Source organism: Amycolatopsis palatopharyngis (assembly GCF_003385185.1).
Lineage (GTDB): Bacteria > Actinomycetota > Actinomycetes > Mycobacteriales > Pseudonocardiaceae > Amycolatopsis > Amycolatopsis palatopharyngis.
In genome coordinates, this window is record NZ_PQHZ01000043.1 from 1 (window position 1) to 56,200 (window position 56,200).

The 56,200-nt window shown below is 68.1% G+C and carries 54 protein-coding genes; 25 read left to right on the forward strand and 29 right to left on the reverse strand.

Features of this window, described 5'->3' with window-relative positions; genetic code table 11:
* Positions 1-163: 163 nt before the first annotated feature.
* The gene (locus D0C15_RS25835) at positions 164-1,450 is read left to right on the forward strand and encodes an HNH endonuclease signature motif containing protein (RefSeq protein ID WP_245976236.1); all 1,287 of its coding nucleotides are present in this window, start codon (positions 164-166) and stop codon (positions 1,448-1,450) included.
* 67 nt (positions 1,451-1,517) lie between these two features.
* A complete protein-coding gene (locus D0C15_RS25840; protein ID WP_211323323.1) occupies positions 1,518-1,997 on the forward strand; it encodes a GNAT family N-acetyltransferase in 480 nt (159 codons plus the stop codon).
* Positions 1,998-2,031: 34 nt separating this feature from the next.
* On the opposite strand, the gene D0C15_RS25845 is transcribed toward D0C15_RS25840, so the two are convergent.
* The 3 genes from D0C15_RS25845 to D0C15_RS25855 form a co-directional block, all read right to left on the reverse strand.
* Entirely contained in the window at positions 2,032-3,588 is a 1,557-nt protein-coding gene (locus D0C15_RS25845) for a hypothetical protein (protein WP_162830259.1), read from the reverse strand.
* A gap of 129 nt (positions 3,589-3,717) precedes the next feature.
* The gene (locus D0C15_RS25850) at positions 3,718-4,197 is read right to left on the reverse strand and encodes a hypothetical protein (RefSeq protein WP_116050455.1); all 480 of its coding nucleotides are present in this window, start codon (positions 4,195-4,197) and stop codon (positions 3,718-3,720) included.
* Between the two features lie 92 nt (positions 4,198-4,289).
* Positions 4,290-4,541 carry a hypothetical protein gene (locus D0C15_RS25855; RefSeq protein WP_162830260.1) on the reverse strand — a complete coding sequence of 84 codons (252 nt, stop codon included), beginning with the start codon at positions 4,539-4,541 and terminating at the stop codon, positions 4,290-4,292.
* Between the two features lie 264 nt (positions 4,542-4,805).
* Here D0C15_RS25855 and D0C15_RS25860 point away from each other — a divergent pair, with 264 nt between their 5' ends.
* Positions 4,806-7,844 (forward strand): M14 family metallopeptidase, encoded by a 3,039-nt coding sequence (locus D0C15_RS25860; protein ID WP_116050458.1) that lies wholly within the window; start codon positions 4,806-4,808, stop codon positions 7,842-7,844.
* A 67-nt stretch (positions 7,845-7,911) separates the two neighbouring features.
* Here D0C15_RS25860 and D0C15_RS25865 read toward each other — a convergent pair whose 3' ends face one another.
* A complete protein-coding gene (locus D0C15_RS25865; RefSeq protein ID WP_116050459.1) occupies positions 7,912-9,318 on the reverse strand; it encodes a KamA family radical SAM protein in 1,407 nt (468 codons plus the stop codon).
* Positions 9,319-9,470: 152 nt separating this feature from the next.
* Here D0C15_RS25865 and D0C15_RS25870 point away from each other — a divergent pair, with 152 nt between their 5' ends.
* The 3 genes from D0C15_RS25870 to D0C15_RS25880 are packed head-to-tail and all read left to right on the forward strand — an operon-like array spanning position 9,471 to position 13,491.
* The gene (locus tag D0C15_RS25870) at positions 9,471-11,090 is read left to right on the forward strand and encodes an amidohydrolase (protein WP_245976237.1); all 1,620 of its coding nucleotides are present in this window, start codon (positions 9,471-9,473) and stop codon (positions 11,088-11,090) included.
* Positions 11,087-12,709 (forward strand): apolipoprotein N-acyltransferase, encoded by a 1,623-nt coding sequence (gene lnt, locus D0C15_RS25875; RefSeq protein WP_425455429.1) that lies wholly within the window; start codon positions 11,087-11,089, stop codon positions 12,707-12,709. The genes D0C15_RS25870 and lnt overlap by 4 nt, the downstream gene beginning before the upstream one ends.
* A 2-nt stretch (positions 12,710-12,711) precedes the next feature.
* Positions 12,712-13,491 (forward strand): polyprenol monophosphomannose synthase, encoded by a 780-nt coding sequence (locus D0C15_RS25880; protein WP_116050463.1) that lies wholly within the window; start codon positions 12,712-12,714, stop codon positions 13,489-13,491.
* Between the two features lie 72 nt (positions 13,492-13,563).
* On the opposite strand, the gene D0C15_RS25885 is transcribed toward D0C15_RS25880, so the two are convergent.
* From D0C15_RS25885 to D0C15_RS25895, 3 genes are all read right to left on the reverse strand, one after another.
* Entirely contained in the window at positions 13,564-13,908 is a 345-nt protein-coding gene (locus D0C15_RS25885) for an RNA polymerase-binding protein RbpA (protein ID WP_091676277.1), read from the reverse strand.
* Between the two features lie 222 nt (positions 13,909-14,130).
* Positions 14,131-14,883, reverse strand: a complete 753-nt coding sequence (locus D0C15_RS25890; RefSeq protein WP_116050465.1) for a thymidine kinase — start codon at positions 14,881-14,883, stop codon at positions 14,131-14,133.
* 83 nt (positions 14,884-14,966) lie between these two features.
* Entirely contained in the window at positions 14,967-16,391 is a 1,425-nt protein-coding gene (locus D0C15_RS25895) for an MFS transporter (protein ID WP_116050467.1), read from the reverse strand.
* Between the two features lie 185 nt (positions 16,392-16,576).
* Here D0C15_RS25895 and D0C15_RS25900 point away from each other — a divergent pair, with 185 nt between their 5' ends.
* Positions 16,577-17,242, forward strand: a complete 666-nt coding sequence (locus D0C15_RS25900) for a transglycosylase family protein (RefSeq protein ID WP_116050469.1) — start codon at positions 16,577-16,579, stop codon at positions 17,240-17,242.
* Between the two features lie 7 nt (positions 17,243-17,249).
* On the opposite strand, the gene D0C15_RS25905 is transcribed toward D0C15_RS25900, so the two are convergent.
* Positions 17,250-18,035, reverse strand: coding sequence for a glycerophosphodiester phosphodiesterase family protein (locus tag D0C15_RS25905; protein ID WP_116050471.1), 786 nt, complete (start codon positions 18,033-18,035; stop codon positions 17,250-17,252).
* A 78-nt stretch (positions 18,036-18,113) separates the two neighbouring features.
* Between D0C15_RS25905 and D0C15_RS25910 the strand changes: the two genes are divergently transcribed.
* From D0C15_RS25910 to D0C15_RS25920, 3 genes are all read left to right on the forward strand, one after another.
* Positions 18,114-18,482, forward strand: a complete 369-nt coding sequence (locus D0C15_RS25910) for a hypothetical protein (protein ID WP_116050473.1) — start codon at positions 18,114-18,116, stop codon at positions 18,480-18,482.
* A 122-nt stretch (positions 18,483-18,604) separates the two neighbouring features.
* A complete protein-coding gene (locus D0C15_RS25915) occupies positions 18,605-19,093 on the forward strand; it encodes a GNAT family N-acetyltransferase (RefSeq protein WP_162830261.1) in 489 nt (162 codons plus the stop codon).
* Between the two features lie 102 nt (positions 19,094-19,195).
* Entirely contained in the window at positions 19,196-19,447 is a 252-nt protein-coding gene (locus tag D0C15_RS25920; RefSeq protein WP_211323324.1) for a DUF2867 domain-containing protein, read from the forward strand.
* Here D0C15_RS25920 and D0C15_RS25925 read toward each other — a convergent pair.
* Positions 19,416-19,652: a hypothetical protein gene (locus tag D0C15_RS25925; protein WP_162830262.1), complete on the reverse strand. Its 237-nt coding sequence runs from the start codon at positions 19,650-19,652 to the stop codon at positions 19,416-19,418. The genes D0C15_RS25920 and D0C15_RS25925 overlap by 32 nt on opposite strands.
* Here D0C15_RS25925 and D0C15_RS25930 point away from each other — a divergent pair.
* Together D0C15_RS25930 and D0C15_RS25935 are read left to right on the forward strand one after the other, a co-directional pair.
* The gene (locus D0C15_RS25930) at positions 19,619-20,116 is read left to right on the forward strand and encodes a DUF6463 family protein (RefSeq protein ID WP_245976239.1); all 498 of its coding nucleotides are present in this window, start codon (positions 19,619-19,621) and stop codon (positions 20,114-20,116) included. The genes D0C15_RS25925 and D0C15_RS25930 overlap by 34 nt on opposite strands.
* 69 nt (positions 20,117-20,185) lie before the next feature.
* Positions 20,186-21,046: a class I SAM-dependent methyltransferase gene (locus tag D0C15_RS25935; protein WP_245976240.1), complete on the forward strand. Its 861-nt coding sequence runs from the start codon at positions 20,186-20,188 to the stop codon at positions 21,044-21,046.
* 9 nt (positions 21,047-21,055) lie between these two features.
* On the opposite strand, the gene D0C15_RS25940 is transcribed toward D0C15_RS25935, so the two are convergent.
* The 5 genes from D0C15_RS25940 to D0C15_RS25960 all read right to left on the reverse strand — a co-directional run bounded on the left by D0C15_RS25940 (position 21,056) and on the right by D0C15_RS25960 (position 24,273).
* Positions 21,056-21,529 (reverse strand): hypothetical protein, encoded by a 474-nt coding sequence (locus tag D0C15_RS25940; RefSeq protein ID WP_116050483.1) that lies wholly within the window; start codon positions 21,527-21,529, stop codon positions 21,056-21,058.
* Positions 21,530-21,573: 44 nt separating this feature from the next.
* A complete protein-coding gene (locus D0C15_RS25945; protein ID WP_116050485.1) occupies positions 21,574-22,389 on the reverse strand; it encodes a putative protein N(5)-glutamine methyltransferase in 816 nt (271 codons plus the stop codon).
* Positions 22,390-22,534: 145 nt separating this feature from the next.
* Positions 22,535-22,840: a dihydrofolate reductase family protein gene (locus D0C15_RS35795; protein WP_245976242.1), complete on the reverse strand. Its 306-nt coding sequence runs from the start codon at positions 22,838-22,840 to the stop codon at positions 22,535-22,537.
* 77 nt (positions 22,841-22,917) lie between these two features.
* On the reverse strand, positions 22,918-23,562 hold the full coding sequence (locus D0C15_RS25955) for a LysE family translocator (RefSeq protein ID WP_211323325.1): 645 nt from the start codon (positions 23,560-23,562) through the stop codon (positions 22,918-22,920).
* 72 nt (positions 23,563-23,634) lie between these two features.
* The gene (locus tag D0C15_RS25960) at positions 23,635-24,273 is read right to left on the reverse strand and encodes a histone deacetylase (protein WP_116050489.1); all 639 of its coding nucleotides are present in this window, start codon (positions 24,271-24,273) and stop codon (positions 23,635-23,637) included.
* Between the two features lie 146 nt (positions 24,274-24,419).
* Here D0C15_RS25960 and D0C15_RS25965 point away from each other — a divergent pair, with 146 nt between their 5' ends.
* Entirely contained in the window at positions 24,420-25,694 is a 1,275-nt protein-coding gene (locus tag D0C15_RS25965; protein WP_116050491.1) for an RNA polymerase sigma factor, read from the forward strand.
* Between the two features lie 99 nt (positions 25,695-25,793).
* Here D0C15_RS25965 and D0C15_RS25970 read toward each other — a convergent pair whose 3' ends face one another.
* On the reverse strand, positions 25,794-25,994 hold the full coding sequence (locus tag D0C15_RS25970; protein WP_116050494.1) for a cold-shock protein: 201 nt from the start codon (positions 25,992-25,994) through the stop codon (positions 25,794-25,796).
* Positions 25,995-26,348: 354 nt separating this feature from the next.
* On the opposite strand from D0C15_RS25970, the gene D0C15_RS25975 reads away from it, so the two are divergent.
* Positions 26,349-27,212 (forward strand): acyl-CoA desaturase, encoded by an 864-nt coding sequence (locus D0C15_RS25975; RefSeq protein ID WP_211323326.1) that lies wholly within the window; start codon positions 26,349-26,351, stop codon positions 27,210-27,212.
* 47 nt (positions 27,213-27,259) lie between these two features.
* On the opposite strand, the gene rox is transcribed toward D0C15_RS25975, so the two are convergent.
* Complete coding sequence (gene rox, locus D0C15_RS25980; protein WP_116050496.1) at positions 27,260-28,696, reverse strand: rifampin monooxygenase; 1,437 nt, start codon at positions 28,694-28,696, stop codon at positions 27,260-27,262.
* A 304-nt stretch (positions 28,697-29,000) separates the two neighbouring features.
* Between rox and D0C15_RS25985 the strand changes: the two genes are divergently transcribed.
* Positions 29,001-29,945 carry an NADP-dependent oxidoreductase gene (locus tag D0C15_RS25985; protein ID WP_116050498.1) on the forward strand — a complete coding sequence of 315 codons (945 nt, stop codon included), beginning with the start codon at positions 29,001-29,003 and terminating at the stop codon, positions 29,943-29,945.
* Between the two features lie 255 nt (positions 29,946-30,200).
* Here the strand turns inward: D0C15_RS25985 and D0C15_RS25995 are convergent, their stop codons facing one another.
* A complete protein-coding gene (locus D0C15_RS25995; RefSeq protein WP_116050499.1) occupies positions 30,201-30,680 on the reverse strand; it encodes a hypothetical protein in 480 nt (159 codons plus the stop codon).
* 293 nt (positions 30,681-30,973) lie between these two features.
* A complete protein-coding gene (locus tag D0C15_RS26005; protein ID WP_116050503.1) occupies positions 30,974-32,113 on the reverse strand; it encodes a tyrosine-type recombinase/integrase in 1,140 nt (379 codons plus the stop codon).
* Positions 32,114-32,324: 211 nt separating this feature from the next.
* Between D0C15_RS26005 and D0C15_RS26010 the strand changes: the two genes are divergently transcribed.
* From D0C15_RS26010 to D0C15_RS26015, 3 genes are all read left to right on the forward strand, one after another.
* Positions 32,325-33,446 carry a hypothetical protein gene (locus D0C15_RS26010; RefSeq protein ID WP_116050505.1) on the forward strand — a complete coding sequence of 374 codons (1,122 nt, stop codon included), beginning with the start codon at positions 32,325-32,327 and terminating at the stop codon, positions 33,444-33,446.
* Positions 33,447-33,540: 94 nt separating this feature from the next.
* Positions 33,541-33,747 (forward strand): hypothetical protein, encoded by a 207-nt coding sequence (locus tag D0C15_RS34295; protein WP_162830263.1) that lies wholly within the window; start codon positions 33,541-33,543, stop codon positions 33,745-33,747.
* Positions 33,748-33,801: 54 nt separating this feature from the next.
* Positions 33,802-34,230, forward strand: a complete 429-nt coding sequence (locus D0C15_RS26015; protein WP_116050507.1) for an SAM-dependent methyltransferase — start codon at positions 33,802-33,804, stop codon at positions 34,228-34,230.
* A gap of 22 nt (positions 34,231-34,252) precedes the next feature.
* Here D0C15_RS26015 and D0C15_RS26020 read toward each other — a convergent pair whose 3' ends face one another.
* Both D0C15_RS26020 and D0C15_RS26025 read right to left on the reverse strand, forming a co-directional pair.
* The gene (locus D0C15_RS26020) at positions 34,253-34,843 is read right to left on the reverse strand and encodes a YdeI/OmpD-associated family protein (RefSeq protein ID WP_245976244.1); all 591 of its coding nucleotides are present in this window, start codon (positions 34,841-34,843) and stop codon (positions 34,253-34,255) included.
* Positions 34,840-35,271 carry a VOC family protein gene (locus D0C15_RS26025; protein WP_116050509.1) on the reverse strand — a complete coding sequence of 144 codons (432 nt, stop codon included), beginning with the start codon at positions 35,269-35,271 and terminating at the stop codon, positions 34,840-34,842. Before D0C15_RS26025 ends, D0C15_RS26020 begins: the two co-directional genes overlap by 4 nt.
* Before the next feature lie 87 nt (positions 35,272-35,358).
* Between D0C15_RS26025 and D0C15_RS26030 the strand changes: the two genes are divergently transcribed.
* From D0C15_RS26030 to D0C15_RS26050, 4 genes are all read left to right on the forward strand, one after another.
* On the forward strand, positions 35,359-36,315 hold the full coding sequence (locus D0C15_RS26030) for a helix-turn-helix transcriptional regulator (RefSeq protein WP_116050511.1): 957 nt from the start codon (positions 35,359-35,361) through the stop codon (positions 36,313-36,315).
* A 345-nt stretch (positions 36,316-36,660) separates the two neighbouring features.
* Entirely contained in the window at positions 36,661-42,162 is a 5,502-nt protein-coding gene (locus D0C15_RS26035; RefSeq protein WP_116050513.1) for an ATP-binding protein, read from the forward strand.
* Between the two features lie 301 nt (positions 42,163-42,463).
* A complete protein-coding gene (locus tag D0C15_RS26045) occupies positions 42,464-42,979 on the forward strand; it encodes a CGNR zinc finger domain-containing protein (protein WP_116050515.1) in 516 nt (171 codons plus the stop codon).
* 34 nt (positions 42,980-43,013) lie between these two features.
* Positions 43,014-43,781, forward strand: coding sequence for an SGNH/GDSL hydrolase family protein (locus tag D0C15_RS26050; protein WP_116050517.1), 768 nt, complete (start codon positions 43,014-43,016; stop codon positions 43,779-43,781).
* Between the two features lie 84 nt (positions 43,782-43,865).
* Here the strand turns inward: D0C15_RS26050 and D0C15_RS26055 are convergent, their stop codons facing one another.
* The 7 genes from D0C15_RS26055 to D0C15_RS26085 all read right to left on the reverse strand — a co-directional run bounded on the left by D0C15_RS26055 (position 43,866) and on the right by D0C15_RS26085 (position 49,971).
* Positions 43,866-45,173 carry an SPFH domain-containing protein gene (locus tag D0C15_RS26055; RefSeq protein WP_245976249.1) on the reverse strand — a complete coding sequence of 436 codons (1,308 nt, stop codon included), beginning with the start codon at positions 45,171-45,173 and terminating at the stop codon, positions 43,866-43,868.
* 153 nt (positions 45,174-45,326) lie between these two features.
* Positions 45,327-45,758, reverse strand: coding sequence for an NfeD family protein (locus D0C15_RS26060; RefSeq protein ID WP_116050521.1), 432 nt, complete (start codon positions 45,756-45,758; stop codon positions 45,327-45,329).
* An 89-nt stretch (positions 45,759-45,847) separates the two neighbouring features.
* Positions 45,848-46,654 (reverse strand): DUF3097 domain-containing protein, encoded by an 807-nt coding sequence (locus tag D0C15_RS26065; RefSeq protein WP_116050523.1) that lies wholly within the window; start codon positions 46,652-46,654, stop codon positions 45,848-45,850.
* Positions 46,655-46,727: 73 nt separating this feature from the next.
* Positions 46,728-47,621, reverse strand: coding sequence for an aminoglycoside phosphotransferase family protein (locus D0C15_RS26070; protein WP_116050525.1), 894 nt, complete (start codon positions 47,619-47,621; stop codon positions 46,728-46,730).
* Positions 47,618-48,547, reverse strand: coding sequence for an MBL fold metallo-hydrolase (locus D0C15_RS26075; protein WP_116050527.1), 930 nt, complete (start codon positions 48,545-48,547; stop codon positions 47,618-47,620). Before D0C15_RS26075 ends, D0C15_RS26070 begins: the two co-directional genes overlap by 4 nt.
* Before the next feature lie 45 nt (positions 48,548-48,592).
* Complete coding sequence (locus tag D0C15_RS26080) at positions 48,593-49,399, reverse strand: SCO1664 family protein (RefSeq protein ID WP_116050529.1); 807 nt, start codon at positions 49,397-49,399, stop codon at positions 48,593-48,595.
* Positions 49,396-49,971: a DUF3090 domain-containing protein gene (locus D0C15_RS26085; protein WP_116050554.1), complete on the reverse strand. Its 576-nt coding sequence runs from the start codon at positions 49,969-49,971 to the stop codon at positions 49,396-49,398. The genes D0C15_RS26080 and D0C15_RS26085 overlap by 4 nt, the downstream gene beginning before the upstream one ends.
* Before the next feature lie 103 nt (positions 49,972-50,074).
* Here D0C15_RS26085 and D0C15_RS26090 point away from each other — a divergent pair, with 103 nt between their 5' ends.
* Together D0C15_RS26090 and D0C15_RS26095 are read left to right on the forward strand one after the other, a co-directional pair.
* Entirely contained in the window at positions 50,075-52,024 is a 1,950-nt protein-coding gene (locus tag D0C15_RS26090) for a S9 family peptidase (RefSeq protein WP_116050531.1), read from the forward strand.
* An 11-nt stretch (positions 52,025-52,035) separates the two neighbouring features.
* Entirely contained in the window at positions 52,036-52,953 is a 918-nt protein-coding gene (locus D0C15_RS26095) for a S66 peptidase family protein (protein ID WP_245976245.1), read from the forward strand.
* Here D0C15_RS26095 and D0C15_RS26100 read toward each other — a convergent pair.
* Both D0C15_RS26100 and D0C15_RS26105 read right to left on the reverse strand, forming a co-directional pair.
* Positions 52,943-54,172: an amidohydrolase family protein gene (locus D0C15_RS26100; protein ID WP_245976246.1), complete on the reverse strand. Its 1,230-nt coding sequence runs from the start codon at positions 54,170-54,172 to the stop codon at positions 52,943-52,945. The two genes, D0C15_RS26095 and D0C15_RS26100, sit on opposite strands and share 11 nt — an antisense overlap.
* Before the next feature lie 30 nt (positions 54,173-54,202).
* The gene (locus D0C15_RS26105) at positions 54,203-55,345 is read right to left on the reverse strand and encodes an MAB_1171c family putative transporter (RefSeq protein ID WP_116050533.1); all 1,143 of its coding nucleotides are present in this window, start codon (positions 55,343-55,345) and stop codon (positions 54,203-54,205) included.
* A gap of 218 nt (positions 55,346-55,563) precedes the next feature.
* Between D0C15_RS26105 and D0C15_RS26115 the strand changes: the two genes are divergently transcribed.
* Positions 55,564-55,998 (forward strand): TIGR03668 family PPOX class F420-dependent oxidoreductase, encoded by a 435-nt coding sequence (locus D0C15_RS26115; RefSeq protein ID WP_116050536.1) that lies wholly within the window; start codon positions 55,564-55,566, stop codon positions 55,996-55,998.
* The last annotated feature ends 202 nt before the right edge of the window (positions 55,999-56,200 follow it).

Here is a 56,200-nt window from a genome sequence, read left to right on the forward strand (position 1 = left end):
CTCCAGCGCTCGCCCCGTCCATCGCACTTTCCCGGGAAAGTGCGATGGACGGTGGTGGGGTGTGCGCAGTGGGGGTGGTCGCGGGGTGCCGTTGGGCGGGGTTGGTTGACCGCTTGCCGAGGGGTGCTGCTGGTAGAACGTGTGTTCGAGTAGCGTCGATGGCGTGGACGTTGATGAGCGGGTGCTTCCGGTGTGGCAGCTTTCCGAGGGGGAGCTGCTCGGTGGCCTGCTCGAATCCGAGAAAGCACTACGGCGGCAGTATGGGCGCACCCTGGAGTTGATCGCCGAAGCCGACAAGCGCGGCCTGGCCGGGGTGCAGGGCTATTCGAGCATGGTGACGCTGTTGGTGATGGCGTTGCGGCTGTCCCGCGGCGAGGCCAAAGCCCGTGTTGTTCAGGCCAGCACCCCGATGCCGCTGGTGAAGGACGCTCTGGCGGCGGGGGAGATCGGGCCGGAGCACGTCACCCAGATCCAGAAGGTGCTTGCCCAGGCTCCCGCTGGTCTGCCGGAGGTGGACCGGGCTTCGAGTGAGGCCACTCTGGTGGAGTTGGCGCGGCAGGCTCGTCCGGTGGATGTGGCGAAGGCCGGGCAACAGATCCTGGGGCACTGGAACATCGAAGACACCCCACCGGACGATCGGGAGCGCCGCCATGCCGGGCCGCATCGGGAGTTCCGGGGTCGCTACCGCTACGACGGACAGTACGTGTTCACCGGCGAACTCGATCCCGAAACCGCCGCCGAACTCGAAGGCGCGATGCATCCGCTGGCCAAACCCGACCCCGCCGACGCCGATGGGCTGCCGGACCCGCGGACCCCGGTGCAGCGCCGGGGTGACGCTCTGGCCGAGATCATCAGCCGGACCGCCCGCGCCGACGACCTCCCGACCACCGGCGGCGAACGCGCCGTGGTGATCGTGACGGTGTCGCTGGCGGAGCTGGAACAACGCGCGGATACCGCCATGCTCGACGCCCGTGGCTACACCTCCATCAGCCAACTCCGCCGCTGGTGCTGCGAGGCGAAAGTCCTGCCCGCCGTGCTCGGTTCTCAGGGGGAGGTCCTCGACCTCGGCCGGGGGTCCCGCCTGGCCACCCCAGCCCAACGCCGAGCCCTCGCCATCCGCGACCGGGGCTGCACCCGCCCCGGCTGCACACGGGGCGTGAAGTGGTGTCACGTTCATCACGTGTTGTCGTGGATCGACCACGGGCCGTCCGATCTGGACAACATGATCCTGGTCTGCGCCCGGCATCATCGGGAGTTGCACCACACGGGCTGGTCGGTCCGCATCCGCCACGGCACTCCGGAGTTCATCCCGCCGGAATGGCTGGATCCGGAACAGAAACCCATCCGGAACACCGCCCACGACCCACCGACGGTCCGACACCAGGAACCGGTCGTGCCAACCCAGCGACGGCCACCCCAGCAGGCCGCACCCTGCCCGCCGTCCGCGTGACCCAAGCCGTGTGGAAACAATGCGCAGCAAGTGCGGCACTGTCGGCCCCGGTTCCTACACTCGGCGGATGATGACAAGCGATATTCGCCCGGCCCGCCCGGAGGACGCGGGCGCTGTCGCCGAGATCTGGTATCAGGGATGGTGCGACGGCCACCTGGGCAACGTTCCCGAGGACCTGGTCGCGTCGCGCACGAAGGAGTCGTTCGGAACGCGCGCGGCAGAGCGCGTCGACGACACCGTGGTCGCGACCGTAGACGGTGCCGTGGCGGGCTTCGTGATGGTGGTGGGCGACGAGGTCGAGCAGGTTTACGTCGCGTCTGGCCACCGAGGCACCGCGGTCGCCGCTGGCCTGCTCACAGAAGCGGAGCGTCTGGTGGCGGTGAACGGTCATCAGCAGGCGTGGCTCGCTGTTGTTCCCGGAAACGCCAGGGCCCGAAGGTTCTACGAACGCCGGGGCTGGACCGACGACGGGCTGTTCGACCACCAAGCCCCGAGTGACAGTGGGCCGATCTCGGTCCCGGCACACCGGTACGTGAAACGGCTTTGAGCGGCAGGATCTCGTCTCCCAGCCCGCGGTAGGGCTACTGGTAGGAGATCATCGCCGGCTTCGGCCTGCGCTGCATAGTCTGGCTCGGTGTGAGCATCGAGTGGTCCTCGTCGTAGAAGTTCTTCCAGCCCATCGGCACGCCGGCCGGCCGCGCGGCCACGACCGCATTCCACGTCGCGTCCTTCTGTCTCGTTGAGCCCTGGCCGTCCATGTGGATCAGGAGCGACACCTCGTCGTGGGTGGTGACCAGAGCAGACTCGTTGCGGATCATGGACAGGCGGAACTGGTGCACGACAAGAAGTTTCTGCGGCAACGAGTGCTCGGCCACGAGGTCTGCGAGCCACGCCGAGGTTTCGTTGATCTCCGCGGCGTCGATGCCACCGATCTGCTCCAGTGGCTCCTGCGTCGGTCCGAGCTTCCATTCGGGGTCGACGGCCAGCCCCACGTGGGGCAGTCGCAGGAGCGCCTCGTACCGCTGTGCCTGCTGCTGCAGCCGGGCCCGGCCGGGCTGCAGGTCGAGCAGGACGTACAGCCCGGACCTGCCCGCCTCTTCGACCCATGGACGCAACGAGGCGACGCTGGATTCCCCGGAGTAGTCGCCATCGGCACCGGGCTCGCCGTGTGCGACCGTCGCGATGATCTCGAAGGCCGGTACGACCGGCACCTCGCTCAGCGGCTCGTACTGCGCTGCCGTTCGCTTGGCGCGGCTGATGCTGTGCTGCAGGTCCTGCTCGCCGAGGACGCCGAGTGACGGTGCGCCGGGGTGACCGTACAGACAGACCAACCGCTTGCCGTGGGGCATGAGTTGCCCGCCACCTGGCAACTGCCGGCCGGTCGCCGCCACGGCCAGCCGCGCCCGCAGCCGCTCGGCGGGACCGAACCCGGCCCCGAGAGCGAGGACGGTCGCCGGTGGGTCGGCGTGCAGTGCCTCGACAGCCGCGCTGTCCGCTCGGGGGTCCGTCCCCTGTACGGGCAAGATCTCCGCGCCTGCGGCTCGAGCTGTCGCGACGGCCGCACCGGTCATCTGCGCGGCCTCGACCAGCACTGTGAGGTCGGCCGGTTCAGGAGGTTTCGTGGTCGGCAGGCCGTCCGCCGGCAGGTCCTGGGACGAGCCGACGGCGAACACCGGCACCGAGCCGACGAGTGCCTGCACCTTTCCCCGTTCCGCGGTGCCGACGGCAAGCACCGCCTGTGGCGACAGCCGGGTCAGTTCCTGCCGCAGGCCGCTGGGGACGTCGGTGGGGTGCACGCCGGAGTCGACGAGGACTGGCGCGCCCAGCCGAACGGCGATCTCGCTCGCTGTCGCCAGACCTTCGACGTCCTGGGCGTCGGCCACCAGCACGATCGGGGCGCTCCGGAACAGAGCATCGCTGGCCGCCATGGCCAACTCCGGGCCTGGCCGCGCATCGAGCACGGTGACGGGCTCGCGGGGATGGTGCGTCTGCGCCCTCTCGGGAACCGGCGCGCCGGTCGTCTCGGATGCACCGTCTCTGGGTCCGTCCGTGCAGGCCGCGACGATCAGCACGGGCAACAACACACCCGCCAGGAGCCTGCGCGAGCGTGGTCCGCACCTTTGCCCGAACTCGCGCATGCGCACCCCCTTTGGCCCGGCGGCAGGAGCGATACCCGAAGCCTCCCAGTGGCCTGCCCTGATGGGAATGCGGCCGTTCAGGTCATGAACCAGGCCCGTTGTCGCCCTGTGTTGCCACGCCGACAGCTGCTACGGCTCGATGACGAGCCGCTTCTGGTAGCCGGTGACGAGGACGTGGCCGACTGCGAGTACGAGGAGCACGACCGCCGGTACCGCGATGTAGGGGAGCGGCAGGTTGAGCGCGGGCAGAACGAGGAACCCGATCCACAGCGACACATAGGTGAAGTAGACGTGCGCGACGTACCGCCGCTGCCACCCCGGCAGCCGTCTGGCGGACTCCCGGCCCGCCTGGACGATCCGGTAGACGATCACGGCACCGAGACCGGCGAGGCCGGTGAACGCGAGCCGCGCGCCGATGTCGAGCCCGGTCCAGTCCACGGCGATCAGCGCGACCATCGAAACCAACAGTACGGCGAGTGAGGCGAGGTAGATCCGGGACAACCAGCGCAACGGTCCTGGCGGTACATCCGGTCTCATCGTTACCGGCCCGGTCAGCAGCCCCAGGATGCCGGCACCGGCATGAACGGCGATCAGAGTGGTGGTGACCATGGCAGCCCATAACGTCGTTATCGTACGGAACACCATACGCCCGCACCTACGCCCGCGCCAGGTCCGTTTCGGCGAACGAGTGGTGCTCGTGGTCAGGCCGCGGTGGCGGTAGCGGTCAGCAGGGCGTGTCCGGCGTCGGTCAGCGCCGCGGGTACGCGCTGCCCGATCAGGCCGAGCCTGCCCGGCCGGATCAGGCCGCTGTGGGTGAGTGCGTGCGCGGTGAACTGGTCGCAACAGGGCACGCCGTCGACGAACAGATCGGGCTCACTGCTGCACGTCACTTGGCCCCGGCCCGCGGCGACCGCACGAAGCATGGCCAGTGTTCGATGACTCGGCGGGTACATGTCGGGCTCCTCTCGATTCGGCTCTACCGATACGACGAACCGGGTCGCCGGAAATCGACATCCTCTGCTGAGACTTTCCCGCTGTCGTCTCGTTCCCAGCCCAATCGGCGAAATCGAGGTGGGCGCGCGGCGTTGAACAGACCATGCGGCTCACGCTGGCATTTCAGGTTCGGACATACGGGGGCGAACTTCGCGCCGAATGGCCCATTGCGATGCGTTGCGACCTGGGTTCAACTGGTCGTTCGCTAAGCGAAAGGTCAGGCTATGAGGCGAAGATATGTTGTCGTACTACTCGCCGCCGCCCTGGTAGGTGGTTCCGCCACCACGGCCTCCGCCGCACCGGCGCCGGCGGCCGGCGACCTCCGGGCTTACGACGCCGAGCTGGCGCCGGGCGAGGTACGTGATCTCCGGTCCGAGGGAATCGACGTACTGGATGTGCCGGGCGGTGGGGTCGAGCTGATCCTCACCGACCGGGAACGCGAGCGGCTGCGGTCGGCCGGGATCAAGCTGCGCCCGAAGGACCAGGCCGCGCGGACGAGATCCGCGGTGGAGACCGCGGCGGACGGTGTGTACCGGCCCTACAGTGGCCCCGGAGGGATCGAGGAGGAGATCCGGCGGACTGTCGCCGAGAACCCACATCTGGCCAAGCTGGTGCCGATCGGCGAGACGCGGCAGGGAAAGGAGATCCTTGCGGTCAAGCTGACGCTCGACGCCCGGTCCGTTCCGGACGGCAGCAGGCCCGCCTCGCTGTACAGCTCCACCCAGCACGCGCGGGAGTGGATCACCGTCGAAACCAATCGACGGCTGCTGCACCACATGATCGACAACTACGGGACCGATCGCGAGATCACCCGGTTGCTCAACCGGAACGAGTACTGGTTCGTCCTCGTCGCCAACCCGGATGGCTACGACCACACGTTCACCGAGGGAAACCGGCTCTGGCGCAAGAACCTGCGGGACAACGACGGCGACGGGAAGATCACCGTCAACGACGGCGTGGACCTGAACCGGAACTTCGACTACACCTGGGGCTACGACAACGAGGGATCCTCGCCGAATCCGACCAGCCAGGTCTACCGTGGTCCCGCGCCGGGCTCGGAGCCCGAGACGCAGGCGCTGGACGGTCTCTTTCGCAGGGTCGACTTCAGTTTCCTGGTCAACTACCACTCGGCCGCGCAACTGCTTCTCTATGGCGTGGGCTGGCAGGTCAACACTGACTCACCCGACGACCTGATCGCCGCGACGCTTGCCGGTACCGACGCGAATCCCGGTGTGGCGGGATTCGATCCGGACGTCTCGGCCGAGCTGTACACGACCAACGGCGAAACGACCAACCACGCGCAGGCCCGCTACGGGATCATCAGCTTCACCCCGGAGCAGACCACGTGCCAGGCGGCGAGCCGGAGCGACCCGAACGACGAATGGCGCGCGGAGGACTGTCAGAGCGGGTTCAACTTCCCCGACGATGAGGAACTGATCCAGGAGGAGTTCGAGCGCAACCTGCCGTTCGCGCTCGACATCGCCCGCTCGACGGCAGACCCGGCGAACCCGGAGTCGCATCTGGGGAACACCGCACCGGAGATCGTCGCGAAACCCATCGCCACCTCGTTCGGCGAAACCCAGACGGTGTCCGCGATCGCCAAACGGCGTCCGGGGCCGGTCCTGGTGCGTTACCGGATCAACGATGGCAGGCAGCGCACCACCTTCGCCCGCGAGTGGGACGGCGGTGAGCGCTACGGCGACGGCTTCGACGTGCACTATGCGCAGGTGCGGGCCGATATCCCTGGAGCCGGACCCGGTGATCGGGTCGAGGTGGTCTTCCAATCCCACGGCACGCGCACCGAGCCGTTCACCTACACCGTCGAGCAGGCGGCCACGAAACCCGTGCTGGTCATCGCCAACGAGGACTACGAGGGCTTCGACCCGGAGGTGCCGAACCCGACGCCACCGGCGTCCGGTCCACGCCACCTGGACGCGTACACCACAGCGCTGGAGGCCAACGACATCTCCTACGACGTCTGGGACATGACCCAGCGCGGGGCACCGGACCCACTCGGAGTGCTCGCCCACTACGAGGCCGTCGTCTGGTACACCGGAGACAACGTGGTCACCCAACGGCAGCCGGCAGCGGCCCACATCGTGACCAAAGTGCAGCAGGACACCACACTCGCCGTCCGGGACTTCCTGAACGAGGGTGGCAAGCTGCTGCACACCGGCGAGTACGCGGGCTACTTCGGGCCGAACGGCTCGCTGTACTTCGACAACCCCGAGGAGCCGTGTGCACCGGAGTCGAGCTCGTTCCGGCTTTGCCTTTACTCCAACGACTTCTACCAGTACTACCTCGGCGGGTTCTCCCGGAGTCCGGTGGACGCCCCGGACGAAGTCACCGGTACCGGACCGCCGCTGTCGGGAAACCTGCCCATCGCGGGCGGGGACGGGGCCGACAACCAGGAGCGGCCCGGTGAGTTCCGGGTGACCAGTGATGTGCTGCCGGAAGCGGACTTCCCGCAGTTCGGCAGCAGCGAAGCAGCTCGTTACGTGCCGACCGGCCCGGAGCCGGAGCAGCCCTTGAACGGTGCCTGGTACGCGGGCGCGCTGCACACCGATCAGTCCTACCAACGCTTGACGCGGACGGTGGACCTGTCGTCGGTCGGCACCGCTTCGCTCGGCCTGAACCTCTCCTACGATCTCGAGTCCGATTACGACTTCGCCATGGTCGAGGCCCGGATCGTGGGCACGGATCAGTGGACGACGCTCGCGGACGCCGAGGGCAGGGCCACCTCTGCCGTGCCGGCACAGTGTGAACAGGGTTTCCTGCTGCGGTTGCACCCGTGGCTGGAGCGGTACCTGACGATCAAAGGCGATTCCTGCCTGCCATCGGGAACCAGCGGTTCCTGGAACGGCTTCACCGGAAGTTCCGGTTGGGGACCGGCGACATTCGACCTTTCCGGATATGCGGGGCACGAGGTCGAGATCGCGGTCAGTTACGTCACGGATCCGGCCAGCGGTGAGGTGGGCGTCTTCCTCGATGACACGTCGGTGACAGTCGACGGCCAGGTGGTCGAGGAGAGCGGCTTCGAGGACGGGCTCGGGCCGTGGACCATCGCGCCGCCACCGGAAGGCAGTGCCGACACCGGGGCGGCGTGGCAGCGGTCGCAGTCCTTGGTGCAGCCGCGCGCCGCGGCGGTCACGACCGAGGACACCGTGTACCTCGGGTTCGGCCTGGAGGCCATCGCGACGGCCGAACAGCGGGCGAACGTGCTCGGTGACTCACTGCGCTACCTGCTCGAACCGGCCACATAGCGTGGCCTGCCGCCCGCGCACTTTCCCGGGAAAGTGCGCGGGCGGCCTTCGGGCTTCGGGCGTGGCCTCAGTCCGCCTGCTCGGACCACCACTTCTTCCCGGCTTCGGGCAGTGTGGAGATCGGGTCGTAGTAGGGGTACTTGCGCTGCAGCGCTTCCGGATCCTCCAGCTCGATGCCGGTGCGGTAGTTCTTGGTCCAGTAGGAAATACCCTTCTCGCGGTCGTACTCCGCGAGCTGGTGCACCCAGCGCTTGCCGACGTACGGGACGTCGCAGACGATCCTCGGGGTGGCATAACCCGGCAGGTAGCCCATGATCGCGTGCTGCAGCTCCTGTGCCTCGTGCACCGAAACCCGCCAGTGCTCGGAGTTCGGGATCATGTCGCACATGTAGAAGTAGTACGGCAGGATTCCGGCCTCGCCCTGCAACGCGAAGCAGAGGTCGAGCAGCTCGTTGGCCGTCGCGTTGACCCCGCGCATCAGCACACCCTGGTTACGGACGTCCCGGACGCCGACGTCGAGGGCCGTCCTGGTCGCCTCGGCGACCAGCGGGGTGACCGACTGGGCGTGGTTCACGTGTGTGTGGATGGCGAGGTTGACCCCACGGCGGCCGGCCGTACCGGCGACCCTCGCGAGTCCCTCCACGACCTTCGGTTGCAGCCAGTGCTGCGGGAGACCGGCCAGCGCCTTGGTGGCGAGCCGGATGTCGCGAACGGTCTCGATGTCCATCAGCCGCATCAGGAACGACTCGAGCTGGTGCCACGGGACGTTGGCGACGTCGCCACCGGAGACCACGACGTCGCGCACCCCGGGCGTCCGCTTCAGGTAGTCGATGATGGCGTCCTGCCGGTCCACCGGCTTCAGCGACAGCTTGTGCTTGTCGACCTGCTCGGTGGAGTTCCCGACCAGGTCCATCCGTGTGCAGTGCCCGCAGTACTGCGGGCAGGTGGAGAGCAGTTCGGCGAGGACCTTGGTGGGGTAGCGGTGGGTCAGTCCCTCGGCCACCCACATCTCGGCCTCGTGTAGCGAGTCGCGCTCCGAGTGCGGGTGCGAGGCCCATTCGGTCTCCCGGTCGCTGCGCACCGGCAGCATGTACCGGCGGATCGGGTCGGCGTAGAACGCCTCGGTGACCTTGCGCGGATCCGATCCCGCGTCCGTAGCCATGGTGTTGAGCATCTGCGGCGGGAGCAGCATCGACATCGTGGCCATTTCCCGCTGGTCGGCCTGCAGATCCTCGTAGAACCGATCCTCCAGCAGATCGCCCATCAGCGCCCGCAGTTGCTTGATGTTGCGGACGCAGTGCACTCGTTGCCACTGCGCGTCGCGCCACTCCGCCTCGGTGACGTCCTGCCATCCGGGGAAGCGGCGCCAGTCGGGTTCGACCAGCTCCGTCCTCGCGTAGACGTACGGCTGCTCGGGGCCGGGCTCCTGACAGGAGCCGGCGGCAGTCGAGGCAGGTTCCTGGATCGCAGTCACATCTGCTCCTAAGCGTCGGGATAGCGTGAAATTATCCTGTCATAGAGCACTGCGAACGTAAATTTTGCCGTTATGCGGGTGTTATCTGTGGTGGTCACGGAGGCGGATCCCCGGTGTCGCGACGTCGTGGCCACCAGGCAGACTCTCCAGGTGTGAACAGTGACGAGCGCACAACGCTGCTGACCGGCGGGCGCGTCCACACGCCGAGTTCGCCCGACGCCACGGCCATGGCCATCACCGGGGACACCGTCGTCTGGGTCGGGCAGGACGGCCCGGGCCGCGCGCTGCACCCGGACGCCGAGGAGATCGCATTGGACGGCGCCTTCGTCGCGCCCGCGTTCGTCGACTCCCACGTGCACGCCACAGCCACCGGCCTGCACCTGTCCGGACTCGATCTGTCGGCCGTACGCGGGGGCGCCGAACTCCTCGCCGCCGTCCGCTCGGCCGCGCGCCAGGGCGAGGTGCTGCTGGCCCACGGCTGGGACTCCTCGACCTGGGAGGACGCCCGGGTCCCGAGCCGGGCCGAGCTCGACCAGGCCGCGGGGGACACGCCGGTGTACCTCAGCCGCGTGGACGTGCACTCGGCGCTGGTGTCCACCGCGATGGCCGATCTGGCTCCCGGCACCCGCTCCGCGGAAGGGTGGTCCGACGACGGCCCGCTGACCAGACAGGCCCACCACCTGGTGCGGGCCGCCGCAAGGGCCGCCATCACCCCGTCCCAGCGTCGCGCCGCACAACTCGCCTTTCTGCGCACCGCCGCCGCTCGCGGCATCGCGACCGTGCACGAGTGCGCGGGTCCGGACATCTCCGGCGTGGACGACCTCACCGCACTGCTGGACCTGGCCGAGGACCCGGACCTGCCCGCCGTGGTCGGCTACTGGGGCGAGATCGGTGCCGTCGACCTCGCGGCCCGCCTCGGCCTGCCTGGACTCGCGGGTGACCTCTTCGTCGACGGCTCGCTCGGCTCGCACACCGCCGCACTCTGTGCCACCTACACCGACCTTCCGCACACCGCAGGCGCCCGCTACCTCGACGCCAGGACGATCGCGGACCACGTCGTCAGCTGCACGGAAGCAGGGCTGCAGGCAGGCTTCCACGTCATCGGCGACGACGCCGTCGGCGAGGTAGTCCGCGGATTCCAGCTCGCCGAGCAGGCCATCGGCAGCCGCGCCCTCGCAGGCCGCCGCCACCGGCTCGAACACCTCGAGATGATCGACGCGGAACAGGCACGCATCCTCGCGAGCTGGGGAGTGGTGGCCTCGGTGCAGCCACTGTTCGACGCGGCCTGGGGCGGCACCTCGGGGATGTACGCCGAACGGCTCGGCGCGCGGCGCGCGGGCGGACTCAACCCGTTCTCCACGCTCGCCGCGCAGGGCATGCCGCTGGCGCTCGGCTCCGATGCTCCGGTGACGCCCCTCGACCCCTGGGCGAGCGTCCGTGCGGCCGTGCACCACAGAACCCCAGGGGCAGGGCTCTCCCCGCGCGCCGCCTTCACCGCGCACACCAGGGGCGGGCACCGGGCCGCGGGCACAGCCGACGGCACGACCGGAAGTCTCGTTCCCGGCGCACCCGCGCACTACGCGATCTGGGCGGCCGCCGATCTCGTCGTCGCCGGTTCGGACGAACGGGTACAGCGCTGGTCCACCGACCCGCGCTCCGGAGTGCCCGGCCTGCCCGCGCTCGAGCCGGGTACCGACCTGCCACGATGCCTGCGGACGGTACGCGCGGGCCGGATCATCCACGACGAGTTCGCCGTGGCCGGGCGAGCGTGAGCACGACCGTGATCAGTGGCGCTGCCGAACCCGCACCGCCCTCGGCGACAGCACGTCTGCGACCGGTCGCCGCACGGCTGCTCCTGACCGCGCTGTCGGGCTTCGTGCTGTACCTGAGCTTCCCGCCGCGCCCGCTGTGGTGGCTGGCGCCGCTGGCCTTCGCCGGCCTCGGCCTGGTGCTGTTCGGCAGGCGGTTCTGGGCGGGCACGGGCTACGGCCTCGTGTTCGGGCTGGTTTTCTTTCTCGCGCACCTGGTGTGGATCCAGGACTTCCTCGGCGCCGATTTCGGCAGTGCTCCCTGGCTCGGGCTCTCCGCGGTCATGGCCCTCTTCGTCGCGGCCGCCTGCGGACTGATGACACTGGTCACCCGGCTGCCCGCGGCACCAGTGTGGATGGCGCTGGTTTTCCTGCTTCAGGAGAGCCTGCGATCACGCTGGCCGATCAACGGGTTTCCCTGGGGGCGGGTCGCCTTCGGTCAGCCCGAGGGCGCCTACCTACCGCTGGCGTCGGTCGGGGGAGCCCCGCTGGTCGGTTTCGCCGTTCTGCTCACCGGATTCGGGCTCGCCCGCCTCGCCGTCCTCTTCAGGGCGGGCCGGCGCGGGCCCGGCATCCGCTGGGCCGTCCCGGTCGCGTGCACGCTGCTTCCGGTCGTCGCGGGCCTGGCGCTGTGGCCCACGATCGGTACCGAAGCACAGGCCGGAACCCGTTCCGTCGCGGTCGTCCAGGGCAATGCCCCCGACATCGGGCTCGGACTCCTCGGGCAGCGCGACGTCATCCGCCGCAACCACCTCGAGGCCAGCGCCGAACTCGCCCGCCGCATCCAGTCCGGTGAGATCCCTCGGCCCGACCTCGTGGTGTGGCCGGAGACGGCAACGGAGGTGCGCGGCGCGGACCCGGTGCTGGACGAGGTGGTCGACTCGTTCGGCACGCCGACCCTGATCGGTGCGCTGTACCGGTTGCCGACCGGGCAGGCGCAGAACGCCGTGGTCGAGTGGCAGCCGGATACCGGGCAGGGGCAGCGCTACGCCAAGCAGGAACTGGTGCCGTTCGCCGAGTACGTCCCGCTGCGGTCCATCGCGCGGCTGTTCACCCCGTTCGTCGACGACACCGGAGACATGCGCTCGGGTAGCGAACCAGGAGTAATCGACGTCGCGGACACCACCGTCGGCCTGGCCATCTGCTACGAGGCCGCCTACGACTACGTCTCCCGCGAGGCCACAGCGGCCGGCGCCGAACTGCTGATCGTCCCCACGAACAACGCCTGGTACGGGCCGGGGGAGATGAGTTACCAGCAACTGGCGATGTCGCGGGTCCGCGCCGTCGAGCACGGGCGGGCAGTGGTGGTGGCGGCGACCAGTGGCGTGAGCGCCATCGTCCGGCCCGACGGCAGCATCGGCGCCTCCACCGACCTGTTCACCCGGGAAACACTGCTGGAGGAAGTCCCGCTGCGGCAGGAGACTACCCTGTCAGATCGACTCGGTGCATGGACCGAGTACGTGCTGGTCGGGGCCGCGTTGCTGGCGGTGGCGAGCGGTATCGTGCTCTCCCGCCGCACCCGGCGTGCGAACGCCGAGAAGACCGACAAGAGTGCGGCGCGCGGCGCCGCCGAGGAGGGTTAGGTATGGCGCAGGGGGCTCCACACGACCGGGGCGGGGAGAGTATCGAACCGGTACTGGTCGTGATCCCGACGTACAACGAGCGGGACAACCTCCCAGAGATCCTGCGGAGGTTGCACGAAGCGAACCCCTCCGTACACGCGCTGGTGGTGGACGACGGCAGCCCCGACGGCACCGGGGTGCTCGCCGACGACCTCGCGGTCGCCGACGAACGGGTGCACGTTATGCACCGCTCGGAAAAGGCCGGACTCGGCGCGGCCTACGTCGCGGGTTTCCGCTGGGGCCTGGAGCGGGACTACGCCACGCTGGTCGAGATGGACGCGGACGGCTCACACGCCCCCGAGGACCTGCCCCGCATCCTCGACGCGCTCGGCGACGCCGACCTCGTGCTCGGCTCCCGTTACGTGCCCGGCGGCAGTGTGGTGAACTGGCCGCTGCGCAGGCAGCTGTTGTCCAGGGGAGCCAACCTGTACTCCAGGATCGCCCTCGGCACCCATATCAACGACATCACCGCCGGCTACCGGGCCTACCGGCGTGAGGTGCTGGAGAAGCTCCCGCTGGACGAGATCGCCTCTCGCGGCTACTGCTTCCAGATCGACCTGGCATGGCGGACCGTTCGTGCGGGGTTCACCGTCGTCGAGGTTCCGATCACCTTCACCGAACGCGAGATCGGTGAGTCGAAGATGAGCGGTTCCATCGTGCGCGAGGCAATGATCCGCGTGGGGCTCTGGGGCCTGCGCCACCGGCTCGACCAGCTGCGAGGGCTGTTCTCCCGCAACGGCTGACAGAAAAGACCGAGGGCCCCGCACGGAATCCGTGCGGGGCCCTCGGCGTGGTGGGAGTCGGTCAGCGGGCGCTCATGCGGAGCGGGTCCGGCGCCCCTTCAGCTCGGCAAGACGCTCGTTGAGCAGGTCCTCCAGTTCGGGAATGGAACGACGCTCCAAGAGCATGTCCCAGTGCGTCCTGGGAGGCTTAACGTCACGCTGGGCAGGCTGACCGCCGTCAATGATCTCTGACTCGCTGCCGTGCAGTCTGCACTCCCACACCGACGGGATCTCGGCATCGTCGGAGAACGGCACCTCGAACTCGTGGTCCTTGGGACAGGCGTATCGCACGGTACGGCGCGGGGCTAGGTCGTGATTGCGGTCGGTTTCGTAGCTGACCGCTCCCAACCGGCTTCCACGAAGAACACGGTCGGCCATGGTGGGTCCTTTCAGTCGGCTCGTCGAGAGCCAGGGCGATGCTCACCCTATGCAACGACCGGGGCGGTCCGGGGATTCCCGCACCGGCATGTCGTTGCTCACGATGAGCTTCGTCACCCGTCGGCAACAGCTTCCTCTAGTAGGACGGAATTTCGCCTTCGGCGTGACGCCTTATCGCCCGTCTTCTTGGGATTATCGCCCGTATGGGCTATCTAGCGCTACTTAGGTCAGACGTAATTGCCCTGGGTGTTCCGAGTGGGGTCCAAGATCACCAAGCCGGAAGTGTGGGCGACACAGGACCTGGTAACGCATTGTAGTTGTCTGGATATGCGAGCGTGGCATAGCTGAATCTTCAACATAACCTTCGGCGTCCGCAACTACGACCGTGTCACCCGCCCGGAGGACCTGGCCGTCGAGAACCCTGGCGTTGAACCGGCCGGGCAGGCCGCACCAGCAGAGCACCTCGACCTGGACCGGTTGCAGCTCGTCGGCCAACTCGAACAGCCGTCGCGCCCCGGGAAACAGCTGGCTGCGGAAGTCCGTCGCGATACCGAAACAGTAGACATCCAACTGCACGTCGTCAGCGAGCTCGGCCAGTTGTTCCACCTGCTCAGGGGACAGGAACTGCGCCTCGTCGACGATCAGGTAGTCGACGTGCTGGCCCCGGGACCATTCCCCGCGGACCAACGCGCGCAGATCGGTGTCCTGACCCACCTCGAGGGCGTCGCGGGTGATGCCGATCCTGCTGCTGATCTGCGGCTCCCCGGAACGGTCGTGGCGGACCAACAGCAAGCCACGCCTGCCTTGCCTGGCGTGATTGTGGTCGATCTGCAGTGCGAGCGTCGACTTGCCACAGTCCATCGGGCCGTAACAGAACTTCAGCTTGCCGACAACGGCACCGCGTCTGCGGTCGCCCGCGGCCGGAACCGAGGACAGTGCCCCTGCCGGGTCCAGCTCTTCATCAAGCGTGGTCACGACGAGGCACCCTATCGGGCGGCGGTGGGCCCGGTTCGGAGTACGGGCCGTTAGCCACCCGTACCGGTTCGGGTACAGGTCGGTCAGACGACGGTGGGCTCCTGGTTGCCCGCAGCGGCGATAGCGCGTCGCACCGGCACCAATGCAACCAGCACAAGACCCACGACGAAGAAGACCGTCAGAGCGATGATCGCGTACCGGAAGGACCCGGTGGCCTGCCCGACCGCGGCGAACAGCAGCGGCCCCATCCACGACGTTCCCCGCTCACCGATCTCGTAGAGCGAGTAGTACTGCGCCTCCTTGCCCGCGGGAATCATCTGGCTGTACAGCGACCGGGACAGCGCGTTCGTGCCGCCGAGCACCAAGCCGATACCGGCGGCCACGGCGTAGAACTGGAACTGCTGGCCCGCCTCCACGAAGAACGCCGCCCCGATCACCAGGATCCACACCCCGAGACTGCCGAGAATCGTCTTCTTCGCACCGAACCGGCGCGCGATCAGGCCATGCGCGACACCACCGAAGTACGCCACGAACTGGATCACCAGAATCGTCGCGATCAGCACCTCGTCGGCGAACTTCAGCTCCTCCTTGCCGTACTGCGCGGACACGGTCACCACAGTCGAGATGCCGTCGGTGTACACCAGATAGGCGCCAAGAAACGCCAGGGTCAGTGGAAACGCCCTCGCGGCCTTCACCGTGTCCCGCAGTTCCGTGAAGCCGGCCCGCAGCACCGAGGAACCGTGCTCCCTGCCGTGTGGCTCCTGGTGCTCGTGCAGCCTGCTCAGCGGAATCAGCGTGAACGCCGCCCACCAGATTCCCGAGGTCAGAAAGCAGATACGGACCGCCGTCGACTCGCTGACCCCGAACGCGTCCCGGCCTAGGTAGAACGCCAGTTGCAGGGCCAGCGCGACACCGCCGCCGAGGTAGCCGAACGCCCAGCCCCGCGACGAGACCGCGTCCCGCTCGTCCGGTGTGGCGATATCCGGGAGAAACGAGTAGTAGACGACTATCGAGGCGCCGTAACCGATGTTGCCGAGCATGTACAACACCACGCCCAGCTCCCAGTTGTCGCCCGCCACGAAGAACAGCAGGGCCGACGACACGGCGCCGAGGAATGCGAAGCCACCGAGGATCTTCTTCTTGCTCTGGCTGCGATCGGCGATCGCCCCGGTCACCGGCAACACGAGCACCTGGATGATCGTCGCGGCGGAGAGCAGGTATCCCCACAGCGACCCGGCCGGGAAGTGCAGGCCGAACAGCCCGATGTCGCAGTTCTGCAGGGTGCTGTCCCGCCCGAGGTCGTCGACACACGGGTTCGGGCCGTTGCGCGCGAGGTCGGTGCGCGCGTCCGCCGCGGCGACCGAACCCATGTACAGCGCACCGAACACCGTGATGACCGAGGTGAAGAAGGTCGAATTGGCCCAGTCGTAGAAGTACCAGCCACGCTGCTCGCGCCTGCGGTCCCTGGCGTCGGCGGCGGGAGCCGGCCCGGACGGGATGGTGCTCATGCCATGCTCCTGCGGCTCGTGATCGTCAGCAGAGCGGAGACTACTTGCCCTCGGGGGGAGAGGGGAGCGCGCAGCCCGATCAGCCACTGGCGCCGCAACCATGCGACCCCACCCGTGTGGGGGGTGATGTTGGTGATTTGCCTGGTTCTGTTGTGGCTGATGAGGTTGTTTCCTACTGTTCAGCCATGATGAAACCTCGGCGTGGTCTCGTGGTCCGGCTCCTCGTGCGTGCCGTACTCGTCGCCTTGGCCGCGGCGACCGTGCAGTTCGCGGCCGCGTTGCCTGCCGCCGCAGACCCCAGTGCGGGGGTCTGGGCGAAGCTGCGCATGTGCGAGTCGAGCGAGCGCTACCACGTCAACACCGGCAGTGGTTACTACGGCGCGTACCAGTTCGACCTCCCGACCTGGCGCAGTGTCGGCGGCCAGGGGAGACCCGACACGGCGAGCCCGGGGGAGCAGGACTACCGCGCGCTGTACCTCTATCGGATGCGTGGCTGGCAACCGTGGGAATGCGCGGGCATGCTCGGCCTGCGAAACGACAGTGACGCCCGCAGCAAGCGCAAGCCGAGCTACCGTGAGTCGGCCTATATGGGCGGGGGTGGCACACCCGCGGAGCCGGTCATACCGTCATGGCCAGGGGTGGTCTACGCCTACGGTGACTGCGCCGCGCCACTCCGGGTGTTCCAGCTGCGGATGAACGAGTTCGGCTACGACTTCAGCGGGACCGGCTGCTACTACGCGGAAACCAAGGCCGCGGTGCTGGACCTGCAACGCGCCAACGGCATCAGGGACTCCGGGCGACTCGGACCGAAGACCTGGAACGCTGCGTGGGCGGGGAAAGCGCCCCGCTAGCGGCGGCTCACGCCGTGGTGTGCCAGGCCCCGCGCTCCAGCAGTACCTCGCGCAGCACATCCGGCCGGTCCGTGACGATCCCGTGCACGCCGAGGTCGAGCAGGCTGGACATCTCGATCCGGTCGTTCACGGTCCAGGTGTGTACCTCGGCACCCGCGAGCTGCGCCGAGCGCACGAACCCGCGATGCACGATGGTCATCGCTCCCTGCCGGATGGGCACCTGGGCCATCGCGCCACGGCAGAACGCGCCAAGGCGCAGGAACGGCGCGTACCCGTGCGCCCAGAGTGCGGCGACCGATCTCGGCCCCATGGCGGTGAGCAGCCTGGGGCCCGCGAGCCGCCGGAGCCGGGCCAGCCTGGCGTCGGAGAAGGACGCCGCGGCCACGCGGTCATATGCGCCTGTGCGTTCGAGTACCTCGATGAACGGCTCCACCGCAGCGGGTGACTTCACGTCCACGTTGAAGAACGCGGAGGGGAGTTCCTCCAGCAGGTCCGCCAGCGTCGACAGTTCGGCCTTCCCGCCGATCTTGGCCCGGCGTACATCAGCCCATCGCTGACGCGCGATGGGTCCAGCGCCATCGGTGGTCCGGTCGAGTGAGGCATCGTGCAGTGCCACCACCACACCGTCGGCCGTGGCGTGGACGTCGGTCTCGAGGTAGTGGTATCCCTCGGCCACCGCCCGCTGGAACGCGGGAAGGGAGTTCTCCAACTCGGCGAGCTCATCCAGATGCCAGCCGCGATGCGCGAAGGCACGCGGGCCGGGGGTGGCGAGGTACGGATGGGTGGGCTGCACCCTTCCAGTGTGCCCGCTCGGCGTGGCCTCGGCATGAGCAGTGAGTGGCCAGCTAGGGTCGGGCGCGTGAGCGAGGTCATGGAGCACGTCGAACCGTCACATGACGAAACGACGGAAGCGCGCCGCAACGCGATGCGGCACTGCGGCTGGTGCGGCCGGCGCCTGGAGCAACGCGGGAGCGTGGGGCGGCGGCGGCGTTACTGCGGCCAGTCCTGCAGGCAACGGGCGTACGAGCGCAGAAGCGCCGTCCAGCGCAGCGGCCTGCCCGAGGACGCTGTCGTGCTCTCTGATGCGGAGATCGCCACATTGCAGGATCGGCTGTTCCAGTTGAGGTGCGCCGCCGAGGACGTGGTCAGTGCCGCAAATGACGGCGCGGACGCGGACGAACTGAGGCGAATGGCGGCCGAACTCGCGTCAGCGGCGCACGACCTCGAACAACTTCGCTAGGATCGCCGTATCAGTAGTCCACCTCGTTACGTCACGGTGACGAATTAACGCCGGGCTGGCGGAGTAGGGAAGTGAGGCGGGAGCGCATTGTCTCGGCTTCAGTTCGCTCGGGGGTTCGGCAGATGATTCGTGCAAGAATAGAACAAGACCTTGATCGGCTGTCCGCCGTACTGGATGCCATGCGGATTCCCTCAAGTCGTCTTCGCGGGAAAGATCCCAAAGAATGGCTTCAAGAGTACGACGCGGAACTGTCCTGGGTTTTCGATATGGCGCCGGTGCCGGTGACGCCGACAAAAAACGTGGTCGGACACATACAGGTGTACAGGCCTGCCGGTGAGTCGCCATTTTCGCACTTGGCCGAGTACGCCAATGAGCCTGCCGACAAATTACTGGCCGTCGGGAAACACTTCGTCAGGCCGAACACCTACGAGTACGGAATTGGAAGGTACTTGCTGAAGGAGTCGGTCGAGTACATCCAGAGCCAAGGAAAGATCCCGACCCTTGAGCTGAACGGCAACGGATTTCTCCCACAGGCGTTCTATGAGAAGTTTGGCTTCGAGGAAGTACCTTCAGGCGATCCCGGCGAAACGTCGATGATCTACACCAAGTGACCCCGTAGAGCCGCCTCCAGAGCGTTGTCCCTGGGCGCCGATAAGCTACATTATGTTAAGTAAGGCGTTCCGGGGTCGAGGGTGTCGAAACTGGACTCGTCGGTGAGTGCGATCCCGGCGAAGCCGGCCACCTTATCGCGCGCGAGCACTGCGGACGAGGTCCTGTACGGGTCGGACGACAGCCACCTCGACTTCCGTGGTTCGGTGCTCGTCGAACCTGGCCGGGTCGTGCTGAGCACTGTCGTGCAGATCCACAACGCGCGAGGCAGGGCTTACTTCGGCATCGTCCGGCTGGTCCATCCGAGGCTGGTGCGGATGATGCTCACGCACGCGGCTCGGAAGCTGTCGCGTTGACCTGGTCTCCCGTGCTGCCGGAGAAGAGCAGCGTCGCGGCTCGTTGAAGGATCTGCTCGCGGGTGTGCTCGGGGTGCTCGGCGGCGATCAGGTCGCTGGCGATGGCCGCCGAGAACGCCAGCAGACAGCGCGCTTCAAGGTCGGCTTCGTCCGAGTAGGCACTTCTGAAGTGTGTGCGCAGGTAGTTCATTCGCTGGTTGTCCACGCGCCGGAGGCGCGCGGCGACCGCCGGATCGCGCCGGGACCAAGGCTGCTGGGTGGATTGTCATCGCGTTCGGCTCCGCCCACGTCGTCGTCGCCCCGTTCGATACCCGCGCTGTCTGGTCACAGGTCATGGCAGAGGGGTGGTGGAACAGCTTCACCCTTGACAGACCGGCGACACTCGGTGAATTCGAACGTTCGGAAGCGTTCTGGGTCTCGCTCGGCAGCTTCGGCGTCCCGATGGTGGCGATCGGCTGCTACATCTTGCGGGTGGTGCGGCAGAAACAGCGCATACCAAGGTGGCTCGGCTGGTTGCTCCTTGCCTGGGGATCGGCCATAGTCACCGCGCTGCCGGCTTCGCCCGGCTGGGCGATCCCCATCGCCGGAGGGCTTCTCGTTCTCGGACGGGAAGAGAGCACTCCCGCTCCTCCTCACTCCCCTGTTGAATCGCTTCGCCGCTTCGCGTGATGCGCTCACCGGGCTGTTTTCGGGTACTGTCCCCGCGCAGGGCGAAAGCAACATCCTGGGGGAATTCTGGTGATCGAGAACGCCGTCGTGCCGATTGCTCCTTCGAATGCTGAGCAGCACACCGCATGGGACGGCAAACAGGGCGCGTACTGGGCACAACGTGCTGATCGGTTCAACGAAGGGGTTGCGGGGTACCAGGATCGGTTCCTGGCGGCTGCGGCGATCGACACGACCGACATCGTGCTCGACATCGGCTGCGGGAGTGGGCAGACCACGAGAGACGCGGCACGGTGCGCCACAGAGGGTTCAGCGCTCGGAGTGGACCTCTCCTCCCCCATGATCGAACTCGCACGCCGGGTTTCCGCGCGGGAACGCGTCACGAACGTGACCTTCCTCCAGGCCGATGCGCAGGTTCACCCGTTCCCCGCTGGTGGTTTCGACGTCGCGATCAGCCGGAACGGGGCGATGTTCTTCGGCGACGCCCCGGCCGCGTTCGCGAATATCGCGCGCGGCCTGCGCCATGGCGGGCGCCTTGTCCTGCTGTCCTGGCAGCCGGTGCAGCGTAACGAGTGGATCAGCAGGTTCCGCGCGGCGTTCGCCCGCGACAACGAACTTCCTGGTCCGCCTCGGCCGGACCTTCCGGGGCCGATGTCGCTCAGCGACCCCGCGACCGTACGAGGCCTGCTGGCTTCGGCCGGATTCGCCGACGTCCGGTTGAACGGCCTCAGCGAGCCGATGTACTTCGGCCCGAACATCGAGGACGCCTGCGAGTTCGTCGCTGGTCAGTTCGCCTTGTCACTCGATGACCTCGACGCCGGCGGCCGAGCTCGTGCACTCGAGCGGCTGCGGACCGACATGGCCGATCACCAGACCGAGCGAGGAGTGCTCTACGACTCCGCTGCCTGGCTCATCGAGGCGAGGCGCGGTTGACGCCCGGGGTCAACCGGGAAGGTCGTCGGGTGCGGGAAGGTCCAGTGCGCTGAGGAATCGGGCTGTCTTGATCTCGACGAAGATGTCCTCGTCGTCGAACTGGCCGATGGTCTCGTCGGAAAGATCGGCCGGATCGATCGCACCGTCGTCGTGGGCGAGGTAGCCGGCCAACTCGTGTTCCTTCGCCGCCCGCTCCGAGCCGGTCGCCCCGTTCCGATGCTGAGCCCACCAGTCGGCCAGGCCGGCCGCCTCCCGCAAGACATCGGTGGGCGGTGCGGCATCGGGGTCCTCGAAGTAGTCGCGTGGGGTGAAGCCGAGGTACGCGACACCACTACCGCGCCCGACAGGGCTGTAGCCGACCGTCGTGAAGTCGCTGTCATAGATGTCCACGGTGAGCCACGGAGCGGGCTGCTCCGGCACCTGGCCGGGCCGGTGCGGCTTCCAGCCCGCGCGGTCGTAGACGAAAGTGCCGAAAAATCCCATGGTGCTCCCCTGCCAGCCGTCGAAATGGCCACGAAGGACGGATGCTACCGGCCGCCGGACTCCACAGTGGACCTGCGGGGGCGGGTGCCGACCACTACGCACGCGGACAGCTCGTCGCATGTTTCGATCCGCGGGTCGAGGCCGTTGCGGGCAAGCGCCTCAGCGGCGTGCGGGGCCTGGCGCTCACTCGCCTCGACCAACAACCGGCCGCCCGGTGTGAGCCAGTTCGCCGCGTCGGCGGCCACCCTCCGGTGGACGTCGAGCCCATCGGCTCCCCCGTCGAGTGCGACGAGTGGCTCGTAGAGCCGGGCCTCGGGCGGCATCAGCTCGATCGCGTCAGTGGGCACGTACGGCGCGTTCACCGCCAGGAGGTCGACGCGCCCCCGCAGGTCAGCGGGCAGCGGGTCGTAGAGGTCACCCTCGTGCACCTGTCCCCCCGCCGCGCCGATGTTGCGCCGGGCACACCGCACCGCGGCGGCGTCGATGTCCGCGGCGTGCAGTTCCGCGTCCTCCAGCACGGCACCAAGGGCTGCGCCCACTGCGCCCGAACCACAGCACAGGTCCACCACAACGGGTCGCCGAGGAGCGAGATCAGCAGCCAGGCGAACCAGGAACTTCGTGCGGCGGCGCGGCACGAAGACGCCCGGATCGACCGCCATCCGCAGGCCACAGAACTCGGCCCAGCCCAGCACGTGCTCGAGGGGCAGACCGTCGACCCGCCGTTGCACCAGGGCGGCGAGGTCTGCTCCGGACCGGGCCTCGATGACGAGCAGCCGGGCTTCGTCCTCGGCGAAAACGCAGCCCGCGGATCGTAAGGTGGTGACGACAGTGGAGACAGTGAGCGGTGGCAAGGCAGTCATGGGGAGCCCTTCGGGAGAATGTTGGGCACTCTCCCGATCCACTACTTCAGCGAAGCTCGTGAATACGGGAGGAGAGGACCCGGCCTGAACTGGCAGTCATGGGTGCACAACCTCCTCGAGCCGTCGACCGATGAGCCTGCCGATTTTATCTGCCGTTCTGGTGCCGATGGTCCCCGGGTTCGCGATCTGGTGCGAACGAACCGTAGGTGGGTGCCCCGACTCGTTCGTAGGTGTACATCGCCACGCCGGTATCGGAGATCGCGGTCCCGGCGATTGCCAGTCCGGCTGGCTGGGTTCCGTTCGCGAAGAGGCGTTTGCCGCTGCCCAACAGGACCGGAAAGATCCACAGCCGGTATTCGTCAACGAGGTCGTGCCGCATCAGTGTCTGGACGAGATCACCGCTTCCTACGACCTGGATCTCCTGCCCCGGACGATCCTTCAGCGCGACCACGTTCGCGACGACATCGTCGCCGAGCAGGGTCGTGTTGTGCCATGCCGCCGCTCCCCTGTTGCGCCTCCCCTGGCCGCTCAGGCGACGGCGGGCCTGGAGTGGTCGGTGGCGAGTTTGACGGCCAGCGCGCCGAGGACTGTCCCCATCAGGTAGCGCTGCATCCGAACCCAGCTGGGACGGCGGCCGAGGAACGTGGCCAGTGTGCCGGAGGCCAGCACGATCATCAGGTTCACGGTGAGGGCCACGAAGATCTGCACTCCGCCGAGGAGGAATCCTTGCAGCAGAATGTTCCCGGCGGCGGGATCGACGAACTGCGGGATCAGCGACAGGTACAGCACCGCGATCTTGGGGTTCAACAGGTTGGTGACCAGTCCCATCGCGAAGAGCCTGCGGGGTGAGTCCGGGTCGAGCTGGTGCGGCGCGAACACCGATGTTCCGCCGGGGCGCAGTGCCTTCCAGGCGAGCCAGCCCAGGTAGGCCGCCCCGGCGAGCTTCACGGCCAGGTACAGCTGGGGCACCGCGACGAAGACCAGGGAGAGGCCCAGGTTGGCCGCGACCAGGTAGACGAGGAAACCGACGGCGACCCCGCCGAGGGAGATGACGCCCGCGCGCCTGCCCTGGGTGATGCTGCGGGAGACGAGGTACATCATGTTCGGCCCTGGAGTCAGCACCATGCCGAGTGCCACCGCGAGGATTCCGAGCGTCGCACCGAGACTGATCACGTCAGGATGCTGTCACCTGCGGCGGGGCGGTGTCGCGGTCCAATTCCCGGAAACTGGTCTAGGTGCCCGAGGTCAGCACAACGCGGCGATGTCGGCCGCCTGCCACGAGCCGTTCGCGCCTGGCAGGCCTGCGAGATAGCGGGCCGCCCGGTGCACGTCCCACTTGTGGGCCTCCCCCAGCCCGCCCGCGAGCATGCGCAGGTATGGCGCTGACGGGATCGTGTGGTCGACGTCGCCGGACGCCCAGGCAGCGGTGAACGTCAGCAGTGGGTACCCGTCGAGGTCGCCGAGGTGTAGCAGCGTCTCGTAGCGGCCGGGGCCGAGTGGGTCGCGACCTGACTTGAGAACGGGGCGGAGGTCGAGTACCGAGCCGGGCTCCGGCGCGCGGTGCATCTCCTGCGCTGCGATGTCGGTGAACTGCTCAGCCGTCAGGAGGTAGGCGCGGGCAGGCGCCGTCCCGGGGAGCGCGGGGTCATAGAACGCGATCCCGCCGCCCCAGAGCTTCGATTCGGTGGCGAAGTAGATGCCGCCGGGTAACTCGTGCCCGGTGTCCGCCAGTGGTGGGCTCGCGTCCCGGCAGCCCGGGCACGCGTCGCGTGCTCCTGGCGGAGTACCGCCCTTGAGGTAACAGGTGAGACGGTCGGCGTACATGTTGGAGCCGTAGCTGACGTACCAGACATAATCGGGCTGAGCGGACTTGGCTGCGATCATCGCGCCTGACCGTACTGAGGGCCGGTCCGAGTGCCTAACCTGGGCTGGGACAGATCGCCGTGGACGCCACGGCTTCACTTACGAGTGCGCCTGGTGACATCCTGGCCGGGTGACGGCAACGCTGGCTGATCGTGGAGTAGGTGCTTGTGACGGTGTCCGAAGCGCATAGCGCGATCGACGCGGTGTGGCGTATGGAGTCGCCGAGGGTCATCGCGGGACTGATGCGCATCGTGCGTGATGTCGGTCTTGCCGAGGAACTCGCGCAGGACGCCCTGGTCGCCGCGCTGGAGCAGTGGCCGGAGTCGGGTGTGCCGAACAATCCGGGCGCCTGGCTGATGGCCACCGCGAAACACCGCGCCATCGATCTGGTGCGCAGGCAACAGCGGCTCGAGCGCAAGGTCGAGGAGATCGGCCGTGACCTGGAGGCCGGTGCTGGCGGGTCGGTTCCGGCGCCCGAGGCGAATGTGGTGGAGCACCAGATCGGTGACGATCTGCTCAGTCTGGTGTTCACGGCTTGTCATCCGGTCCTGTCCACGGAGGCGAGGGTCGCTCTCACCCTGCGCCTGCTCGGCGGGCTGACCACGACGGAGATCGCCCGCGCGTTCCTGGTCCCCGAGCCGACGATCGCGCAGCGGATCGTGCGTGCGAAGCGGACGCTGGCGAAGGCGAAGGTTCCGTTCGAGGTCCCGCAGGGGCCCGAACTCGCGGCCCGGTTGTCGTCGGTGCTCGAGGTCATCTACCTCGTGTTCAACGAGGGATACTCCGCCACGGCCGGCGAGGACTGGATGCGGCCCGAACTGTGCGCCGAGGCGCTGCGGCTGGGCCGGGTACTCGCCGAACTCGTCCCGAAGGAGGCCGAGGTCCACGGTTTGGTGGCCCTGATGGAGATCCAGGCGTCCAGGACGAGGGCGCGTACGGGACCGTCGGGCGAGCCGGTGCTCCTGCTCGAACAGGATCGGGGCCGGTGGGACCAGCTGCTGATCCGCCGCGGGCTCGCCGCGCTGGAGCGGGCGGAAGCGCTCGGTGCTCCTCGTGGCTCCTACACCCTGCAGGCGGCGATCGCGGCGTGTCACGGCCGCGCTCGGACGGCAGGAGATACCGACTGGGAGCGAATCGCCGGTCTCTACGAGGAACTGGCGGCTGCCACACCTTCGCCGATCGTGGAACTCAACCGAGCTGTGGCACTGATGATGGCGTTCGGTGCGCAGGCAGGTCTCGAACACGTCGACACGCTCGCCGATGAGCCCTCGTTGCGCGACTACCACCTGCTGCCCAGTGTGCGTGGCGACTTCCTCACGAAACTCGGTCGCCTCGATGAGGCCCGGGTGGAGTTCGAGCGCGCGGCAGCTCTCACCAGGAACGAGCGGGAGCGTGCGATCCTGCTCGATCGTGCCGAGGCGTGTACCAGCAGCCGGGTGTGACAAGCCGGGTTCGTGGAGCGGACATGCGGCGAGGGCCGGCACCCTGTTGGGTACCGGCCCTCGCCAAATTGTCCTACCGCAGGCGCTGCCTGCTGTGGATCAGAGTGCGCGGACGGCGGTCGCCTGCGGGCCCTTGGGGCCCTGCGCCAGCTCGAACTCCACCTGCTGGTCCTCGTCGAGGCTACGGAATCCGTTGCCCTCGATCTCCGAGTAGTGCACGAAGACGTCCGGTCCATCCGTGCGGGAGATGAAGCCGAAGCCCTTCTCCGCGTTGAACCACTTAACTGTTCCCTGAGTCATATTGCTCCTTACAGGGCTGGATGAGAGGCGCGCACCGTGCGCTGCCCCTGGCCGGTTCTCGACGCGGCTTCTCCAGCTGACTGAAGTAAAGCGGCGCGCCCGCAACATCGTTCTTCGCGAGCGTGCAGGTAACACGAACACACAAAAACTACGACCACCCTGTACAACCCACCGGGTCGCCGATTCATTCCCGACCGCTCGAAATCGTTTCGCCGAGCCTGGCCCGGGTATCCAGATGGGCGAGCAGGTATCGGACAGACCAGAGGAGTGGAGAACGTGACCACCACCTCGGACGCACCAGCGATCCCACGATCTCGCCAACCCATCGTCGCGGGCAAAAGGCCACGCAAGGAGATGGTGCTGGTCGGCACGTTCGTCATCGTGCCGTTGCTCGCGGTGGCGCTGGCCGTGCCCGCAGCCTGGGGCTGGGGAATCGGCTGGACGGATATCGGACTGGTGACCTTCTTCTACGCGCTCAGCGGGCTCGGGGTGACCGTGGGGTTCCACCGGCACTTCACACACGGATCGTTCCGCGCGGTACGGCCGCTGCGGATCGCCCTGGCGGTGGCAGGCAGCATGTCGATGCAGGGGTCCGTGATCAGCTGGGTCGCCGATCACCGCAGGCACCACGCTTACGCGGACAAGGAAGGTGACCCGCATTCGCCGTGGCGGTTCGGCACTACCGCCGGCGCACTGGCGAAGGGGTTCTGGCACGCGCATATGGGCTGGTTGTTCCACCGGGACATGACCAACGTCGAACGGTTCGCGCCCGACCTGCTCGCCGACCGCGACATCGTCCGGGTGGATCGCCTGTTCCCTGTGCTCAGTGCGGCGACACTGCTGCTGCCCGCCCTGCTCGGCGGATTACTCACCTGGTCGTGGGTGGGTGCGCTGACCGGCTTCTTCTGGGCGAGCCTCGTGCGGGTGGCGTTGCTGCACCATGTCACCTGGGCGGTGAACTCCGTTTGCCACATGCTGGGCGAACGGCCGTTCCGCAGCCGCGACCGCTCCGCGAACTTCTGGCCCTTGGCGATCGCGTCGTTCGGCGAGTCCTGGCATAACTCCCACCACGCCGACCCCACCTGCGCCCGGCACGGGGTCGAACGCTGGCAGTTCGACATCTCAGCGGCGGTCATCCGGCTGTTCGAGCGGCTCGGCTGGGCCTGGAAGGTGCGGTGGCCGACGCCGCAGCGGCTGGCGAAGCTGCGCAGGGCCTGACGTCCTGCCCGGGCCCACAGTTCCGGCTCGGCGGAGCTCGCCGTGGTCTACGTGGCAGAACCGAACCACCTCGGCAGCAGGCTGAGCAGCTCCTGCTGGTCTTCCCCAACCCATGCCACGTGGCCGTCCGGCCGCAGCAACGCCGCGGGCACGTCCAGTTCCTCGCTGATGTCGACGACGTGGTCCACCCGATCCGCCCAGCCGGTCACCGAAAGCCTGCCGGTCTGGTCGAGTAGTAGCCCACGCCCGGCGTGCATCAACCCGTAGAGGCGGCCACGCTTCAGTCCGAGGTCACGCATGCGCCTGCCGAGCAGTTCATGTCCCTCGCCGAAGTCGTAGCGGATTGCGATCGCGGTGATCTTCTCGGTCAGGTGCCGGTTCACTTCCTCGAAGTCCATCAGCTCCGACAGCAGTCGGCGCACCGCCTGGGGGCCCGGCTCGGTGGACATCAGCTGCATCTGCGCGCGGGTGTTGTCCAGAACGGCGGCGGCCACCGGATGCCGTTCGCTGTGATAGGTGTCCAGCAGCCCGTCCGGTGCCCAGCCGTTCACCTCCGCGGCCAGTTTCCAGCCGAGGTTGAACGCGTCCTGAATGCCGAGGTTGAGCCCCTGCCCGCCGGTCGGCGGGTGGATGTGTGCCGCGTCGCCCGCCAGCAGCACCCGCCCGCTCCGATAGCGTTCGGCAAGCCGGGTGGCATCGCCGAAGCGGGAGAGCCAGCGCGGTGAGTGCACGCCGAAGTCGGTACCCGCGATCTTCCGCAACTGCTGTTTGAACTCCTCCAGGGTCGGCTGGACCGAGCGGTCCTCTGCCACCCCCTCGGCGGGCACGACGACGCGGTGCGCCCCGTCCCCTAGAGGCCCGACACCGAACCGCTTCTCGGTTTTGCGGACGTCGGCGACCACGGCCGTGACAGTCTCCGGGTCCTCGGTCACCTCCATCTCGCCGAGCAGTGTCTCGACCCTCGTCGGCTCACCGGGGAAACCGACGCCGAGCAGTTTGCGCACTGTGCTGCGGCCGCCGTCGCAACCGACGAGGTAGCGCGACCGCAACCGCGTTTCTCCTCCATCGTCGCCCGCCAGTTCGACGGTCACCCCGTTGTCGTCCTGGCACAGCGCGACCAGTTCGCAGCCGCGCCGGATCTCGACGCCGAGATCGGTGGCGTGCTCGGTCAGCAGGCGGTCGGTGGTGGGCTGCGGGATGCCGAGGACGTACGGGTGGGCGGTGTCCAGCCGTTCCGGCGCGGGCTTGCTGATCGCGGCGAAGAATCCACCGGGCGGGTACTGCTGGCCGAGTGCGAGGAACCGGTCCAGCAGCCCGCGCTGGTCCATCAGCTCGATGCTGCGGGCGTGCAGGCCGAGCGCGCGCACGACCGCGGTCGGCTCCTTTGCCTTCTCCAGCACGACCACGTGTACGCCGTGCAGGCGCAACTCGCTGGCCAGCATCATGCCGGTCGGTCCACCACCGGCAACGATCACGTCAATCATGAAACCCCCCAATTCACTCGTTGACAGAAGAACTCGCGGGACCCGGATTTCCGCAGGTTCTGGCTTCAGCCGGAGATTCTGTGGCACGACCCGGGGCTTGCCGCAAGACCCCCGGTGCGCTATATGTTGAGAGTGGCAGGGAGTACACGAGGCTCCCTGCCTTTGTCATGGGCTGGTGCCCGTGTCTACAAGCGACTCAAGCTCGACGTCTCGAGTTTGCGCCTGGAAGCAACTCGGCGCCCTGAACAATCCGATTGCCACCACTGGGAAGATCCTGGGGAACCCGACCCTGAAGGACACTCGCATGAAGGCTGTGCGCTACCACGAGTACGGAGACGCCGGGGTCCTGCGCGTCGAGAACATCGATCGACCCACTCCCGGAGTTGGGCAGGTCCTGCTGCGGGTCACGGCGACCTCGTTCAACCCGGTCGACGCGGGCATCCGCTCAGGCCAACTCCGGCAGGTGTTTCCTGTGTCCCTGCCGCACACCCCGGGGCTCGACGTCGCGGGCACGGTTGCCGAACTCGGTCCACGGGTCACGAGCATGGCGCCTGGTGCGCCGGTGATCGGGTTCCTGCCGATCACCGGCGGCGGAGCGGCAGCCGAGTTCGTGTCGGTTCCGGTGGACGTGCTCACCGCCGCACCGGCCGCTCTCCCCCTTGCCGACGCTGCCGCATTGCCGTTGGCAGGTCTCACCGCATGGCAGGCGCTGTTCCAGCATGCCGATGTCGCAACCGGCAGGCGGATACTGATCAACGGTGCTGGAGGTGCGGTTGGCAGGCTTGCCGTCCAGCTCGCGAAGCACGCGGGCGCGACCGTGGTCGCGACCGCAGGACCTCACAGCATCCACACGATCGGCGCCGACGGTGTTGATGAGCTCATCGACTACACGAAGAACTCCGTGCACGATGTTCTCGTCGAACCGGTCGACGTCCTGCTCAACCTTGTCCCCGTGCGGGAATCGAGCAACGCGGACGCGCAGGCTCTGCTCCGCCTGATCCGGCCGGGTGGAGTGTTCGTCACAGCCGTGCCACCCGTGCCGGAGTCCGTTGGCTCCCGGGTGCGAGTCGTCGGAATGTCCACGCGCTGTGACGTCGCCGCGCTGGCCGAGCTTGTGAGGCAGGTGGACACCGGCGTGCTGCGGGTCGATGTCGCCGCGCGGCTACCACTGTCGGAGGTCGCCTCGGTACACCGGCAGAGCGATGCGGGCAGCCTGCGCGGCAAGGTCGTTTTCCTCCCGGGGGACTGAGGCCGTCAGGGAGCCGCTCAGTCCCCCCGGGACGTCGAGGGCTGTCCCGTACAGCCGAGCCGCGGGCAGCCGGATCAGCACCCGCTGTTCCCGAGGGCTGCCGCCATCTGCGTGCGCAGGACATGGCTGGTGTGGTCCAGGAGGAACGACAGGTCCGGCGTGGTGTCCGAGGTGGTCACGGTCATGCGGCCAGTCTAGCAACTGATCCGGCTCGGGATAATCTACGAAAAACCGAAACGGTACGAAGTACGGTATTCAGCCGGAACTGTAGCCTCCGCCGTATTTCTGATTGTATTCCCGCTGCGCTCGACGCTCTGGAGTGTCCGGACGAACCACAGGCCACTTCGGTTCTTGGAGCAGAGTCTCGTCCATCCTGTCCGAGATCTCTTTCCAGAAATGCTCGTACTGGCTGGCTATGGCAGTCAACTTGGCACGACAATCGCGGAGCAGTTCAGGCCCCGGCTTGGCTCCGCCATCGAGTTCTCCCAGCAGTTCCGCCTCCGCTTGCCGCAGTGCGGCGAGGACGACGTTCTCGGTCTTCCGCCACCGGTCGAGTTCGTCAGGGGTGCAAGAGATCCTGAGCAGTGGCTCGAGCGGATCTTCCAGAGGGCTTGTGCTGACATAGTCAAGACGCGGCAGGTGAAAATAGGGGTCGGGAGTGTCACGCGGAATCACGCCACGTTCGCGAAAGCGCCTGAGGTCGATTGTGAAAGTAAAGTTCGATACCAGTGTCATTTCGCCTCCCCCGAGTCCTCGTTCCGTCCAGCATAAGTTCGATGACGGCATACGGGACCACCCATTGGCCGAATGTCAGTCCTGGGGCTCAGGTCGCGTGATCTGTCACAACAGCCGGTAGCGACCGGGCGGTTCGCCACGCTGCACGAAGCGCGGCGAGCTCACGAGCGGGGAAGGGCCTGCCCCACCGGGACTCGTAGCCCACTTGCCCAAGCTCGTCCACAACACTGTCGAACGCCCGGACGATCGTCCTGGCGAGTGTGGTCAGGAGAAGTTCGACCGCCGGCGTCTGCTCAACTCTGTCCACCGCCACCGAGTGCGTCGGCGATCGTGTAGGCCGGGCTGCCGGTGATCTTGTAGCTGTTGGCGGCGTAGCGCCGGGCGATCCGGATGTCGGCCAGGCCGAGCAGGTCCTGGATCTGCTCGATGGTCGCACCGTTTGCCAGCGCCACTTCCGCCGCCGAACGCCGGGTGGAGTGCGCGGTCAGCTCCGGCAGTCCGGCCGCAACCGACAACGCCCGGATTCGCCGGTCCAGGTCCCGCTGCTTGAGCGCACTGCCGCGTAGCGAAACGAACAGTGGTCCCGACAGCTCAGCCCGGGCCACCCCTTCTCGTATCGCGCGCGCCTTCCAGTACCGCTCGCAAGCCCGCAACACCGTCTCCGGCAGGGGAACAAGGTCGCTCTGGCCGCCTTTTTTGGTGTAGCGCAACGCTGCCCGACCCGCTTCCTCGGTCAGCTCGTCGAACCGCGCGGAGGTCGCTGCCGCGACCCGCAGGCCGGTGGTGAACATGAGCCTGAACTGTGCCGCCTCGCGCAGGGCCACTTCCGTCTCGAGGGTCGCGGCCCGCTCGTCCAGGAATGCGAGGAAGCGCTCCACCTGCTCGGTGGCCAGTGCGGGCAGCGGGGAGAAGTCCGGCGGCTTCGGACGCGACGTTCCCCGTACCGGATTGCGCAGCGCGAGGTCGCCGCCGATCAGATACTCGTACCAGCTCGACACGGCTGCCAGCCGCCGGCACACGGTCGCGGGTGCCGCAGGGTTCACCGACTCCCTGACAGTGCCGGTCGCGGAATCGCGCGTGCGGCGAGTGACTGTCATCGCCGCCTTCCACGCGTCGATGTCGGGACGGCGCGCGTGCAGTGGATCGAGGTCGTTTCGTTCGCAGTGCGCCAGCCAGTCGGCCAGGTCCCGAAAGTAGCCACGGCGGGTGTTGGCCGCGGCATCGACGAGCCAGAGCACGGTAAGGGCCCGCGGGTGGTAGCGATCGCTTCGATCCGGCGGCGGCAGTGCGGGCAGCAACTGCACCGCTGAGCTGATGTCCAACCGCAGCAGTTCCGCCGCGGCACGTGCGTCGACGTCCGCTCCCCGAGCGCCGCTGGAGCCGATCGGCTCCAGTTCCCGCCCGGTGTCCGCACCCTCGGCGAAAAACGTCACGTGACGATCTCCCAGTTTTCGATGGCCGTCCTCGCGAGGTGAACCGGCTGCTACTCGCGTGCCCGCTCACCTCGACTTCCGTCGGCCAGCCTACCGGAAGAACGAGTGATAACAGTCATTATCACCCTTACTTCTCCCGGTCAGTTATTCGCGATACGCGACGCGAGTACTTAACTCGCATATCGCGTACGCGACTGCTAAGTTGATCCGTATGACTGAGGAAGCCCTGGATGACGACCAGCGGGCAGCGGCGGATGCCGACGAGAATGCGGCGCAGGAAACACCGATCTGCCTGCTGGAGGGGTGTGACACGCCGATCCCGTCGAACCGGAAGGGAGGAAAGAAGTACTGCTCGAAAGCCCACGCCGACCAGGCGTCCAGGCAGCGTCGTCAACTCGCGGAGACGACGGCGGGACCAGTACTGGACGAACTCCGGGTGCTGCGGCAGGAGGCCGAGGCCACCTTCGCCGAGTACGCCGCTCCCCTGCTCGCCGCGATCACCTCCTTGCAGGAGCGCTTCGGCACACTCGATTCGTCCGCGGTAGCGGAAACCGCCGTAGCCAGGGAGGCGGCCGCGGCGGCAAAACTGGCCCAGCAGGAGGCACAGGAAGCCGCGGAACAGGACCGCGCCCGCGCGAGTAGCGCCGAACGCGCGGCGGCGGAAGACCGGGAACGCCGGGCACGGGCCGAACGGGACGCGGCCCAAGCCAGCGAGGCCGCCCAGGAGGCCGACATCGCCAGGGCCAAGGCGGAGGGGGCACGGCAGAGTGCGGCGGAAGCCAAGAATTCCGCCGAGGAGCGGGCGGCACTCGTGGCCCGCGAGCTGGCTGACCTGCGTACCGAGCACTCCCGGTTACTGACCAGGCTGCACCTGCTCGACGAGCAACTCACCAGCGACCGGCAACGGCAAGAGGACACCCTGCGGGAACTACGGGAGCAGCATCAATCGGACCTGCGTACGCAGCAGGACCACCACCGGGACCTGGTGCACCGTCTGGAAGCCGACCGGGACCACACACGTACGCAACTCGCCGAGGAACGGCAGGCGCATGCCAGACTGCGCGCGGAGCTGGACCAGGTCCACAGCCGACGGGACACCGAGCGGAACGAAGCGTCGCGCGCGCACGCCGGCGAGCTCGCGGCACTGCACGAACGGATCGCCGAACTCAGCGGCAGCCTGGGCGCGGCACAGGAACGATCAACCGCTGCCGCCACCACTGTGGCGGGTTGGCGCTCAGCACTGACGGAACTCCTCGAGCATCCCACCGAGTCGCTACCCGACCGGCTCCGGTCCTTGGTGGGTCAGCGAGACGACGCCCATGATCGGCCATGACATCGGCCATCCGGGGGTACCGACCACCAACGTTTTGGTTGCAGCGCCCCTTCAACGGTCCGTTTTGTCGGAGGCTCGGAGCATTATCGTTCGGATGAACACCAACGTGGTGCTGTTGCTTCTTGGTCTGGTCGGCGTGTATTTGGCGGCGTCGACGCTGTGGCCTTACACGAAATGCGGTGCGTGCACGGGCGGCAAGCTGGCCTCACCGACCGGACGTTATTGGCGTCCGTGCGGACGCTGTGGTGGCAAAGGACGGCGCCGCCGGTTCGGCGCAGTACTACTGGGCCGTGGACGCTGAAGGATCGACGGTTCTCGGGTTCCCACGAAACCCTGAAGTCCTTAGGATGACCGCGTGCCGGCTGACCTCTCCGCACGTCTCGCCGAAATCGTGGACGCACTTCCGCTACGTCCGCACTCCCGCGTCCTGGAAATCGGCTGTGGTCCGGGCGCGGCGGCACGGGCGGTGGCTGCCCGCCTCGTCACGGGCCACATACTCGCCATCGACCGGTCCGCGAAGGCGGTTACCCAGGCGCGAGCGGGTGCTACCAGCGAGATCGCCGCGGGTCGCATGAGTGTTCGCCAGGCCGCCGCGGAGGACTTCACCCTTCTGCCAGGTGAAGCACCCTTCGACATCGTGTTCGCCGTCCGGGTAGGCGCCCTGGACGGCCGTCATCCGCAGGCGGGCCGTCGAGCGCGGGAGCGCATCGCCGCGGTGCTGGCGCCAGGTGGCAAGTTCTTCGTCGATGGTGGCCGCCCACTACGCGAAATCTCGTTGCCGTAGCGCGCATCCGGCCCGACCCGGTTCAACCGCCGTCCTGCCCATTTCCAGGTTGTTCCAGGGACACGATGATCCGCTGAAGCTGGGCGGCTCGCGCTCGTGGCGTCCTGGCTTTCATCAACCGGAGCAACAGCGCGTACCGGCCGGTCCTGCCGAGCTCTTCGAAGCGGGCCCGGGCTCGCCCGTTGCGCTTCAGCGCCGACGCGAGGTCATCCGGAACGGTGGCCTTACGCTGTGGCTCGTACGCCGCATCCCACCGACCGTCGGCCTTGGCCGCGCGGATCGCCGCGAAACCTGGCTCGCGCATACGCCCGGCGGCGATGAGTGCCTCGACCTTGTCCACATTGACCTGAGACCAGGAACTACGCGGCCGCCGCGGCGAGTACTTCTGCAGATAGTGCGTGTCGTCGCATCTCCTGCACAGGCTGTCGATCCAGCCATAGCACAGGGCGACGTCGAGAGCTTCCGGCAGCGTGACTGTCTTCATGTCCGATCCCTTCTTGGCGATCTTCATCCATACGCCGCCCGGTTTCCGGTCGTGCTGCTCGGTCAGCCAGGACTCCCACTGTGCGACGTCGGCGAAGGCGACGATCTCCAGGTCGTCGCGCGTGTTCACGCGGTCTCCCCGACCGGACCGCCCGCCAGGATCGACAGGTAGTGCGGATTGTTCATGATTCCGAGGATGTTTCCGAACGGATCGACCACCGAAGCGGTGGAGAAGCCCGACCCATCGCCATGGTGGGTAATCGGCAAGTGTTCCTCGGCGCCCAGGGACAGCAGGCGCGCAAGGGTGCCCCGCAGGTCGTCGACGTGCCAGTACACGACGGACCCCGCCGGCTCGTCACCGCGACGGGGAGGGGCGTAGCGGGCGTCGATGATCCCCAGCTCGTGCTCGTAGTCGCCGACACGGAACTCGATGTAGGCGGGCGGTCCCTCCTTGGGATAGGCGTAGTACGCCTCGACACCAAGAACCTGGGTGTACCACCGCTTCGCGGCGGCGAGGTCGTCGGCATAGAAGGAGATGGTGGCTAGTCCTCTGAACATCCGCGTTGTCCTTTCCCGAAGTTGCAGGACCGATCGTGCACGCGAAAGCGCTCATCAAATGAGCACTTTGTTTGCGAAACTGGACCCATGCGCGCCGACCGCCTCGTGGCGACCCTGTTGCTGATGCAGACACGTGGCCGGGTGACCGCCGCCGAGCTGGCAGGGGAACTCGAGGTGTCGGTGGCGACGGCACGCCGCGACCTGGAGGCACTGTCCGCCGCCGGCGTGCCGGTGTACCCGCAGCCGGGACGCGGCGGAGGCTGGTCGCTGGTGGGCGGGGCCCGCACCGACCTCACCGGCCTTACCGCTCCCGAGGCCCAGGCGTTGTTCCTGCTGGCTGGGCCGTCGGCCGCTGTCGCGCCGGAGGTGAGATCCGCCCTGCGCAAGCTGGTCCGGGCCCTGCCGCGGACCTTCCGGGCCGACGCCGAGGCCGCCGCGGCGGCCGTGGTGATCGACTCGGCGCGCTGGGGTGACTCCGATCGCGAGAGACCGGAACTGGTCGACCTGCTGCAGAACGCCGTGGTGCGCAGACGAAAGGTGTGGCTGACCTACTCGAGCCGGACGCGGGAGCAGTCGAAGCGGCTGGTGGATCCGTGGGGGCTGGTCGACAAGGACGACATCTGGTATTTGCTCGCAGGTACCGGGAAAGGACAACGCACGTTCCGGGTGGACCGGATCGTCGAGGTCGCCCTTACCGAGTTCGAAGCCGACCGGCCGGACGACTTCGAACTGGCCCATGCCTGGCGGGGTGTCGTCCACGAGGTCGAGCAGAAGCGCTCGCTCGAATCGGCGACCGTGCTCATTCACTCCAGGTTCGTCTGGGTGTTGCGTGGGCAGTTCGGCCGCCATTGCGAGGTCGGGCAGACCCAGGACGACGGGCGGGTCCGGGTTCGGCTGGCCGCGCCGACGCCACTGTCGATCGCCGAGCACCTGGCTGGGTGGGGCAATCAGGTGGAAGTGATCGACTCGGAGCCCGTACGCGCCCAGCTCGCCAGAATCGGCGCCGAACTCACCGAGCGGTACGGAGCAGGAGAACACGGATGAGACCGTTGGGGATCTTCACCCGCTGATCGAACGGCTGACATCCGATCGCGCGGATTTCCTACGAACGATCGCGGACGGGAACCCGCCAATGATCATGGCCGGCCTCATCCTCCGTTCAACAGGAATTCACCGACGGCAGTTTGTGGCAGACCTTGCGTGAAACAGCAGCCTGACAGTGTGGCCCGCGTCGCTTTTTGTGGGGTTCCCACAACGGAGCGGCTCCGGCATGCGCGATTCGAGACATTGGTGTACCCAGCGGTAATCGACCAGGGTGTAGGCAGGTGCAGGCGACGCTCCGGGACCCGGACGTCGCCTTCTGTGCGTGGTACTTGGGAGGCTCAACCGGTGTTCAGTCGTGTCGCCATCGTCAACCGTGGAGAGGCCGCGATGCGGCTCATCCACGCTGTCCGGGATCTCTCGGCGGAAACCGGGACGGAGGTCGAGACGGTCGCCCTGTACACCGACGCGGACCGCAACGCGACCTTCGTCCGTGAAGCGGACGTCACCTACTCGCTGGGTCCCGCCTCGGCCCGCCCGTACCTCGACCTCGCCGTACTGGAGCGCGCACTGGTGGACACCGGGGCCGACGCGGCATGGGTCGGCTGGGGTTTCGTCGCCGAGGACCCGGCGTTCGCCGAGCTGTGCGAGAAGATCGGGGTCACCTTCGTCGGGCCGAGTGCCGAGGCGATGCGCAAGCTCGGCGACAAGATCGGCGCCAAACTGATCGCCGAGGAGGTCGGCGTCCCGGTCGCTCCCTGGAGCCGTGGCGAGGTCGCCACCCTCGACGACGCGCTGCGCGCAGGCGAGGACATCGGCTACCCGCTGATGCTCAAGGCGACCGCCGGCGGCGGTGGGCGTGGCATCCGGATGGTCGCCTCGCACGAGGACCTGACCGAAGCCTACGAACGCACCAGCCAGGAGGCCCTGCGCGCCTTCGGTTCGGGCGTGGTCTTCCTGGAGCGCCTTGTCACCGGTGCCCGGCACGTCGAGGTCCAGGTCATCGCCGACGGTCAGGGCACCGCGTGGGCGCTGGGCGTCCGCGACTGCTCGGTGCAGCGCCGCAACCAGAAGATCATCGAGGAATCGTCCTCCCCGGTGCTCCAACCGGAACAGACCGCGGAGCTGAAGGCGTCAGCCGAGCGGCTCGCGGTGGCCGTGGGCTACCGCGGCGCCTGCACGGTCGAGTTCCTCTACCACCCCGGCGAGAAGCTGTTCGCGTTCCTCGAGGTCAACACCAGGCTGCAGGTCGAGCACCCGATCACCGAGATCACCACCGGCACCGACCTGGTCAAGCTGCAACTGCACGTGGCGAACGGCGGGAAGCTGGAAGGTCCCCAGCCGGGCGAACTCGGCCATGCCGTCGAGGCCCGGCTCAACGCCGAGGACCCGGATCGCGACTTCGCGCCTTCGCCTGGCCGGATCGCCCGGCTGGCGCTGCCCGCCGGTCCCGGCATCCGCGTGGACACCGGCGTCAGCGAGGGCGACACCATCCCCGCCGACTTCGACTCGATGATCGCGAAGATCATCGCCTACGGCCGTGACCGTGACGAGGCGCTGGCCCGGCTACGCCGGGCGATGGCCGAGACCACCGTGATCATCGAGGGCGGTGCGACGAACAAGAGTTTCGTGCTCGACCTGCTCGACCAGCCCGAGGTGATCGACGCGAGCGCCGACACCGGCTGGATCGACCGGGTTCGCGCCGAGGGCCGTCTGGTCACCCATCGACACTCCGCGATCGCCCTGGCCGCGGCCGCCATCGAGGCCTATCAGGACGAGGAGGAGATCAGCCGCCAGCGGCTGCTGTCCACCGCACACGGCGGCCGCCCACAGGTGCAGCACGAGAGCAGCCGTCCGCTCGACCTCAAACTCCGTGGCATCGGTTACCGCGTGCACGTCGCACGCGTCGGTCAGCGGCGCTTCCGTGTCGGTGTCTCCTGCGGCGGCTCGGACGTACACCCGGCGGACGTCGAGGTCGACCGGTTCGATCGGCACAGCAGTCAGATCGTGGTCAATGGCCAGCGCTTCCGGCTGACCTCGGCCACGCACGGCCCGATCCATCTGGTCGAGGTCGACGGCGTCACCCATCGGATCAGCCGGGACGAGGGCGGCGTCGTCCGCTCCCCCGCACCAGCGCTGGTCGTGGCCACCCCGTTGGCGGTCGACGACGAGGTCGAATCGGGCGCGCCGATCCTCGTGCTGGAAAGCATGAAGATGGAGACCGTGCTGCGCGCCCCGTTCCGCGCGCGGGTACGTGAATGCCCGGTTTCGGTCGGCAGCCAGGTCGAGACCGGCGCTCCGTTGATGCGCCTCGAACCTCTCGCCGAGGACGACGCCGCAGACCCCGCCGAGGGGGCCGCGGGCGCGGGTGAAACCGTCGAGATCGATCTGCCCGCCGAACCGGTGGACTGGTCCGCGGCCGAGCGCGTCGAGCGCGGCCTGCAGGATCTGCGTAGCCTGCTGCTGGGCTTCGACGTCGACCCGCAGGACCATGAGCGCGTGCTGTCCGGGTATCTGTCCGCTCGGGCCGAGCTCGGGGAGCGACCGCTGCCAGGTGAGGTGGACCTGTTGACGGTGTTCGCCGATCTGTCGGAGCTGAGCCGAAACAAGCCAGGCGGCGAGGTGGAGATCGAGCCGGGTAGTCCGGTGCACAGCCCGCGCGAGTACTTCCACAGTTATCTGCAGAGCCTCGACGTCGACCGCGCGGGCATCCCCGAGGGATTCCAGGCCAAGCTCAAGCAGGCGCTCGGGCACTACGGCATCACCGATCTGGATCGGACTCCGGAGCTCGAGGCCGCGGTCTTCCGGATCTTCCTGGCCCAACAACGGATGTCGACCGACGTCGCCGTCGTATCGGAGCTGCTGCGCCGGTGGCTGGCCGGGGCGCCGCCGCTGGAATCACTGAGCGAGCGAGCCGGGCTCACCCTGGAGCACCTGGTCGAGGCCACTCAGGTGCGTTTCCCCGCGGTGTCGGATCTGGCCCGAGGCGTGGTGTTCCGCTGGTTCGCCCAGCCGTTGCTGCGCCGCAACCGAGCCAGGGTCTACGCGGCGGTACGCGAGGACCTCCGGTACCTGGACCACAACCCCGACGCACCGGATCGCACGGATCGGATCCAGGCCATGGTGGCCAGTTCGGAGCCGCTGGTCCGGCTGATCGGTCAGCGCATCGGCCGGCCCGGCCGGGACCACGCGCCGCTGCTGGAGGTGCTGACCCGCCGCTACTACGGCAACCGCGGGCTGTCCGAGGTGACGAGCCGAGAGGCCGCGGGCTGCCAGTTCGTCACCGCCGAGTACACCGGCTCGGGCGGGGTGACGCGTGTGGTCACCACCGCCGTCGACATCGCCGCGCTGCCGGACGCGGTGGCCGCCGTCGGCACCTTCGCCGCCGACCCCACCGAGCATGGGCTGGTCGCCGACCTCTACGTCACCTGGGAGGACCAGCCGGACGCCGACGCGATGGTGATACGGCTCGAAAAGCTGCTTGCCGAGCACCCGCTGCCCGAGGGTGTCCGCCGGATCACCACCACCGTCGCCGGCACCAGCGGTGCGGTGATGCACCACCACTTCACCTTCCGGCGCGACGGCACCGGCTTCGTCGAGGATCGGCTGATCCGGGGTCTGCACCCGCAGATCGCGCAGCGGCTGCAGTTGCACCGGCTGCGCGAGTTCGACCTCACCCGGCTGCCGTCCGCGGACGAGGAGATCTACCTGTTCAAGGCCGTGGCGCGCAGCAACCCGGCCGATGAGCGGCTGTTCGCGATGGGCCAGGTTCGTGACCTCACCCCGCTGCGCGAGACCGACGGCAGGCTGGTCGCGCTGCCCGCGGTCGAGGACGCGATCACCACCTGCCTGGACGCGATCCGCAACATCCAGGCGCAGCGTCCGCAGAACAAGCGGTTCGATACCAACCGGATCATGATGTACGTCTGGCCCTCGACGGAGCTGACCCCGGACGAGCTCAACACGCTGGTCCAGCGCATCCTGCCGACGACGGCGGGCGCGGGGCTGGAGGAGGTCCAGTTCCTGGCCCGCCAGCGCAGGCCAGGAGACGACGAACTGAACGAGATCTCCGTGCGGATCACCCTCGACCCGGGCCACGGCGCACGGCTGCACGTCGGCGAGCCTTCGACGGAGCCGGTCGAACCACTCAACGACTACCGCCAGAAGGTGCTGCGGGCGGCCCGGCGCGGAAACGTCTACCCCTACGAACTGACCGACCTGCTCGCCGGGCCGGACGGCAGCTTCGTCGAGTACGACTTCGACTCCGCCGCGGCACTCGTGCCGGTCGAGCGCCCCAAGGGAAAGAACTCCGCGGCGATCGTCGCCGGTGTCGTCACGACGCCCACCGAGCGGCACCCCGAAGGCATCACCCGGGTCGTGCTGCTCGGCGACCCGACGAAGGCACTGGGTGCGTTGTCGGAGCCCGAGTGCTCGCGGGTGATCGCCGCGCTCGATCTGGCCGAGCGCATGCGGGTCCCGCTGGAGTGGTTCGCGCTGTCGGCGGGCGCGCGGATCTCCATGTCCTCAGGCACCGAGAACATGGACTGGGTGGCGGCCGCGTTGAAGCGGATCGTCACGTTCACCCAGGCCGGCGGTGAGATCAACATCGTGGTCGCGGGGATCAACGTGGGCGCCCAGCCGTACTGGAACGCCGAGGCGACCATGCTCATGCACACCAAGGGCATCCTCGTGATGACCCCGGATTCGGCGATGGTGCTCACCGGCAAGCAGTCGCTGGACTTCTCCGGCGGAGTTTCGGCCGAGGACAACTTCGGCATCGGCGGCTACGACCGTGTGATGGGCCCGAACGGCCAGGCGCAGTACTGGGCCCCTGATCTGCCGGCCGCCCGCAACGTGCTGATGTCGCACTACGACCACACCTATGTCGTACCCGGCGAGGTAGCGCCCCGGAAGGCACGCACGAACGACCCGGTCGACCGTGACGTCTCCGAGTTCCCGCATGCCGTGGTCGGCAGCGACTTCACCCGCGTCGGTGAGATCTTCTCCCCGGAGCACAATCCGGACCGGAAGAAACCCTTCGACATCCGCACGGTGATGCGAGCACTGTCCGACCAGGACCATCCGGTGCTGGAGCGCTGGGCGGGTATGGCCGACGCCGACACCTCGGCCGTGCAGGACGTGCATATCGGCGGCTGGCCGGTGTGCCTGATCGGCATCGAGTCACGGTCGGTGCCCCGGCGCGGTTTCCCGCCCACCGACGGCCCGGACACCTACACCGCGGGCACATTGTTCCCCCGCTCGTCGAAGAAGACCGCCAGGGCGATCAACTCGGCGTCCGGCAACCGGCCGCTGGTCGTACTGGCGAACCTGTCCGGATTCGACGGTTCGCCGGAGTCGATGCGCAAGCTCCAACTGGAGTACGGCGCCGAGATCGGCAGGGCCATCGTCAACTTCGACGGCCCCATCGTGTTCTGCGTGATCTCCCGTTACCACGGTGGCGCGTTCGTGGTGTTCTCCAAGGCGCTCAACCCGAACATGACCGTGCTGGCGCTGGAAGGCTCGTTCGCCTCGGTGCTCGGCGGTGCCCCCGCCGCGGCGGTGGTGTTCTCCGGGGACGTCAACAACCGCACCGCGACCGATCCGAGGGTGACCGAACTGCAGGAACAGGTCTCGGTGGCCAGCGGTGCTGAGCGTGCGGTGCTCAACGCCCAGCTCACCGAGGTGCAGTCGGCGGTCCGGGCGGAGAAGCTCGGCGAGGTCGCCGCGGAGTTCGACCGGGTGCACAACATCCAGCGCGCGGTCGAGGTCGGCTCGGTGGACGCCATCATCAGTGCCGCCGAACTACGACCGCGAATCATCGAAGCCATCGAGCACGCCCGAAAGCCCTGACCCGGGCGGGGAGGGCGAGCCTGCGGTGGCCTTGGGTACCTGTCGTGTATCGAGACCACCGCGGGCTCGCGGCGTCTCACCCGAGCCGCGAGCACTCGCGGTCGATGCCACGACCTCCGTGCGGACGCGCACCAGCCAGCTACCGCAGACACAGCGCCGGTAGCTGACGACGCCCGCCGTCGTCCTGTGCTCCGACACGGCCGCGCAGGTCAACTCGTCCACCGGCCATCCGCATCTCGGGCATCGCTCTCCGCGTGCCGCACTTTCGCGAGTCATCCGCCCACTGTGTTGTAATGGTTCGGTGCATTTCAACCCTTACGGTGGCGCGGCCGCGCAAGTGGCGGCCGCGCTGGTGAACGCCGGCTCCGTTCCCGCTGCCGAACTGCTCGCGCTCATCCGGGCCGAGGGAATGACGCTGACCGACCTCACCGTGGACGAAGGCCCGGAGACAGTGGACTGGGCACGGCGGCTGCGCCAGGTGTTCGAGGAGACCGATCCGGTCGTCCGGATGAATCTGGTGAACCGGCTCCTCGACGACTCCGCGTGCAGGCCCTACATCTCCCGTCATGACGGGCTGGCCCCCCACCTACACTACGCGAGCGAGAGCGCGGGCTCGTTGAGCCGGATCAGGGCTTACACCGCGGGCGGACTCGCGCATCTGATCTGCGACGACCCGGACAGGATCGGGCACTGCGCACGTCCCGGCTGCGACACCGTTTACGTGGACACCTCCCGCAACGGCAGGCGCCGGTTCTGCTCGACCCGTTGCGCCACAAGGGTGCACGTCGCACAACACCGCGATCGGCAACGCGTGTGACAGAACACAGCGGAGCCAGGCCTAGAGTGCGGTTATGACAACTCGTTTCGTGGCATTGGGGGACTCGTTCACCGAGGGCGTCGGCGACGACGATCCCACCTGTCCCAACGGAGTACGGGGCTGGGCCGACCGGACCGCCGAGGTCCTCGCCCGTCACGAGCCGGACCTCGGATACGCCAACCTCGCCGTGCGCGGCAGGCTGCTGCGCGATGTGCTCGCCGAGCAGGTCGGTCCCGCGCTGGAGTTGCGGCCGACGCTGGTCACTCTCTACGCCGGCGGGAACGACCTGATGCGCCCAAAGATCGACCTCGACGCACTCGCGGAGGCCTACGACGACGCCGTGGGTGCCCTCGCCGCATCCGGTGCGAGCGTGGTCCTGTTCACCCGGGTGGATGGCGTGGAAGATCCGTTGTTCCGGCGTATGCGAGGGCGCACCGCGATCTACAACGAACACGTGCGGCTGATCGCCGCCCGCCACGGCGCCCACCTCGTGGACATGTGGGCCATGCGGGTACTGCGGGATCGGCGGATGTGGGCGGCCGACCGGATCCATCTGAACCACAATGGACACACTGCCATCGCGATCGCCGTACTCGACGAACTCGGTGTCTCCCACGACGTCGATCCGGTCGACCTCGGCCCCCGTGAGCCGGTGGACCGCAGGCAGCAGCGCGCCCAGACCTTGCGTTGGGCACGCGAGCACGCGGCACCATGGGTTCGCCGCAGGCTGCGCGGCGAGTCCTCAGGGGATGCGGTGACCCCCAAACGACCGGAACTGTCGCCGGTGGGCCGAATCGGCTGAACACGAACCACCGGAGCACGAACACAAAAAAGGGGACGGGCGGACCGGATGATCGGTCCGCCCGTCCCCTTTTTCGTTCAGGCGCTACTGCCGCGGCGGTGGCCCGCCTTGCGAACCGCCGTACGGTCCGCTGGGCGGCCCGGCGGGCGGCAGCTGACCGCCCTGCGAACCCGCCGGAGGCGTGGTCGGCCCCGGCGGTGGTGTGGGTGCCTGCTCGCCGCGCCGCTGAAACTCCGGCGCGGGAGGCTCGGGCGAACGCTTCGGCAGTGGAGGCGGCTGGCTTTCCTGCTCCTCGTCCTGGTTTCCACCGCGCAGGCTCGACAGCGCCGACGGCACCGAACGCGGACCCGACGTGCTCAATGGCCCAGGAACCTCTTGCCGAGCCACTGCCTCGGCCGCGCGCACGGCCTCTGCCACCTTCGGGTCGGTGCTCGTATCGAACCAGGCCGCCACCTCTTCGTCCTCGACCGGAGGCTGCTGCACGTCCTCGTACTTCGGCGGCTCGTACCGGAAAACCCCGTCGTCGCCCGGCGCGCCGAGCGTACGGGCGAACCCTTCGAGCGCCTTGCCGTAGTCGCTGGGCACCAGCCACACCTTGTTCGCGTCGCCCTGCGCCATCTGCGGCAGCGTCTGCAGGTACTGGTAGGCCAGCACCTCCGGCGTCGGCTTACCGGCCTTGATCGCCGCGAACACCTTCTCGATCGCCTTGGCCTGCCCCTGCGCCTGCAGGTACCGCGCTGCTCGCTCACCCTGTGCCCGCAGGATCCTGGACTGCCGTTCGGCCTCGGCCGCGAGGATCGCCGCCTGCTTGGAGCCTTCCGCCGCCAGGATCTGGCTCTGCTTCTGGCCTTCCGCGGTCTTGATCGCGGACTCCCGCTGACCTTCCGCGGTGAGAATCATGGCGCGCTTCTCGCGGTCGGCGCGCATCTGCTTCTCCATGGAGTCCTGAATGGAGGGTGGCGGGTCGATCGCCTTCAGCTCGACGCGCGCGACGCGGATACCCCAGCGGCCCGTGGCTTCGTCGAGCACGCCTCGCAGCTGGCCATTGATCTGGTCCCGGGAGGTCAGGGTTTCTTCCAGGCTCATGCCACCGACGAGGTTTCGCAGCGTCGTGGTCGTCAGCTGCTCCACACCGACGATGTAGTTCGAGATCTCGTACACCGCGGCGCGCGAGTCGGTCACCTGGAAGTACACGACGGTGTCGATCGACACCGTCAGGTTGTCCTGGGTGATCACCGGCTGCGGCGGGAACGACACCACCTGCTCGCGAAGGTCGATTCTGGCCCGCACCTTGTCCAGGAACGGCACCAGGAAGTTCAGGCCGGGCGATGCGACCGTCCGGAACCGCCCGAGTCGTTCGACGACGGCGGATTGTGCCTGCGGCACCACCATGATGGCCTTCGCGACCGTGACGATCACGAAGAGCGCGATTATCGCGACGACAATTATCGCTGCGGTCCCCAAAACTTTCTCCCCTTCAGACTATTCCGGCCGCGGATGGCCGGTTGCGGGTGCGTGGACCCAGGGTGTGGCGGTTCTGCTCACTCACAGTTCCGCCGAAACGACCGCGGTGGCTCCGGAAATCTCCACTACCGTCACCGACTCGCCCGGCTGGATCACCTGACCGTCCGAGAAACTGCGGGCGGACCAGACGTCCCCGGCGAGCTTGACCTGACCACTCTGGGCGTCCACCGTCGCCACCACGATCGCTTGGGCCCCTACCAGTGCGTCCGTGTTGGTCTTCACGCCTGGACCTGAGAGAAACCGCCGTTTCAAGGCAGGTCTGGCAAGCACGAGCAGACCGATGGAGGCGACTGCGAACACTCCGACGTCGATGAAGATGTTGCCGGTCAGGGCTGCGGAGCCGGCCGCGGCGAGTGCCCCGACGCCGAGCATCAGCAGAACGAGGTCGCCGGACAGTACTTCCGCCACCACCAGTGCGATCCCGATGATGAGCCAGATCAGTGCCGGTGTCATGCGAACATGTTGTCAGAAAGTGACGGTTCGCACTAAGTCGGCGACGGGACGTGATCCACGCGTGACCTGGATCGGGCGTCACCCGAACCTCAATCATCTGTCACCGTGACGAAATCAATCAATCTCTCCACCGCGCCGATCAATGGCGTTTCCAGATCCCGGAAAGAGCTGACTCCGGCCAGAACCCGTTGCCAGCCCTCGTAGGGTTCGCCCCAGCCGAGTGCGCCGCAGATCCCTTCCTTCCACTCCACTCCCCTGGGCACCGAGGGCCATGCGGAGATTCCGACGGAGGCGGGCTTCACCGCCTGCCAGATGTCCACGTACGGGTGGCCGGTGACGAGGACGTTGCCGTCCCGGATTGAATCCACGATGCGCGACTCCTTGCTGCCGCGCACCAGGTGGTCGACCAGAACACCCAGCCGCCGTCCCGGCCCGGTACCGAAGTCCGCGATTCGCTCGGCGAGTTCGTCGACACCGTCCAGCGGTTCCACGACGACGCCCTCCACCCGGAGATCGTGACCCCATACCCGCTCGACGAGTTCGGCGTCATGCTTGCCCTCCACCCAGATACGGGAATCACGGGCTGTCCTTGCCTTCACGCCCGCGACACGGACCGAACCGGAAGCCGATACCGAGGGAACCGCCGGGGCCGATCGGCGCACCGGAACGAGGGTGACCGGTTTGCCCTCCAGCAGGAACGCGGCCGGGCCGAGTGGAAACACCCGATGCCTGCCCCGCGCGTCCTCGAGCACGGCGTTGCCGTACTCGATGCGGATCAGCGCGCCGCAGAACCCGCTGCCTGGGTCTTCGAGGACCAGCCCGGGTTCCGCGGGTACCTCGGCCACCTTGCGCTTTCGAGGCCCGGACAGCACGTCGTCATAGGAGTGGGAACGCACGTTCTCCGACGTTAATGTGCCGGCGCCTGCCCCGCACTGCGCCACGCCGCGACGGCGCTAGGGCACTAGGGAACTACGGCACCAGCTCCAGGATCCGCTCGACCTGGCTGGCCCGGGCGTTACGACGCCGCTGCGCGATCGCCAGCAGGACCGCGAACGAACGGCACCACGCGGTGAGGCGTTCGACGTCCAGTTCCGGGATGGCCGAGGCCAACCTGGAAACCCCGGCGTCGAGGCTGCCGCCGTGCAGCAGTGGCAGCACTGCCCAGTCGGCCGCGTCGACGGCAGGATCGCCAAGGCAGGGCCGCGGATCGATCGCCACGGCTCCCCTCACCGGCCCGGCGTCGAGCACGTTGTCCGGATGCAGGTCGCCGTGCAGCAGCCGCACCGGACCGTCGGCGGCGAGTTCCATCGCCAGCGTGCGCGACCGCGCCACCGCGGCAGGACTCAGCCCGGCGCCCTCGGCGCGACGGCTGAACAGATCGAAGATGAAGCCGAGTCGCTCGCGCAGAGTGATGAACCCACTGGCAGGAACCGGGGTGGTGGCGAGCTGGCCGAGAAGCTCCGCGATCTCCGGGACGGGAAAGTCCGCCCGGCGTTCGGCGAGTGGCGTCGCCGGGCAGAGCCCCTCCAGCAGGAGCGCCCCTTCGGCAGGGGCGGTATCCAGCAGGTTCACCACCCGGCTGCAGCCCGTCCACACGCGCAACGCGGCCGCCTCCGTTTCGGCGATCTCCCGTTCCGGAGTCACCTTCAGCACCACGAACGCTCCGGATGTGTCCTCACCGAGGAAGGTGCGACCGGTACCGCCCGCGACCGAGGAGCGCAGGCGCAGTCCCCAGTGGACCGACAGGTCGGCGACCAGGTCCGGCAGGGCGTCGCACCACGGGCCGACGCCCGCGCCGAACCGGTCCACCAGCCGAGCACGGGAACCTTCGTCGAGTACCAGGGCGGGATCGAGGGCCGTCACGTGCGATCTCGCACGGTTCGGGTCTCCCCCACGGCCATTGCCCACAGGTCCGCCGCGTCCAGGCCGGCTGCCGCCCACTCCTTGCGAATCAGTTCGAGCGGTTGTTCCACCGGTTCCCTGGTCAGCACGAACGTGCCCCAATGCATGGCCGCGAGCCTGCGCGCACCGAGATCCGCGAGTGCGGTTACGGCCTCGGCTGGGTCCATGTGCACCGCTCGCATGAACCAGCGCGGCTCGTACGCGCCGATCGGCATCATCGCGACCTCGATATCGGGGTAGCGTCCGCCGATCTCGCCGAACCAACGGCCGTACCCCGAGTCGCCGCAGTGATAGGAGCGCGGCCCCTGCTCGGGTGAGATCACCCAGCCACCCCACAGTGACCGGCAGGTGTCGAACGCGCTGCGCCTGCTCCAGTGATGTGCCGGAGTGAAGTCGAACCGGACGCCACCGACGTCGGCGGACTCCCACCAGTCGAGCTCGATGACCTCGGTGAAGCCGCGCTTGCGGAACCAGCGACCAAGCCCCGCGCCGACCAGGATCGGTGTGTTCCGGGGCAGTCTGCGGATCGTCGGTGCGTCGAGGTGGTCGTAGTGGTCGTGGCTGATCACCACGACGTCGATCTCGGGCAGGTCCGCCCAGGCCAGTCCAGGAGGTGTGAGGCGCGGTGGCACGCCTGGGATCTTCGCCGACCACACCGGATCGGTCAGGATCGAGATTCCGCCTGTTCGCACCAGATATGTCGAATGTCCGACCCAGGTCCAGCTCGATGTGCCGGGCTCGAGTGCGGGCAGACCCGCGCGCAGGACCGGGATTCGGTCGGCGTTGTCCGTGGGACCACGAAAACCGCCTTCACGCAGGATTCGGAGCAGGTCCAGCGGCCGGGGCAACGGCGAGGTCAGCCGATCACGGTAGGAGACGCGCGTCATGTGTTCAGCCTGCCACCACCCGCGGATTCCGGCTCGCGGCTCGGCCTAGAACAGCGGCCAGGGAATGGCGCGCCATTGGTCGCTGGGTGCGGGAAACACCGGATGCGCCAGCAAACGAGCCGCCCGTTCGCCGATGGCCGAGACCTCGGCGGAGGTCAGATGCCGGCCGAGCGCGATGCCCAGCTCGCCGTCGAGGGCACGCCGCAGCCCGTGCAGTTTCTCCACGACGTCGTCGGCGAGCGCGTCTCCCACCCAGCCCCAGAGCACTGTGCGGAGCTTGGGTTCGGTGTGCAGGCAGATGCCGTGATCCACGCCGTAGACGCGGCCATCGGATCCGGGCAGCACGTGGCCACCCTTACGATCGGTGTTGTTCACCACGACGTCCAGCACCGCGAGCTCACGCATGCCGGGTCGATCGGCGTGGGCCAGCACCGCGGGTTCACCCGCTCGATCGTGCGCGTGCAGTACGACGCGCCAGTCGTCAGGGACGTCGCCGGGAGCACGCACGTCGACGAGTTCGTCGTCGCCGGTGTCCACCCAGAGCTGGACCATGCCCTCACCGAACGGGCCGTCCCGCAGGACGGTCGGCGGTACGACCCCGAGTTCCGCGGCTTCGGCCACGAGGTAGGTCGCCACCTCACGGCCTGCCAGCGTTCCGTCCGGGAAGTCCCACAGCGGTCGCTCCCCGGCCACCGGCTTGTACACGGCGTTGGCCCGCACACCATCCAGCTCGATCGTGCAGAACAGGGTGACGTTCGAGGCATCCACCAGCCTGCCCTCGACCTCCAGCCGCCCCTGCGCGACGAGGTTCTTCGCTGCGGGGTCGTTCGGATCGAGCTCTGGCCGGGTCATTCCTCGGTGAGATCCGAGTCGCGCCGGTATCCGTTCTGCCTGGGGCAGATGTGCCCCTCCGGATCCAGCGGTTCCCCGCACAGCGGGCACGGCTTGCGGCCCGCGCTCACGACGCGTTCCGCGCGTTCGGCGAAGGCTCTGGCGGCGGCGGGTTCGAGGAACACGCGAACGGCGTCAGGGCCTTCCTCGGTGTCGTCGAGTACGACCGTTTCGTCGACCTCGCCCTCGGTGATCGCCAGCAGTTCGATCACGACGGCGCGGCTCTCGGCGTCCCAGCCAAGGCCCATCGTGCCGACGCGGAACTCCTCCTCGACCGGCACGTTCAGCGGTTCGACGTCGCGCAGTTCCTCGGGAACTTCATCGGGGACCTCGGCGCCGAAGCGGTTCGACACTTCTTCCAGCAGCGAGCTGAGGCGCTCGGCGAGGACGGCGACCTGTTGTTTCTCGATCGTCACGCTGATCGTGCGGACGTCCTCGGACGCCTGAAGGTAGAACGTGCGGTCACCGGGTTCCCCGACGGTGCCCGCTACGAAGCGGTCGGGTTGGCGGAAGACATGAATGACACGAGCCATGGCACTCATGACCCTAAGCCACGCCTGCATGATCGGCATCCGCCGCCCCCTCACTCCACGTAAGCCGATGCGATCGGCGACGCTCACACTCTAGGGTGGCCAGATGCCGATGATCACCCCGAACGGATCTTGGACCTCCCCCATCGAGGCCGCTGACGTGGCGGCCGCTGGGGGCACCCCCCAATGGCTGGACGTGGTGGACGGCGAGACGTGGTGGGCACAGTCACGCCCGGCGGAGGGCGGCAGGGTCGCGCTGCTCCGCGCTACCAGCGGCTCCGGCGCGCAAGAGGTGCTGCCCGCGCCCTGGAACGTCCGAAACCGGGTACACGAGTACGGCGGCCGCCCGTGGGTGGTCGTCGGCGGCCTGCTGGTCTTCACCAACTGGGACGATCAGCGCGTCTATGCCATGGACCGCGCCTCCGCGAAGGTGGATCCGATCACCCCGGCGCCTTCGCAGCCGCACGGTGTCCGCTACGGCGACCTGCGTCCGGGACTCGGCGGCGAGGTGTGGGCCGTCCGGGAGCGCAGTACCGGCTCGCGCAGGGCGGACGTCGCCCGTGACCTCGTCGCGCTCTCCGCTTCCGGGGCGCAACCCCGGGTGCTCGCGGCCACCCACCACTTCCTCACCGCTCCGCAGATCTCCCCTGACGGTCGGCGCGCGGCCTGGCTGGGCTGGGACCATCCGGCGATGCCGTGGGACGGGACACAGCTGTGTGTGGCCGATATCGCCGCCGACGGCACCTTCGCCGCGCACCGGGTCGTCGCGGGTGGCGCCGAGGTCTCGGTCTGCCAGCTCGAATGGGAGTCCCCGGACACGCTGCTGGCCCTGCTCGACCCCGATGGCTGGTGGAACCTGCACCGGATCTCCCTTGGCGGCGAGATCACGAACCTCGCACCGGTACCCGCGGAACTCGGTGGTGCGCTCTGGCGGATCGGCTCCCGCTGGTTCGCCCCACTGGGCGGGGGCAGGCACGCGGTGCTGAACTCCGGCAGGCTGGCCGTACTGGACGAGAACACGGCGACGGTCAGCCCGGTGGCGGAGGCGGCCGAGCTCGTTGCGTGGTCGCCGACCATCGCGGTGCACGGTGACACCGTCGCGGGTGTGGCCGCGGGCGCCGTGAGCGAAGGTGCCGTGGTGCACGTGAACCTGCGGACGGGGACGCGGAGCGAACTCGCGGTTCCGGATGAGGGCGGCGCATGGCTGCCCGACCCGGCCTTTCTCCCGGTACCGCACGAGCGGACGTTCAAATCGCGGTCCGGCGAGGAGATCCCGGCCTACGTCTACCCGCCTGCGAATCCCGACCACGCGACTCCCGAGGGAGAGCTACCGCCCTATCTGGTGCATGTGCACGGCGGACCGACCGGAAGGGCGTTCGGCGTCCTCGATCTGGGCTTCGCGTACTTCACCAGCAGGGGTATCGGCGTCGTCGCGGTGAACTACGGCGGGTCCACCGGTTACGGGCGCCGCTACCGGGAACGACTGCGCGAACAGTGGGGCGTCGTCGACGTGCAGGACTGCGTCGACGTGGCCGAGGCACTGGTCACCGAAGGACTGGCCGACCCCGACCGGCTGGCGGTCCGAGGTGGCAGTGCGGGCGGATTCACCTCCGCCGCCTCGATGACCACCGTCCGCACCTACCGTGCGGGCACCGTGCAGTTCCCGATCCTCGACCTCTCCGGGTGGACCGGTGAAGGGGGCGAGACGCACGACTTCGAGTCGCGCTACCTCGACAGTCTGGTCGGGCCGCTACCGGAGGCCCAGGGCAGATATGACGAGCGCTCGCCGATCAACAACACGGATTCGCTGGCCGGGCCGGTGTTGTTCCTGCAGGGCCTCGAGGACGAGATCTGCCCGCCCGAGCAGGCAGACCGATTCGTCGAAGCCCTCGACGGTAGCGGTACAGCGCACGCCTACCTCACGTTCCCCGGCGAGCAGCACGGCTTTCGCAAGGCGGAGACGATCATCGCGGCGCTGGAGGCGGAGCTGTCGTTCTACGGCCAGGTGTTCGGTTTCGCCACACCGGGCGTACCCGCCGTCGAACTGCGTTCGTGATCTCCGCCCCGGTGAGCGCCACCAGAGCACCCAGGCTGCGAAAGGGCGACACGGTCGCCCTGGTGGCACCCGCGGGACCAGTGCCACGGGACCTGCTCGACCGTGCCGTGCTGGTACTGCGTTCCTGGGGACTGGCGGTACGGATGTACGACTCGGTGCACGCGGGGAACCCGACCTTCGACTACCTTGCCGGAACGGACGCGGACAGGGCCGCGGACTTCCAGCAGGCGTGGCTCGACCCGGCCGTGTCCGCGGTTTTCGCGGCGCGGGGTGGGTACGGCTGCATGCGGATGGTCGACCTCGTGGACTGGTCGCGGCTGCGCTCGGCAGGGCCGAAGCTGTTCGCCGGCTCCAGCGATACGACCGCCCTGCACGAGGCGGTCGGCGTTCACCTCGGTCTCAGCACGTTGTTCTCCCCCATGCCCGCGACCTCGCACTTCGACGATGTGGCAGCCGCCGGACTGCGGCGCATGCTCTTCGAACCCGAGCAGGCTGTGCGGCTGGGTGGCCCCGCGGCCGTCGCGCTACGCGGTGGAACCGCCGTCGGCGTCACCGTCGGTGGCAACCTCAGCTTGCTCGTCGCCAGTATCGGAGCTCCCGAGCACCGGCCGGCTCGTGGTGGCATCGCACTGCTGGAGGACGTGACCGAGAACGTGTACCGGCTCGACCGGCTGCTGACCCAGCTTCTGCGGGTGGGCTGGTTCGACGGGGTGGCCGGCATCGCGCTCGGATCATGGACCGACTGCGGTCCGCCCGAGGACATCCGGGCCCTGATGCTCGACCGGCTGGGCCCGCTCGGTGTGCCGATCGTCCAGGAGCTGGGTTTCGGGCACCACAACGGCGCCCTCACCGTGCCGCTCGGCGTGCGGGCACGGCTCGACGCCGACGCGGGCACCCTCACCCTGCTCGAGCCGGCGCTCAGTTGCTGATGGCGCCGGACGGGACGTGCGGCCGCCCGGCCGCCAGCACGAGCCGGACGTCGCGAACGGCGTCGAGGTCCTCGATGGGGTCGCCGCCAACGACGACGAGATCGGCGCGGTAGCCGGGCGCGAGCCTGCCGGTGTGCTCTCCGAGTCGCAGCGCTTCCGCGGCGTCGAGTGTCGCCATGTTCAGGATCTGCTCGCCGGGGAAGCCGAGGAAGCGATAGAAGTCGAGGCTGCCCGCGAAGTTGTCGAAGACCGCGTTGGGCACGCCCGCGTCGGTACCGGCGATCAGCCGGACTCCTTGCTCCGCCATCCAGCGCACCCGGCCGAAGATCTCGGCGGCGCGGTCCTCGCCGAAGCGCTCGGCGAACTTCCGCCAGTTCGGGCTCGCGCCGGTGCAGACGGCGATCCCCTTCGCGGCGATTTCGGCGACCACGTCCTCGAGGACCTCGAATCCGCTCTCCGCCATCCAGGTGCAGTGCTCGATCGTGTCCACCCCGGCCGCGACCGAGTCGGCGATCCCCGTGCTGCCGTGGGCGTGTGCGGCGACCGGGAGCCCCAGCGCGTGCGCCTCCGTCACCACCATCCGCAACTCCTCGGCGGTGAACTGCGACTCCCAGGTCTGCGCGCCGCCCTTGGTCAGCCCGCCGCCCGTGGCCATCACCTTGATCACCTCGGCCCCGCGGGCGGCGTTCTCCCGCACCTTGGCGCGGATCTCCTGCTCCCCGTGCACTTCACCGCCGAGGAACCAGCAGTGACCGCCGGGCACAGTCAACGGTGTGGTGGCGGCGACGATCCGTGGTCCCGGGTAGTGGCCGTCGGCGATCGCGTCGCGCAGCCGGACGGCGAGCCCGTCCCTGTCCCCGAGGTCGCGAACGGTGGTTACGCCGTTGTCGAGCAGTTGGCGCGCGCGATCCGCCATCCCTGCCAGTAGGGTCTCGTCGTCCAGTTCCCGTACGGCGGTGACCGGGTCCGCGCTCGCGTCGAACGCCAGATGAACGTGGGCGTCGATCAGCCCCGGCAGCACGGTGCAGCCCGGGAAGTCCTTGTGCGTCGTGGCGCTGGAAACACCGGACGCCAGCTCGGCGCGTGGTCCGACGGCGACGATCTCGGAGCCGTTGACCAGCACCGCGCCATCGGCGATCCGGGTTCCCGCCGGACCCACGAGCACGTGATCCGCGGAGATCAGCGTTTCCACCGCCTGCGCCACCGTCCTTTCCGTCACCAGCTTGATGTCGTGGGCGTCTGCCGACCCTTACGCGGGTTGGGCGCGAAGGGCGTCGGCAAGGTCGATCAGTTCCCGCACGTCGTCCTCGAGGCCCTCGCCGGCGGGCATGGCCACTCGCGATGCCCGCGCGTCGACGTCCTTGCCCTCGGCCCTGGCGTGCAGTGCCGCGCGTAGCAGGCCGGCAAGTTCGGCGGGCCGGGCCGGCTGGTCCGAGGGCAGGCCGGTCCTGGCCCGCTCCTGCGCGAGGTACGGGCTCAGCCACACCAGACCATCACGGCACTCGATCACCCTGCGGTAGTACCTGCGGTGCATCGCGCGCAGACTCAGCAGGTCACGGCGGCCGGCGGAGGGGACTCTGCCCAGTACGTGCTCGGGATAGGCGTCGTGCAGGAGAGTCCACAGTGGACGAAGCTGGTGGTACTGCCTGCGGTGCTGCCACCACACTCGCCCAGCCGCCCAGCGAGTGGCCACCGATGGGTAGATGACGCCGATGACGAACAGCGGGATCGCGATCATCAGTACGAGACTGGCCGTCGCCGAGATCGGCGCGGGGGGCGTACCGCTCTGCCAGCGGATCACGACCAGCACGCTGCGCACGCCACTGGCGAGCACCATGGCGGCCATGCCGACCGCCGCGATCCGCAGTCCGGTCGACAACGGTCTGCGCGATGAGCCGGCATAACGCAGGGTGGATCTCAGCGCCATCGCGATCGCGTAGAAGAGGTAGAGCCCGCCGAAGAAGTAGAACGCGGCCACGGCGGTGTGGCTCATGTCCCCGGTGCTGAACGTGTGACCGCGCAGGGCGGGCGGCGTGGCGAGGGTGGCGGCGGTGATGGCGGCGATGGAGAACGCGAGTGGCAGCAGTTCCCACCGTGCGCGCCGCCGTCCGTTTTCGGCGTCCTCGGCGGAGAACAGGTAGAAGCACATCAGCCAGTACACGGCGACCAGCAGCATCACGTTCTGCAGCCACTTCGCCGTGCCTGGCGCGATCAGCGAGTCCGCCCAGCGGGCGCCCGCAGGCAGACCGAAGGGGAACGCGATCGCGGCGGAGACGAGACAGAACGTGACCGCACGCAGCGGAAGGTCGTGCGGTGCGCGCGTGACCTGGCGCAGCTTCCACACAACGGCGGTCAGCAGAAGCACCCCGAACGCGATGCTGAACGGACTCACAGCCACCCCTGTCGGTCGTGTCCTCCAGAGCGAGACCCTACTGCACGACAGAGTGACGAACCCCCGGTAACCCCGACTTGGCAGTTCCCGTGCCCGACTTGGCAGTTCCCGTGCCCGACTTGGCAGTTCCGGTGCCCGAGTTGGCAGATCCCGTGCCCGACTTGGCAGTTCCTGCGCCGGTCCCCTCTCGCGGCACGTATCCACAGTAGCCTGAGGCCATGCGACTCGACCCGGACCAGGCGCGTTCGTGGTTCGAATCCGCCAGGGTCGCCAGGTTGGCCACGGTGGGTGGAGACGGGCGCCCGCACCTGGTGCCGGTTACGTTCACCGTGCTCGGCGCGCAGATCGTCTTCGCCGTCGACCACAAACCCAAGCGCACCAGGGACTTGCGCAGGCTGCGCAACATCGCCGAGAACCCCGAGGTGTGCTTTCTCGCCGACGGCTACTCCGAGGACTGGGACCAGCTGTGGTGGGTGCGCGCCGACGGCGTCGCCGAAGTTCTCGACCCGGAGGGGGAGGTTGCGGTCGCGGGCACCGAGACCGCCCTCGACGCCCTGTCGGCGAAGTACCGGCAATACCGCACACATCGCCCGACCGGCCCCCTCGTCCGCACCACGGTCACCCGCTGGTCAGGTTGGGCCGCCTCCTCCTGACCCCACGCCTTTGGGTTGTCTGCAAGTACCACCAAGCAAGATCCACAGCGTCGTCAACTGCTACCAAGCGGCGCTACCAGGGTCACGACTTGGCGGTAGAAAAAGCCGTAAACAATCTTGCTTGGGCGTACTTGCAGACGTACCAACCTGGTGCGGGAGGGCTGGGTCCGGCGGGCCGGGGTCAGGTGCGGCGGGTGGGAGC

What these genes read in the sequence shown, in the direction of transcription:
- D0C15_RS25840 (WP_211323323.1), top strand. Translation starts at nt 1,518, where the DNA reads ATGATGACAAGCGATATTCGCCCGGCCCGCCCGGAGGACGCGGGCGCT.
- D0C15_RS25845 (WP_162830259.1), bottom strand. Translation starts at nt 3,588, where the DNA reads ATGCGCGAGTTCGGGCAAAGGTGCGGACCACGCTCGCGCAGGCTCCTG.
- D0C15_RS25850 (WP_116050455.1), bottom strand. Translation starts at nt 4,197, where the DNA reads ATGGTCACCACCACTCTGATCGCCGTTCATGCCGGTGCCGGCATCCTG.
- D0C15_RS25855 (WP_162830260.1), bottom strand. Translation starts at nt 4,541, where the DNA reads ATGTACCCGCCGAGTCATCGAACACTGGCCATGCTTCGTGCGGTCGCC.
- D0C15_RS25860 (WP_116050458.1), top strand. Translation starts at nt 4,806, where the DNA reads ATGAGGCGAAGATATGTTGTCGTACTACTCGCCGCCGCCCTGGTAGGT.
- D0C15_RS25880 (WP_116050463.1), top strand. Translation starts at nt 12,712, where the DNA reads ATGGCGCAGGGGGCTCCACACGACCGGGGCGGGGAGAGTATCGAACCG.
- D0C15_RS25885 (WP_091676277.1), bottom strand. Translation starts at nt 13,908, where the DNA reads ATGGCCGACCGTGTTCTTCGTGGAAGCCGGTTGGGAGCGGTCAGCTAC.
- D0C15_RS25895 (WP_116050467.1), bottom strand. Translation starts at nt 16,391, where the DNA reads ATGAGCACCATCCCGTCCGGGCCGGCTCCCGCCGCCGACGCCAGGGAC.
- D0C15_RS25900 (WP_116050469.1), top strand. Translation starts at nt 16,577, where the DNA reads ATGATGAAACCTCGGCGTGGTCTCGTGGTCCGGCTCCTCGTGCGTGCC.
- D0C15_RS25910 (WP_116050473.1), top strand. Translation starts at nt 18,114, where the DNA reads ATGGAGCACGTCGAACCGTCACATGACGAAACGACGGAAGCGCGCCGC.
- D0C15_RS25915 (WP_162830261.1), top strand. Translation starts at nt 18,605, where the DNA reads ATGATTCGTGCAAGAATAGAACAAGACCTTGATCGGCTGTCCGCCGTA.
- D0C15_RS25940 (WP_116050483.1), bottom strand. Translation starts at nt 21,529, where the DNA reads ATGGGATTTTTCGGCACTTTCGTCTACGACCGCGCGGGCTGGAAGCCG.
- D0C15_RS25945 (WP_116050485.1), bottom strand. Translation starts at nt 22,389, where the DNA reads ATGACTGCCTTGCCACCGCTCACTGTCTCCACTGTCGTCACCACCTTA.
- D0C15_RS25960 (WP_116050489.1), bottom strand. Translation starts at nt 24,273, where the DNA reads ATGATCGCAGCCAAGTCCGCTCAGCCCGATTATGTCTGGTACGTCAGC.
- D0C15_RS25970 (WP_116050494.1), bottom strand. Translation starts at nt 25,994, where the DNA reads ATGACTCAGGGAACAGTTAAGTGGTTCAACGCGGAGAAGGGCTTCGGC.
- D0C15_RS25975 (WP_211323326.1), top strand. Translation starts at nt 26,349, where the DNA reads ATGGTGCTGGTCGGCACGTTCGTCATCGTGCCGTTGCTCGCGGTGGCG.
- rox (WP_116050496.1), bottom strand. Translation starts at nt 28,696, where the DNA reads ATGATTGACGTGATCGTTGCCGGTGGTGGACCGACCGGCATGATGCTG.
- D0C15_RS25985 (WP_116050498.1), top strand. Translation starts at nt 29,001, where the DNA reads ATGAAGGCTGTGCGCTACCACGAGTACGGAGACGCCGGGGTCCTGCGC.
- D0C15_RS25995 (WP_116050499.1), bottom strand. Translation starts at nt 30,680, where the DNA reads ATGACACTGGTATCGAACTTTACTTTCACAATCGACCTCAGGCGCTTT.
- D0C15_RS26010 (WP_116050505.1), top strand. Translation starts at nt 32,325, where the DNA reads ATGACTGAGGAAGCCCTGGATGACGACCAGCGGGCAGCGGCGGATGCC.
- D0C15_RS34295 (WP_162830263.1), top strand. Translation starts at nt 33,541, where the DNA reads ATGAACACCAACGTGGTGCTGTTGCTTCTTGGTCTGGTCGGCGTGTAT.
- D0C15_RS26025 (WP_116050509.1), bottom strand. Translation starts at nt 35,271, where the DNA reads ATGTTCAGAGGACTAGCCACCATCTCCTTCTATGCCGACGACCTCGCC.
- D0C15_RS26030 (WP_116050511.1), top strand. Translation starts at nt 35,359, where the DNA reads ATGCGCGCCGACCGCCTCGTGGCGACCCTGTTGCTGATGCAGACACGT.
- D0C15_RS26050 (WP_116050517.1), top strand. Translation starts at nt 43,014, where the DNA reads ATGACAACTCGTTTCGTGGCATTGGGGGACTCGTTCACCGAGGGCGTC.
- D0C15_RS26055 (WP_245976249.1), bottom strand. Translation starts at nt 45,173, where the DNA reads ATGGTGGTGCCGCAGGCACAATCCGCCGTCGTCGAACGACTCGGGCGG.
- D0C15_RS26060 (WP_116050521.1), bottom strand. Translation starts at nt 45,758, where the DNA reads ATGACACCGGCACTGATCTGGCTCATCATCGGGATCGCACTGGTGGTG.
- D0C15_RS26075 (WP_116050527.1), bottom strand. Translation starts at nt 48,547, where the DNA reads ATGACGCGCGTCTCCTACCGTGATCGGCTGACCTCGCCGTTGCCCCGG.
- D0C15_RS26080 (WP_116050529.1), bottom strand. Translation starts at nt 49,399, where the DNA reads ATGACCCGGCCAGAGCTCGATCCGAACGACCCCGCAGCGAAGAACCTC.
- D0C15_RS26085 (WP_116050554.1), bottom strand. Translation starts at nt 49,971, where the DNA reads ATGGCTCGTGTCATTCATGTCTTCCGCCAACCCGACCGCTTCGTAGCG.
- D0C15_RS26090 (WP_116050531.1), top strand. Translation starts at nt 50,075, where the DNA reads ATGCCGATGATCACCCCGAACGGATCTTGGACCTCCCCCATCGAGGCC.
- D0C15_RS26115 (WP_116050536.1), top strand. Translation starts at nt 55,564, where the DNA reads ATGCGACTCGACCCGGACCAGGCGCGTTCGTGGTTCGAATCCGCCAGG.